The 57,671-nt window shown below is 37.7% G+C and carries 53 protein-coding genes (2 of these 53 cut by a window edge); 28 read left to right on the top strand and 25 right to left on the bottom strand.

The window, feature by feature from the left end; genetic code table 11:
- From CBW18_RS14125 to CBW18_RS21425, 13 genes are all read right to left on the bottom strand, one after another.
- A protein-coding gene (locus tag CBW18_RS14125) for a type II CAAX prenyl endopeptidase Rce1 family protein (RefSeq protein WP_088301969.1) crosses the window boundary here: on the bottom strand, window positions 1-205 show its 5' portion. It extends 473 nt beyond the left edge of the window; 205 of the gene's 678 nt are visible here — the first part of the coding sequence; the start codon lies at window positions 203-205; its stop codon lies beyond the left edge, outside the window.
- A 47-nt stretch (window positions 206-252) separates the two neighbouring features.
- Window positions 253-441, bottom strand: a complete 189-nt coding sequence (locus CBW18_RS14120; RefSeq protein ID WP_088301968.1) for a hypothetical protein — start codon at window positions 439-441, stop codon at window positions 253-255.
- An 18-nt stretch (window positions 442-459) separates the two neighbouring features.
- Window positions 460-660, bottom strand: coding sequence for a hypothetical protein (locus tag CBW18_RS14115; RefSeq protein ID WP_088301967.1), 201 nt, complete (start codon window positions 658-660; stop codon window positions 460-462).
- Between the two features lie 88 nt (window positions 661-748).
- Window positions 749-1,057, bottom strand: coding sequence for a DNA-binding protein (locus CBW18_RS14110; protein WP_088301966.1), 309 nt, complete (start codon window positions 1,055-1,057; stop codon window positions 749-751).
- Window positions 1,058-1,094: 37 nt separating this feature from the next.
- Window positions 1,095-3,302 (bottom strand): peptidase domain-containing ABC transporter, encoded by a 2,208-nt coding sequence (locus tag CBW18_RS14105; protein WP_088301965.1) that lies wholly within the window; start codon window positions 3,300-3,302, stop codon window positions 1,095-1,097.
- 71 nt (window positions 3,303-3,373) lie between these two features.
- Window positions 3,374-4,534: an HlyD family secretion protein gene (locus CBW18_RS14100; protein WP_088301964.1), complete on the bottom strand. Its 1,161-nt coding sequence runs from the start codon at window positions 4,532-4,534 to the stop codon at window positions 3,374-3,376.
- 904 nt (window positions 4,535-5,438) lie between these two features.
- On the bottom strand, window positions 5,439-5,630 hold the full coding sequence (locus CBW18_RS21280) for a hypothetical protein (RefSeq protein WP_371566871.1): 192 nt from the start codon (window positions 5,628-5,630) through the stop codon (window positions 5,439-5,441).
- Between the two features lie 290 nt (window positions 5,631-5,920).
- Window positions 5,921-6,319, bottom strand: a complete 399-nt coding sequence (locus tag CBW18_RS14090; protein WP_088301962.1) for a hypothetical protein — start codon at window positions 6,317-6,319, stop codon at window positions 5,921-5,923.
- Window positions 6,320-6,506: 187 nt separating this feature from the next.
- Entirely contained in the window at window positions 6,507-8,636 is a 2,130-nt protein-coding gene (locus CBW18_RS14085; protein WP_088301961.1) for a peptidase domain-containing ABC transporter, read from the bottom strand.
- A complete protein-coding gene (locus CBW18_RS14080) occupies window positions 8,626-9,150 on the bottom strand; it encodes a peroxiredoxin (RefSeq protein ID WP_088301960.1) in 525 nt (174 codons plus the stop codon). The genes CBW18_RS14085 and CBW18_RS14080 overlap by 11 nt, the downstream gene beginning before the upstream one ends.
- A 23-nt stretch (window positions 9,151-9,173) precedes the next feature.
- Complete coding sequence (locus CBW18_RS14075) at window positions 9,174-9,824, bottom strand: hypothetical protein (RefSeq protein ID WP_088301959.1); 651 nt, start codon at window positions 9,822-9,824, stop codon at window positions 9,174-9,176.
- Window positions 9,825-10,187: 363 nt separating this feature from the next.
- Window positions 10,188-10,337, bottom strand: a complete 150-nt coding sequence (locus tag CBW18_RS21430; RefSeq protein WP_172406537.1) for a hypothetical protein — start codon at window positions 10,335-10,337, stop codon at window positions 10,188-10,190.
- Window positions 10,338-10,347: 10 nt separating this feature from the next.
- Complete coding sequence (locus CBW18_RS21425) at window positions 10,348-10,509, bottom strand: hypothetical protein (RefSeq protein WP_172406536.1); 162 nt, start codon at window positions 10,507-10,509, stop codon at window positions 10,348-10,350.
- A 386-nt stretch (window positions 10,510-10,895) separates the two neighbouring features.
- Here CBW18_RS21425 and CBW18_RS14070 point away from each other — a divergent pair, with 386 nt between their 5' ends.
- The 6 genes from CBW18_RS14070 (at window position 10,896) to CBW18_RS14045 (ending at window position 17,070) form a co-directional block, all read left to right on the top strand.
- Window positions 10,896-12,305 carry a S41 family peptidase gene (locus CBW18_RS14070; RefSeq protein WP_088301958.1) on the top strand — a complete coding sequence of 470 codons (1,410 nt, stop codon included), beginning with the start codon at window positions 10,896-10,898 and terminating at the stop codon, window positions 12,303-12,305.
- A 125-nt stretch (window positions 12,306-12,430) separates the two neighbouring features.
- Complete coding sequence (locus CBW18_RS14065; RefSeq protein WP_088301957.1) at window positions 12,431-12,631, top strand: hypothetical protein; 201 nt, start codon at window positions 12,431-12,433, stop codon at window positions 12,629-12,631.
- 122 nt (window positions 12,632-12,753) lie between these two features.
- Window positions 12,754-14,151, top strand: coding sequence for a S41 family peptidase (locus tag CBW18_RS14060; protein WP_088301956.1), 1,398 nt, complete (start codon window positions 12,754-12,756; stop codon window positions 14,149-14,151).
- Window positions 14,152-14,153: 2 nt separating this feature from the next.
- Complete coding sequence (locus CBW18_RS14055; RefSeq protein ID WP_172406535.1) at window positions 14,154-15,206, top strand: sensor histidine kinase; 1,053 nt, start codon at window positions 14,154-14,156, stop codon at window positions 15,204-15,206.
- Between the two features lie 374 nt (window positions 15,207-15,580).
- Window positions 15,581-16,345, top strand: a complete 765-nt coding sequence (locus CBW18_RS14050; RefSeq protein ID WP_172406534.1) for a sensor histidine kinase — start codon at window positions 15,581-15,583, stop codon at window positions 16,343-16,345.
- The gene (locus CBW18_RS14045; protein ID WP_088301953.1) at window positions 16,342-17,070 is read left to right on the top strand and encodes a LytTR family DNA-binding domain-containing protein; all 729 of its coding nucleotides are present in this window, start codon (window positions 16,342-16,344) and stop codon (window positions 17,068-17,070) included. Before CBW18_RS14050 ends, CBW18_RS14045 begins: the two co-directional genes overlap by 4 nt.
- Window positions 17,071-17,253: 183 nt before the next feature.
- Here the strand turns inward: CBW18_RS14045 and CBW18_RS14040 are convergent, their stop codons facing one another.
- The gene (locus CBW18_RS14040; RefSeq protein ID WP_088301952.1) at window positions 17,254-17,712 is read right to left on the bottom strand and encodes a helix-turn-helix transcriptional regulator; all 459 of its coding nucleotides are present in this window, start codon (window positions 17,710-17,712) and stop codon (window positions 17,254-17,256) included.
- Between the two features lie 372 nt (window positions 17,713-18,084).
- Between CBW18_RS14040 and pruA the strand changes: the two genes are divergently transcribed.
- Complete coding sequence (gene pruA, locus CBW18_RS14035) at window positions 18,085-19,719, top strand: L-glutamate gamma-semialdehyde dehydrogenase (protein WP_088301951.1); 1,635 nt, start codon at window positions 18,085-18,087, stop codon at window positions 19,717-19,719.
- A 479-nt stretch (window positions 19,720-20,198) separates the two neighbouring features.
- Here pruA and can read toward each other — a convergent pair whose 3' ends face one another.
- From can to CBW18_RS14020, 3 genes are all read right to left on the bottom strand, one after another.
- Complete coding sequence (can, locus tag CBW18_RS14030) at window positions 20,199-20,855, bottom strand: carbonate dehydratase (protein ID WP_088301950.1); 657 nt, start codon at window positions 20,853-20,855, stop codon at window positions 20,199-20,201.
- Window positions 20,856-20,860: 5 nt separating this feature from the next.
- Window positions 20,861-22,465 (bottom strand): SulP family inorganic anion transporter, encoded by a 1,605-nt coding sequence (locus tag CBW18_RS14025; protein WP_088301949.1) that lies wholly within the window; start codon window positions 22,463-22,465, stop codon window positions 20,861-20,863.
- Between the two features lie 144 nt (window positions 22,466-22,609).
- Window positions 22,610-22,912, bottom strand: a complete 303-nt coding sequence (locus CBW18_RS14020; protein WP_253249042.1) for a hypothetical protein — start codon at window positions 22,910-22,912, stop codon at window positions 22,610-22,612.
- 288 nt (window positions 22,913-23,200) lie between these two features.
- Here CBW18_RS14020 and CBW18_RS14015 point away from each other — a divergent pair, with 288 nt between their 5' ends.
- The 6 genes from CBW18_RS14015 to gpmA all read left to right on the top strand — a co-directional run bounded on the left by CBW18_RS14015 (window position 23,201) and on the right by gpmA (window position 28,748).
- Window positions 23,201-24,742 (top strand): acyl-CoA carboxylase subunit beta, encoded by a 1,542-nt coding sequence (locus CBW18_RS14015; RefSeq protein ID WP_088301947.1) that lies wholly within the window; start codon window positions 23,201-23,203, stop codon window positions 24,740-24,742.
- A gap of 90 nt (window positions 24,743-24,832) precedes the next feature.
- Entirely contained in the window at window positions 24,833-26,011 is a 1,179-nt protein-coding gene (locus CBW18_RS14010; RefSeq protein WP_253249041.1) for an MFS transporter, read from the top strand.
- 8 nt (window positions 26,012-26,019) lie between these two features.
- Window positions 26,020-26,430, top strand: a complete 411-nt coding sequence (locus CBW18_RS14005) for a GNAT family N-acetyltransferase (RefSeq protein WP_253249040.1) — start codon at window positions 26,020-26,022, stop codon at window positions 26,428-26,430.
- A 127-nt stretch (window positions 26,431-26,557) separates the two neighbouring features.
- Entirely contained in the window at window positions 26,558-27,673 is a 1,116-nt protein-coding gene (locus CBW18_RS14000; RefSeq protein WP_088301944.1) for a M42 family metallopeptidase, read from the top strand.
- Complete coding sequence (locus tag CBW18_RS13995) at window positions 27,673-27,939, top strand: hypothetical protein (RefSeq protein WP_088301943.1); 267 nt, start codon at window positions 27,673-27,675, stop codon at window positions 27,937-27,939. Before CBW18_RS14000 ends, CBW18_RS13995 begins: the two co-directional genes overlap by 1 nt.
- Window positions 27,940-28,058: 119 nt before the next feature.
- Window positions 28,059-28,748 carry a 2,3-diphosphoglycerate-dependent phosphoglycerate mutase gene (gpmA, locus tag CBW18_RS13990; protein ID WP_088302015.1) on the top strand — a complete coding sequence of 230 codons (690 nt, stop codon included), beginning with the start codon at window positions 28,059-28,061 and terminating at the stop codon, window positions 28,746-28,748.
- A 21-nt stretch (window positions 28,749-28,769) separates the two neighbouring features.
- Here gpmA and cobA read toward each other — a convergent pair whose 3' ends face one another.
- Complete coding sequence (gene cobA, locus CBW18_RS13985; protein ID WP_322974802.1) at window positions 28,770-29,504, bottom strand: uroporphyrinogen-III C-methyltransferase; 735 nt, start codon at window positions 29,502-29,504, stop codon at window positions 28,770-28,772.
- Between the two features lie 288 nt (window positions 29,505-29,792).
- Between cobA and nirB the strand changes: the two genes are divergently transcribed.
- Window positions 29,793-32,303, top strand: a complete 2,511-nt coding sequence (gene nirB / locus CBW18_RS13980; protein WP_088301941.1) for a nitrite reductase large subunit NirB — start codon at window positions 29,793-29,795, stop codon at window positions 32,301-32,303.
- A 60-nt stretch (window positions 32,304-32,363) separates the two neighbouring features.
- On the top strand, window positions 32,364-32,759 hold the full coding sequence (locus CBW18_RS13975) for a hypothetical protein (protein ID WP_253249038.1): 396 nt from the start codon (window positions 32,364-32,366) through the stop codon (window positions 32,757-32,759).
- Between the two features lie 127 nt (window positions 32,760-32,886).
- Here CBW18_RS13975 and xth read toward each other — a convergent pair whose 3' ends face one another.
- On the bottom strand, window positions 32,887-33,657 hold the full coding sequence (gene xth / locus CBW18_RS13970) for an exodeoxyribonuclease III (protein WP_088301940.1): 771 nt from the start codon (window positions 33,655-33,657) through the stop codon (window positions 32,887-32,889).
- A 110-nt stretch (window positions 33,658-33,767) separates the two neighbouring features.
- Here xth and CBW18_RS13965 point away from each other — a divergent pair, with 110 nt between their 5' ends.
- From CBW18_RS13965 to CBW18_RS13950, 4 genes are all read left to right on the top strand, one after another.
- The gene (locus CBW18_RS13965) at window positions 33,768-34,223 is read left to right on the top strand and encodes a hypothetical protein (RefSeq protein WP_088301939.1); all 456 of its coding nucleotides are present in this window, start codon (window positions 33,768-33,770) and stop codon (window positions 34,221-34,223) included.
- Between the two features lie 7 nt (window positions 34,224-34,230).
- Window positions 34,231-34,707 (top strand): hypothetical protein, encoded by a 477-nt coding sequence (locus CBW18_RS13960; RefSeq protein ID WP_088301938.1) that lies wholly within the window; start codon window positions 34,231-34,233, stop codon window positions 34,705-34,707.
- Window positions 34,708-34,763: 56 nt separating this feature from the next.
- Entirely contained in the window at window positions 34,764-35,345 is a 582-nt protein-coding gene (locus CBW18_RS13955) for a DUF1543 domain-containing protein (RefSeq protein ID WP_088301937.1), read from the top strand.
- 109 nt (window positions 35,346-35,454) lie between these two features.
- Window positions 35,455-36,042 (top strand): DUF4142 domain-containing protein, encoded by a 588-nt coding sequence (locus CBW18_RS13950; RefSeq protein ID WP_088301936.1) that lies wholly within the window; start codon window positions 35,455-35,457, stop codon window positions 36,040-36,042.
- A gap of 53 nt (window positions 36,043-36,095) precedes the next feature.
- On the opposite strand, the gene CBW18_RS13945 is transcribed toward CBW18_RS13950, so the two are convergent.
- From CBW18_RS13945 to CBW18_RS13935, 3 genes are all read right to left on the bottom strand, one after another.
- On the bottom strand, window positions 36,096-37,808 hold the full coding sequence (locus CBW18_RS13945; protein ID WP_088301935.1) for an FAD/NAD(P)-binding protein: 1,713 nt from the start codon (window positions 37,806-37,808) through the stop codon (window positions 36,096-36,098).
- 325 nt (window positions 37,809-38,133) lie between these two features.
- Complete coding sequence (locus CBW18_RS13940; RefSeq protein WP_088301934.1) at window positions 38,134-40,629, bottom strand: PAS domain S-box protein; 2,496 nt, start codon at window positions 40,627-40,629, stop codon at window positions 38,134-38,136.
- Between the two features lie 567 nt (window positions 40,630-41,196).
- Window positions 41,197-41,616, bottom strand: a complete 420-nt coding sequence (locus CBW18_RS13935; RefSeq protein ID WP_140418684.1) for a helix-turn-helix domain-containing protein — start codon at window positions 41,614-41,616, stop codon at window positions 41,197-41,199.
- 350 nt (window positions 41,617-41,966) lie between these two features.
- Between CBW18_RS13935 and CBW18_RS13930 the strand changes: the two genes are divergently transcribed.
- The 6 genes from CBW18_RS13930 to CBW18_RS13900 all read left to right on the top strand — a co-directional run bounded on the left by CBW18_RS13930 (window position 41,967) and on the right by CBW18_RS13900 (window position 50,072).
- Entirely contained in the window at window positions 41,967-44,384 is a 2,418-nt protein-coding gene (locus tag CBW18_RS13930) for a S9 family peptidase (protein WP_088301932.1), read from the top strand.
- Between the two features lie 791 nt (window positions 44,385-45,175).
- Entirely contained in the window at window positions 45,176-46,075 is a 900-nt protein-coding gene (locus CBW18_RS13920; RefSeq protein WP_088301931.1) for a DnaJ C-terminal domain-containing protein, read from the top strand.
- The gene (locus tag CBW18_RS13915; RefSeq protein ID WP_088301930.1) at window positions 46,075-46,377 is read left to right on the top strand and encodes a chaperone modulator CbpM; all 303 of its coding nucleotides are present in this window, start codon (window positions 46,075-46,077) and stop codon (window positions 46,375-46,377) included. The genes CBW18_RS13920 and CBW18_RS13915 overlap by 1 nt, the downstream gene beginning before the upstream one ends.
- Before the next feature lie 101 nt (window positions 46,378-46,478).
- The gene (locus CBW18_RS13910) at window positions 46,479-48,047 is read left to right on the top strand and encodes a helicase HerA-like domain-containing protein (protein ID WP_088301929.1); all 1,569 of its coding nucleotides are present in this window, start codon (window positions 46,479-46,481) and stop codon (window positions 48,045-48,047) included.
- A 58-nt stretch (window positions 48,048-48,105) separates the two neighbouring features.
- Window positions 48,106-49,005: a sugar phosphate nucleotidyltransferase gene (locus tag CBW18_RS13905; RefSeq protein WP_088301928.1), complete on the top strand. Its 900-nt coding sequence runs from the start codon at window positions 48,106-48,108 to the stop codon at window positions 49,003-49,005.
- Window positions 48,996-50,072: a phosphotransferase enzyme family protein gene (locus tag CBW18_RS13900; RefSeq protein ID WP_088301927.1), complete on the top strand. Its 1,077-nt coding sequence runs from the start codon at window positions 48,996-48,998 to the stop codon at window positions 50,070-50,072. The genes CBW18_RS13905 and CBW18_RS13900 overlap by 10 nt, the downstream gene beginning before the upstream one ends.
- Window positions 50,073-50,304: 232 nt before the next feature.
- Here the strand turns inward: CBW18_RS13900 and dnaK are convergent, their stop codons facing one another.
- Window positions 50,305-52,215: a molecular chaperone DnaK gene (dnaK, locus tag CBW18_RS13895; protein WP_088301926.1), complete on the bottom strand. Its 1,911-nt coding sequence runs from the start codon at window positions 52,213-52,215 to the stop codon at window positions 50,305-50,307.
- Between the two features lie 315 nt (window positions 52,216-52,530).
- Here dnaK and CBW18_RS13890 point away from each other — a divergent pair, with 315 nt between their 5' ends.
- The gene (locus tag CBW18_RS13890) at window positions 52,531-52,890 is read left to right on the top strand and encodes a DUF1304 domain-containing protein (RefSeq protein ID WP_088301925.1); all 360 of its coding nucleotides are present in this window, start codon (window positions 52,531-52,533) and stop codon (window positions 52,888-52,890) included.
- A 100-nt stretch (window positions 52,891-52,990) separates the two neighbouring features.
- Here CBW18_RS13890 and CBW18_RS13885 read toward each other — a convergent pair whose 3' ends face one another.
- The gene (locus tag CBW18_RS13885; protein WP_088301924.1) at window positions 52,991-54,196 is read right to left on the bottom strand and encodes an SAM-dependent methyltransferase; all 1,206 of its coding nucleotides are present in this window, start codon (window positions 54,194-54,196) and stop codon (window positions 52,991-52,993) included.
- Between the two features lie 278 nt (window positions 54,197-54,474).
- Here CBW18_RS13885 and CBW18_RS13880 point away from each other — a divergent pair, with 278 nt between their 5' ends.
- Complete coding sequence (locus CBW18_RS13880; RefSeq protein WP_088301923.1) at window positions 54,475-56,211, top strand: GMC oxidoreductase; 1,737 nt, start codon at window positions 54,475-54,477, stop codon at window positions 56,209-56,211.
- 11 nt (window positions 56,212-56,222) lie between these two features.
- Window positions 56,223-56,861, top strand: a complete 639-nt coding sequence (locus CBW18_RS13875; RefSeq protein ID WP_088301922.1) for a gluconate 2-dehydrogenase subunit 3 family protein — start codon at window positions 56,223-56,225, stop codon at window positions 56,859-56,861.
- A gap of 70 nt (window positions 56,862-56,931) precedes the next feature.
- Here the strand turns inward: CBW18_RS13875 and CBW18_RS13870 are convergent, their stop codons facing one another.
- Window positions 56,932-57,671 carry the 3' end of a glycoside hydrolase domain-containing protein gene (locus tag CBW18_RS13870; RefSeq protein WP_088301921.1) on the bottom strand. The gene runs 2,230 nt beyond the window's last position, so the window shows 740 of its 2,970 coding nt (coding positions 2,231-2,970); its start codon lies beyond the right edge, outside the window; it ends in the stop codon at window positions 56,932-56,934.

The raw sequence follows: 57,671 nt of genomic DNA, 5'->3' as shown, positions 1-57,671 counted from the left end.
GTATTATCTGCTCATTAGAATGTAGATTTGTGAAGGGATTTTCAAGTCCAAACCGACCTAAAATTTCTGCGAGAAAATGACAAATCAAACTAATTAAAAATATAATAATTAAGCCTGAAAGAAATGTCTTTATTATATTTAAACCAGATTTTTTATCATCTGGATTTTGTAAAAAACTAAAGATAAGTTTTATAGTTTTTAGCATAATTATTTAATAAATAGCTATTCGGTTAGTCCGAATAGCTATATTTTTTAAACCCAGGGTAATAATAAAGCAGCGGCCAAATCTACAGCAGCAAAAGTTGCATGACCAATAACATAGCCTGATTTTTGTGCAAATGACATCTGATCCCAATTTTTAGGTAATTGATTACCACCATTTATATCCAACAAATCATTTTGATTAAGCTGAATAACAGAATATTTATCTAATCTTTTCATTTTTCTTAAATTAAATAATTAATCATATTTATCATGAAATCCACCTGCAAGTCCTTGAGCGAAACCTACTCCGAATTCCAAACTGCTACTTAGAGCATAAGCTGGTGCCAATATCGTTTTTACAAAGAAATCTCCAATAGCACTACCACCATTTTCATTTTTCATCTCTCTAGCATTCATCTCCTGAACACCAAAATTCTCTAAATGTAATTTTTTCATTTTTTATATTATAATAACTTTACCTACTCATTTAAGGCTTTTCGGTTTACGCCTTCGTTGCAACACCACTAAATTACTTTTGTCCACTCTACAAAAAAAGGAGTGGATAATGATTTTGATTTAAAAAACCTGCATTTATACTGATTAACTCCTGTGGTTTCAAGACCATAAAATCAGCCCTGATGTTTACTTCAAATGCCTGGGTATAATAATACGTTTGCAGCTGACGCGAATATTCAATTGGCGCCCCCATCAGCTTTAATTCTTCCAATACCACATATAATCTTGAGGTAGATATCGATAATCTTTTCGCAAAATTTTCTGGAGTACCTGTATGACTTTCTTTAATCAATTTATGTATGATCTTGATGCGGTCAATATATTCTAGTAGTTTCATAAGCGTTTAGTTTAATCCTGTTATTTGAGTCAAATCATTAGGATATAATTTTAGAATTGACAAATTCCAGGGATGGTGTTAACAGGCTGGTCAAATCATCATCGCCAAATTGTTGTTTCCATAAATTTGCATAATGACCATTTGCAAAAATCATTTGGGTGTGGCTTCCCTCTTCTACCACTTTACCTTTATCTAAAACAATAATTTTATCTGCATTTTTGATGGTGGTTAGCCGGTGTGCAATGATAATGATCGTTTTATTTTGCTTCCTTAATAAATCTATTGTCCGTTGAACATATTGTTCTGAAGCAGAATCTAATGATGAAGTAGCCTCATCCAAGATTAAAATCTCAGGGTTACGGTACAAAGCCCTGGCAATGGCAATGCGTTGTTTTTGTCCGCCGGATAAGGAAGCCCCGTTTTCACCGAGATAAGTCTGAAAACCTTCAGGCAGTTCTTCAATAAATGACATAATGCCCAATTGCGAACAAATGTTGATGATGCGTTGCATATCCGGTTCATAATCACCAACTGCAATATTATCCACAACATTGCCTGCAAAAAGATCTATTTTTTGAGGCACCACACTTAACAGGTTCCTAAGCGAATGATTGTTTAAGTATTTAATGGCATTAATCCCGATAAAAATATTTCCCGACTGAATGGGATAAATATTCTGAAGCAATGACATTAAGGTGGATTTGCCCGAACCACTTTCGCCAACTATGGCTGTAAACGACCCCGCTTCGATATGCAGATTCAGGTCTTCGAAAACATTAACGCGACTTCCGTAGCGAAAAGCAACATGTTCAAAGCGAATGTTTCCCATTAATTCTTTGGTGAGGTGAACACTTGAGGTATCCTGCTCCACTTCAAGATCCATAATTTCGAATAAACGATCTGATGCAATGATCGCATCCTGTATGGCTTTATTGGCGCCGATTAAGGATGCGGCCGGTCCTGTGAAGTAGCCAATTAAAGTATAAAAAGAAAACAATTCACCGGGTGTAATTTCGCCATCTAAAACGTAGCCCGCTCCTACCCATAACAGGATAATGGTGAGTAACCTGGCAATCACCTCGGTTGATGTTCCGGAGAAAACACCATTCATTCCTGATTGATAAATGGTTCTAAGCAAGGATACAAAATGTGTTTCAGTTTTTTCATTGGTGAAACGTTCCAGGCCGAAACGCTTAATGGTGGCTACATTATTTAATCCTTCTACCAGCTGCGATTCCAGATCTGCAGATTCTTCCATCAGCTTTCTCTGGATTTTTTTATTGAGCTTATTGCTTATAAAGTAAATCAGTAGATAAAGTGGAATGACCACCAGCATCATTAGCGCCAGTTTCCAGTAATAACTGAACATAAGCAGAAAGGAGAAAATCACGATGAATACATTCACCACCAAGTTAATGGAAACATCGTTAATGAAAGCCCTGATCTTTACCGCATCATTTACCCTCGAAATAATTTCGCCTACACGCATGGTGTCGAAAAACTGTTGCGGCAATTTTAAAAGATGCTTGTAATATCCTAAAATTAAGCGGGCATCAATTTGCTGTCCGGTACGGATGGTAAAAATGGTTTTAGCCGTGCCAATAAATAATTGAAGCAATAAGATGGCAATCATGGCCATACTCATCACATTCAGCAAATTCCGGTTGCCATCTACCAAAACATGATCCGTTATTTTCTGCACAAAAATGGAGGTAGAAAGGCCTAGAATCGTATACATTAAAGCACCAAAAAGCGCCTGCACAGCAATTGTTTTATGGGGCTTAATCAAATTCCAGAACCGGCTACCCGTATCTACCTTTTCATTTCCTTTTTTAAAACTCTCATCAGGCAGCATTAAAACCAATACTCCAGTCCATTCTGCCGCAAACGCTTCCATGGTTTTGCGGTGCATCCTGCCATCACCGGGATCCATTATTTCTATGTATTGATCTGTCGCCTTATAAATCACCACATAATGCTGTAATTGCTTCTTCAACACCACATGCGCAATGGCAGGCAATGGGATTTTCATTAAACTATCAGCCTGGCCGCGTACCCCCTTTGCCTCGAAACCGAGTTTAACGGCGGCTTCTGTTAAACCCAATACATTGGTTCCTTTCTGATCGGTACTGGCCAGTTGTCTGATTCGTGCAACAGGCATTTTTAATTGATAATGAGCGGAAACAGAAGCCAGGCATGCCGCTCCGCAATCGGTAATATCACGTTGTTTAATTAAAATAGACATTAGATTTCAGATGTGAGATATGAGAATGTTTAATTCAGGCTTTTTAGTTATTACCATTTAGCTTTCTTCTTTTAGCGTTTGGCTCCATTCGGATTCAGCCAGTCATCAACCTGATCATAGAGCAATTGATACAAGCTTCTTTTGGCAATGGTAAACCGCGCACTAAAACTCATTCCTTTTTTTACCTGACCTTTATAACCATTTTTTAACTGGAGGTAGTCTTGATTCAGCTTACACTTTACTTTGAAGTATGGGTTTTGGTTAATCATCACAATATCGTCTGAAATATCTGTAACTACTCCTTTAAGCAAACCCCATTGGTTATAGTTAAATGCATCGATCTGAAACCTGGCTTCCTGGCCTTTTTTAATCAAGCCAATGTCTGAAGATTTAATGTAATTGATGGCCAGCAAAGCACTATCAGGAGAGATCTCTCCGATCTTCTGCCCGGCAGAAACGAAAGATCCCGTCTGCAAGCCCGATAATCCTTGAACAGTACCATCAATATGGGCAGTAAGTTGATATAACTTTTCCTGTTCCGTGAGCTGAACCATTTGATTATCCAGGTCCTTTAGTTCCTTTCTGTATTGATTGGCCTCTGTTTGCCATTGCGTTTTATATTTCCTGGCCACGAGGTTAAAATCAGAAAGTGCCTGGTCGTAGTTAAATTTATACTGCTCGTATTCAGCCTGTGTAACGACTTTCTTTGCAAAAAGAATCTCATATCTGGCATAAATCTGGTAAGCCTGATTTTTAGCGTTCAATGCATTCTGGGTTTGCTCCATAAACTGCTGCCAGCTGGCTGTATATAAGCCGGTGTGCAGTGCAGGTAAACCAGCACCGCTTAAATCGACTTTTTTTAACAGGAGCGTAGCATCGTTTAACAAATCACTTAATTCATTTGTACGACTACTTAAAATCATTCCCTGCTTTTCCTGAAGCGTAGGATCTATATTTAAAAGAAGGTCTCCCTTTTTTATTTTTTTGTTATCAGTTAAATTGATCATTGTAATTTTACCAGACACCGGTGCCAGCAATTCATTTTTCTCTATATTACTTTGTAATGAACCACTTCCTTTTACGCTTACCGTGGTATAAACAAATGGCAAAGCAGATAAGGCCATAACAATTGCCAGGAGGGTCACGGAATAAATAATCTGGGTGCTCACTTTCGTCTGATGTAAAAAAACCAGCACATTGTTCTGCAAATCTGTCTCTTTCTCGACGGCCATATGAATTACAATAATTTAGGGGCAATTTTATATTTAATTTGTGAAGCAACAAAATTGATACACCAAAGGGCAGATTGTAGGGATGAATAGTGAACAGGTAAATAAATGGCATCACCTGCCACTCAACCTATAAGGTTATTGTAAAAATCAGCTATAAACAAAAAAAACAGCTGTATATGCTGGTTTTAAAATCGATTATTTATCAAAGCCAATCTAAATCTGGATGATCGCTGCTGCTGATGATTAAAAATTGAGTAATATTTATGAATGTGTTAGAAAGTAAAATGCCTTTCCTAAAAACAAACCAGCAGGAAGAGACAGTAACATGACACCGCATGCTAAACACAGTATATTTATAACAAATAGGCTCTTTTTTTCAACATGGTGGCTTAACATCGCAAAAAAAGGAATAACCGTTAATATTAAGGCACAAAATCATACGTTATACATATAAAGTGAATACTAAAAGTTGGTATGAGTTACGCCCATCTTCAGTCTATTTCTGCTTTTCCAGTAATTATTTCTTTTTCTGGTTACGGATGTGTGCAATCATCATTCCATATGAAATAATGATTAAACCTCTATTTAATTCTTTGTCAGCTACTTTGAATATAACGTTAACAAGCAGCAAAACAACAAAAAATACACATCCCCAAATGGGAAGGGAGATTTTATTTAATCTGAACATAGACAATCATTGAGTATTATCATGAATAGCTGGTTACTTAAAAAAGTCATGAAGGCCCGCTTGTAATCCATGCAAAAATTCTATTCGGTGATCATAAAGAAAGATAAAAAGGAGACCTACTATAAATAGCATGTTGATTAATACTTCATTTTTACTGATCAGTGTATTTTTCATAAAATTTCTGTTTTATTTAAATGATTATCATTACTTAAATTACTATCCAACAAATAGAAAACCATATAAGTTATATAATGCATGCACCATAATCACCAGTAGAATTGCATAAAATTCATTTTTCAATCGATATACTTTCAGGTAAAGGGTATTAAAGAATAGTCCGTTAAAAAATGTGGCCACTACATAAAGCCAATTGTACCAATGCCCTTGCGAAAAGGCAAATGACATGATAACAATTACAATATATATATTTTATTTTTAAAAGTAGTATAAAACGGTATAAAAAAAACTGAAATATTAATGTCTCAATTATAGGTGCAAAAATAACCGCTATAAAAAAGATTTTATTCTCATATATTTTTTCAAACTGATCATTATTAAGTTTAAAATACAGGATATTTAAATAGTTAAATACATAACCACTTAAAATATTTGCAAAAAGAGAAATAAAAAAATATTTTGAAATTTTCTTGTTTACAGACTGTATTTCGATCATTCTTTATTCCAAACAGACTATTAGATTAATACGATTTGTTAATATCAAATTCACCATATTGACCCTCAGTAACTTTTTTAGAACTGAATGAAATCATTTTATAGTTTTTAGCAGTGATCTTTTTTAATTTTTTATTGAAAAAGATTTCATCAGCAAATATGTCAAAGTTTCCACATGTAAATTTAGCACTACCATATAGAGAAATAAGAGATTTATCTTTACTTAACTTTGTAGAATCCTTGGCCGACCATTTGACTAAACGATCTACATTCTGAAGCATATTAGTATTCATTGAAACAAATAGTTTAGATCTCGATCCATAATCAGATGTTTTTTTTTCAGTAAATCCAGTTAAAACTATTACAAGCAGGATTAAGCTTGATGCAGCAAAAAATAAAATTGTTTTTTTGATAATTAATTTCATAATATTCTTATAGTTAATAAATAATCAAATTATAGTATACAAGTCCAATTTACTAAAGTTTTATACCCTACTCATTAAAGGCTTTCGGGTTTTCGCTTCTGTTGGCCTAACATGATACAAGTATTGAATTTATTTTATTAAAAATAAATTCAATACACCAACTGGCAGATTTTAGGGATGAAAAATGTTAAATTAATTCATTAACCAGTACTTTAGCAGCGACCTTCTCTTCAATTACATATTTTAAATCGGCGATTAGTGCCGTACTTTCTTTATGCGTAATTAGAAAAATCCCCATATTATTTTTTAAAGATAAAAGCAGGTTTAAAATAAATTGTTCCATTTTTGGATCAAGTGATGCTGTTGGCTCATCAAGCAAAAGTAATTGCGGCTGATTAAAGAGAGCCCTTATCAAGCCTATAATCTGTTTTTGTCCGCCGGAAAGATTTAAACCTTCTTCTCCAACCCTGGTAGCCAATCCTTGAGGAAACTGGCTGAAATAATTTTCTAGGCCATATAATTTACATAAGTTAAGCACTTGCTCAAAATCACTTTGCTTACTACTCAAACAAATATTTTCGATAATGCTGCAATTAAATAATTTAATATCCTGAGGTACCACACCAATTACACTACGCCATTTTTTTGCAGAAATATTTTTTAGCTCAAACTTTCCATTAACCAAAATAAAGCCTTTTTCCTGAACATAAAATTTTTGTAGAATTTGTATAAGTGTACTTTTACCACACCCGCTTTCTCCCAGTAGTACCGATATTTTTCCTTTAAATATTTCTATGTTTATTGCATTTAATAATATTGTTCTTCCAGCAAACCTAAAACTCAAATCTCTCATTTCCAATTGATCAAACAGGTTATCCCATTCATCTTCTGCAATTAAAAGATCACCATCATTTTCTGGTGCTGTATCTGCAAATTCGTATATTCTGTTAAAGGCTACAATAGCCTCCTGAATCTGCAGGTTTGTTAACATTAATCTGGTACAAGATGGTATAATGCTGATTGCAATAGACAATATTGCCATCATTTCACCAATCTTTAATTGGTGATGCAAGGTTAAATAGGAAACCTGTGCAATAATTAACACAATAATTATGGAAGCAAACATTTCTACAAATAAGTTAAATTGGTTGCTCGTTTTACCCAATATGTAATTTTTGAGCTGAAAATTTGAAAAATAACTGATTGATCTATGGATAAAATCGGCCTCTTTATTTAACACTTTAAGCACGCTAATCCCTTGTATAACATCAATATAATTACTTTCATTAGCGGAATAGGATGCCATTGCCTCCGTATTTTGTGTCAAAATTTTCTTTTTGAATTTAAAAGTGATCAACCCCATTAATGGAATTGCAGTCAATGTGGTAAGTGCTATACCATAATGGTAGTGAAAAAGATAAACTGAAGATACGATTACAATTAAAAAATCAATTACAAAACTTCCACTTAAAAAAGAGACACTACGCTGAATGCGTTGGGTATCATTCAATCTTGAGATTAAATCACCAGTTTTTCGGGTATCAAAAAATAGTTTGGGCAGATATAATAATTTTGAAATAAAATTGCCTGTAATCCGCTCATTAAAATCTTTGGTTTGTTTGAGTAAAAAGAGTTGCCTTAAAAAGGCTATCATGGATTTTGCAATTAACAAACAAAGTAAAATGATTAAGCCACTTATCATTTTATTTACTTGATTCTTCGGAATAATCTCATCAACCAGTTTTTGGGTAAATAATGCAGTAGATAGCCCCAAACTTGCAATGATCACACCTAAAAATATAGAAGCTAATAAAATGTTTGAATCCTCGTTAAGTACATTTAAAAACCATTTAAATTTCTGCTTTTTTTTATGTTGAGAGGATAGAAAACTTTCAACTGGTTTCAGTGTCAAAAGAATTTTTGATTCCCAATATGTAGATAACGTTTCCTTACTCCAATACTCTATCCCTTTTGCCGGATCGCCAATAATAAAAACTTCTTTTTTATCATCATACCTATAACAAAGTACATAATGCTCCATCGCATTATTTAATTTGATATGCAATAAGCACAATTCCTCTAATACCATTAAATGCTGTAGTTCCGCTTCAAAGGCTTCAGCTATTAAATCTACCTTAGCAGCACCCTCGCACAGACCTTGTAAAGTGGTACCATTTCCATCAGTACCGCTTACTTTTCTTAAATGCTCTAAATTACTGCTTCCCCCAAAATAGTGTACAGCAGAAAGCAAACAAGCCACACCACAATCACTACTGTCATGCTGTAATACCAGTGTTTTACTAGCCTTACTTTTCATGATCTAAATATTTAAGTACTGCAGATACCTTCACCTCACCGGTATATTCTTTTACCAGCTGACGCTGCTTATTATAAATGTAAACAGAGGGCGTAACAGATTTACCAAACCATTTATAAAAATTGTATTCTTTATCGTAAAGCCAGGTGATAAAAGCATAATTATTTAATTGATGTGTATTAATAAATTGTGCTGTTTGTTCAGGCATATTGGTCGAAACCATCACCACCTGAACTTTTTCAAATGCTCTAATATGCTTCCTAATCTCTTTAGCTTCGTAATCACAATGCTCACAATCTGCATTATAATAAAAAATGCATACCGGAACATCTGGTTGCAATTGCGTAGCACTAAATTTTTTAAGGTTTTGACCATAAAATTGAAAAGCAGGTAGCAATTGCTTCTGATTTGCTATGACTTTGTTGTTGTTATACTTTTCCAGAATTTTAAAAGCCAATAACCCGGCAAGGCAAAAGGCTAAAATGCCTATCGCTAGAATTATTTTTTTCTTCATAAAAATTAAATAAGGAGATATTACTAAATTGCTGGGTTAAGAGAAATACTAATAAACATAATGCAGACTACCCACAAAATTAATGCTGGTATATAACCTGAAAATACCACCCGAATGCCTTGATTAAGATCTGTATTTAAAGCTTGCTTAATGCCACCGGCCAATAAAATCCAATACAGGATTTCGAAAACATTAAAAGTTTGGAAAGGATAAATTAATAATTGAGGTAAATTTTCTTGCTTAAATAAGTTCAGTGCGGAAAGCGGATAAAATTGTTGTACTTCGGTTATTGTATAATCAGTTTTAAAGATCAGAAACCAACAAAGTTTAAATAATTGCGGTAATAAGAAAACAAACTCAGCTGTTAACGCAATTTTAAAGGTGATGCTAAATTTTAATTTAGCGTTGTTTAAGAGTAAACCAACTTGTAAACATAACCCAACTATAAAATTTTTAAGCAACAACCATAATGGTATAAATAGAAAAGCTATCCAGCTGTATTTCAGTTGCGTTTCAAAAAGTTCATCAATACGGATTGTTTCTAACTGACTCTGATAACTATTATAGTAAATATCACGAGTAAATAAATAGTGGCTAAAGATATAAGTAATTGAAATACTGATTATGGCTATTGTTAATAGCAAAACCCAGAATGATAGTTTCAGTTTGATCATAATATTTATCTTTTTTAAATGGGGGTTTCTAAGACGTATTATTAAAGTCTTGTATTGAGGATTTAATAAAAAATTCCAGAGGTATTATAGCACCTCTGGAACAGCTAAACATTTAAATCTTATATAAAAAAAAACCTAATGAGAATAGCATGAAACTACATAGCAAACAAAAATTAATGTCTCTTACAGTTTTGTTAATACTATTCTTATCAACTACCAATCCCACCATGCAAATTACTAATCCTACACTGAAAAATATATCTGAAAAATATCCTAGATAATATGCAAATGTTAACAATAGAATAAATAATAGGCCAAATCCTGTAGTTCTATTAAAAGAATTTTTTTTCATAAACTAAACTTTTAAAGAGAAGACACATAGCAGGCAGCACCAATTACTAACCCTATACCTGATATAGGTGAGGTTAATAAATAATACCCAGCTACACCCCAACATTCTCTTGGCCCAGAAGCCTTTACTTTTTCTAAATCGGATAATTCTAACTTTTTCATATTCATAATATTATAAATCATACAATGCACAACCAATAGCGAATAATGCTGCAGTTCCACCTAACGGTGCAAAAAGAAAAGATGCTAATCCTAGACCTGCTGCTGTTAGATTGCAATGCTTGACACTACCACCATTAATGGTTTCAATTTTTTCTAATTCTAACTTTTTCATTTCGTTTAATTTAAATTTTAATTCCTACTCATTAAAGGCTTTTCGGATTTCCGCCTCTGTTGGCCTAACATGATACAAGTATTGAATTTATTTTTCCGAGCCTGAAAAATAATACACCAAATGGCATTTTATAAGGACACGACACCTAATATAGTTACAAAAACAACTACATGATTATAACTGGGTATATTGATATATTGCTTTAGAATCCATTGACACGCTGTTTTAAAAAAATGAAAACTCTTTTGATCAAAATAGTTTGGTACATAAAAAGGTAGTATTCATCAATAGTTTTTGTTAGCTACGACAATGTTTTATATTTTTAACCACAAAACAAACTAATAAGTTAGCCTACACAAGCTCACTTACTCATCATTAATGTTTATATGAAAAAATTACTAGGCTTTTTCTTTTTGATGTTTACTGTTACATGCCTTAAAGCCCAAAACTGCAACTGTGGAGATAACTTTGCTTTCTTAACCCAAAGAATTTCCAAAAATTATGTAGGTTATACGGATAAGGTAACCCCATCAAACAGCAAACAATTTGCAAAATTCACAGATAGCCTCCAACAAATCGCTAACCGATCAAATGCATACCAGTGTTTAAGCTTATGTAGGGAATGGCTTGATTTCTTTAAAGATAAACATATTAGTTTTGGCATAGATTTCAGCAAATTCCCACCAGATGCTCTGAGAATATTTTTTTCAAACGATGAAAAAACAAGTTGGACAGAAAGCAAATTTAAATCTTATTTGATTAAAAATAAAGAGACATTAGATAGTATTGAAGGAATCTGGAATTATGGCATATATGAGGTTGGAATTGTTGAAGATATTAAACCTAAACAATTCGTTGCTTTTATAGTCAAAGCAGATTCAGTAAGATGGATGCCTCAGCAAATCAAATTTAGATTAAAAAAGAATGGTAACAAATATGAACCAATTTATTATAGCGGAGCAGATCATTCAGAACAATATCCCAAATTATCTATACAAAGAGACGTTTTAGATTTTGGCATCTATGGTAGGTGGACCAGAGGACCAAAAATTAAGCAACAATCCGTTCAAGTTACCATAAAAGAGAATCCTCCATCTTTCACTCTTCTTGACCATCAAACATCCCTTGTTAAACTTCCATCTTTTAAATCGAAATATAGAACTCAAATTGATAGTTTAATCATCAGACATAAAGCTCAATTAGATCATTGTGAACACTTAATGATTGATATTAGAGATAATTCTGGCGGCTCAACCAAGTCTTTTGAGAAATTACTACCTTATTTATATACTAATCCTATTAAAGTAGATGGCGGAGTAGTATGGGCAACCGAGGATAATATAAAAGATTGTTATGATATAGAATATCCAGATATTTCTCTTCAAAGTAAACTAAATATGAAAAAAGATGTGAAGAAATTAAGAGAACATTTAGGAGAACATTACCAACTTTATGACGAAGAGATTATTAAATTTTCAAGGATTTTAAAATATCCATCCCGGATTTCAATTTTAATAAATGATGGTACTGCCAGCAGTGCAGAGCTTTTTTTACTCAGAGCGGAACAAAGTAAAAAAGTAACTTTATATGGTCAAAATACATCCGGAGCAGTAGATTATGGGGAAATCGTATCTATAAATTTACCTTGTAAATTTTACTCATTGAATTATCCAGCTAGTAAGTCATTGCATAGTATAAAGCGCCCTTTGGATAATATTGGTATTGCGCCGAATGTTAGCATACCTGAAAGCGAAACCGACTGGATTGAGTTCATCATAAAGTATAAATCCAAATGATCGTTTACATATCTAATCCATCCGTTTCATATTCCCAAAAGGCTGTTTGGTGTAGTTTTTTTGATCCATCTCATAATAAGCTATACTTTGCATGCATACATTTAAAACACTTAAATCTAAGTCCTATGAAAACAACTAAATTAGAAAAAAGAACTATTTTCATTTTTAAAAAGAATAGCCTTAATAATTTGACACCAGAGCAAATGAAACTGATTAATGGAGGAAATCTAACAAGAGGTGGGCTAAACTTAATTCAATTAAATGAGGGCGATGGAGGAAGTCCATCTTCAAAATTATGTAATGATTTAAAAACTCAATCGATTTAATAAAAAAACCAATCTTAAAACAATCAAGTATTGTAACATCTTAATAATTAAATGCTAATTTAAGCACGCCATAACAGCTCTAATAATGATTATCAAGAACTAAGTCCCTATTAAATTATTTTATGAAATATATTTATTTTCTTCTTTTTCTTCTTTTTACAGATCCCTCTCAAGCCCAAAACTGCAATTGTTCAGATAATTTCAATTTTATGGTGAAACGTATTAAAAAGAATTATGCTGGGTATAACGATATGGTTTTAAAAAATAATCAAAAACAATTCGATCGCTTTACCGATAGTCTTCAGCAAGTAGCAAAAATAACAAACAGGGATAAGTGTATTTCTCTTTGCAAAGAATGGCTCAACTTTTTTAAAGACAGACATATGTCAATCGTATTTAATGCAAATCAACCAAAAGATTCCATTCTTAATTTTTTCGCTAAAGAAGAGAGAACAAAGTGGTCAAAAGATAATCTAAAATCATATTTAAACGCTAATAAATATTCTTTAGACAGCATTGAAGGTATTTGGAATCATGAATCAAATATTTTCAAATTAGGTATTGTCCGTGATAGTTTAATCCATGATGAGTTTATAGGTTTTACAATCAAGGCTGATGGTATATTTTGGATTCCACAACAAATTAAGTTTAAAATAAAAAAGATAAACAAAACTTATAATTTCATGTATTTTCTTGCAAGAGATCATTCAAATTATCCAGCTAAAATGATCCTTCTAAAAGACACAATTGATTTAAAAGAATTAGGAAAGTTCTACAAAAATGGTTCACCTGAGCATAACGCTCAAGTTGGAATAAATAATCCTAAATTTAAAAAACTTGATAATAAAACAGGCCTCTTAACTATCCCAAGCTTTGATATTTCATTAAGGCAAGAAACAGATAGCTTAATGCTAAAAATTGATTCAGTATTGCTCAATACAGATCATTTAATCATTGATTTACGAAATAACCATGGAGGAGCTGTTGGTGCCTTTAAAAAGATTTTACCATATATATATACCAACCCAATTCTAACTGAAAGCGCACAGGTCCTGGCTACAGATGATAATATCAAAGATGGTTTTGAAGATACATCTACTGATTTGCCACAAGATGTTCAAGATTCTTTTAAGCAAAACTTGATTAAATTAAAAGCACATCTTGGGGAGATGTATCTATTGTATCCAGTCGATACAATTAGATATACAAACATATTTAAAAAACCATCCAGAGTCTCTATCTTAATGAATAAAGAATCTAGCAGTAGTACAGAATTATTTGCATTACAAGCCAGACAGAGTAGTAAAGTTAAACTTTATGGTACAAATAGTGCAGGTTCTATTAATTATGTTGAACGTGTAGAAACACAGATGCCTTGCAAATTTTTCACATTGATTTATCCACCCACTAGATTACTCAGAGCAAATACAGAGAAAGCTAATGTAGGTATCAAACCAGATATAGAAATACCTTCTGAAGTTAAAGATTGGATTAAGTATGTTAAAGATTATAAACTATAAATTTGCATCTAAGAAAAAAAAATACAGCATTACTATATCATATTAGCTTTTGGCTAACTTATGTGATATTTGGTATAATTCTGAAATTTTCAAGGGATCCTGAGTATATATCTAATCTCAAAACGAATTTAATTTTAGATATATTTCTGATAAATCTACCTACTCTGTTTGCATTTTATGCAAGCTGGTACTCTTACTCAAAATATTTACAGCCAATAAACTTAATTAGGTTAAGTTTATCTTTACTTACAACATTTATCTTTTTTACTATACTTTGGTATCTCATCGATTACTGGATTGCTCCCAAATTAAATACTATTTATACCATTACATCAGAGTTTGAATTCATTCCATTTGTCGCATCTATACTCTATATTTTTGTACAATGGAGCTTAATAGCTTTTGGTTTTCAATACTTTAAAAAAACGCTCAAGCATGAAAAACAACTAAGGGTGTTACAAAATGAAAAGTTAGAAATTGATTATGCCTATTTAAGAGCTCAAATAAATCCACATTTTTTAAATAACACATTAAATTTTTTTTATGCCAAATCATTGCCATTATCATCGAAGTTATCAAATGGGATAATGACTTTGTCTGAGATCATGCGCTATTCATTACAGGCGAATCAAAACAATCAGTTAATGCCTTTAACTGATGAGATAGATCATATAAGAAATATTATTAGCATCAATCAATTACAAGCAAATAATAGCTTGCATTTAGATTTACGAATTGAAGGGGATATACAACATATTTTAATTGTTCCTCTAACATTGGTTATACTTTTGGAAAATATTTTAAAACATGGAGAATGTAATAATCAGGATGAAAGAGCACGAATTAATATCAAACTAGATAAAGATAATAACATCAAAATAGAGACTTTTAACAAGAAAAAGAGAGAACTAAGCGAACAGTCAAATGGAAATAGTCTCGAAAATTTACAAAAACGCCTTAAAAGTTATTATGGAGAAAATTTCAGTTTCAACATAAATGATCAAATTGAGTTTTATGAACTGAGTTTAAACATTTCTATTCATCCAATTAATTAAAAATGATTGATATATTTAATTCTCTCAAAAAGCATAGACGAATATTCTATCATATAGGTTGTTGGCTGGCTTATATTATCCTTAGCATTTTAGCTGGTTTTTTTTCTTCACCTAAAATTTATTCAACAGGCATATTCTATTTCTTTTTCACTTATTTGCCAGATATTTATGCATTTTATTTATGTTGGTGTATTTATTCCTTTTACAGTTATCCATTAAAAGCACACCATTTAACTATCAGTTTAATCTTGGCTTACTTGTCCTATGCTATTTTTTGGTATATTACGGCATATTACATTAGACCTTTAGTTTGGCTAGATGGCCCTGCACCTCGACTTTTTAAGTTTTTCGATTTTATCACACTGAATTTATATATGTTTGTTAAATATGCACTTTTATCATTTAGCATATACTATTTCCGACAATCTATTAATCGTGAAAAAGAACTCAGAATAATCGAAAAAGAAAAACTTGATACTGAATACGCTTTCCTACGTGCGCAAATTAATCCCCGTTTCCTCAACAATACGTTAAACTTCTTTTTTGCCAAGTCTTTACCCCACTCAGAAGAACTTGCCAATGGCATTATGACCTTAAGTGAAATTATGCGTTACTCATTGGCAATTGATAGTGATGACCGGATGACCTTAATCGATCAAGAAATCGAACACATTAAAAATGTAATAAAAATTAATCAGCTCCGTTTCAACCATAAGCTACAAATAGATTTTAAAATTGAGGGAAATACCCATAACGTTAGGCTGATCCCCCTGATATTAATTACCGTGGTAGAAAATATTTTAAAGCATGGCAATTGCACCGATCAAAATTATCCGGTTAAAATTTTCTTAACCATCAATGAAGCGGATGGATACGTTTATTTGAATACCTTCAACCTGAAGAAAAAAGGGCCAAAGGAACTTTCGAGCGGAATAGGCTTAGATAATATCAAAAAAAGACTGGCCCATCATTACCAGGAGAGGTTTATATTAAACATCACAGAAAGCGAACAGGATTACCTTCTGGATTTGAGTATCCCTTCCAGCACATCAGCTAGCGAGGTGAAGCAATCCACTCAGATCACACTAGCAGAACAATTTACTTTACACACCATCAAACCAAAACCATATACCCCATGATTCACTGCATTATTGTTGATGACGAAGAACATGCCATTGAAGTGATTCAGCATTACCTGAAACCGGTTTCAGCCATACACATCCTGGCAACCTTTACCCATCCGATAGATGCATTGAGTTTTCTAAGCCGAAACCCTGTTGATCTTATTTTTTTAGATATCCATATGCCGGAAATATCTGGCATTGAGTTCATTCAATCCATTCAGCACCAAGATATCCAGGTCATATTAACCACCGCATATAAAGAATTTGCCACCAATGGTTTCGACCTGAACGTGGTCGATTATTTAGTGAAGCCCATTCCCCTGCCCCGTTTTTTACAGGCCATTAATAAGGCGCAAAATCTCATCAACTCCAAAAACAACAACGGCAGCATGATTGATCGTCACCAGGATGATTATTTTATGGTTAAAACAGAGGCCAAAGGCAAAATGCTGAAAATTAACATTGCTGAAATTGATTTTGTGGAAGGCATGAAAAACTATGTGGCCTTCCATCATAATGGCATCCGCACACTTGCCTTGCTTACCATGAAAGATGTAGAAGACAGGCTGCCTAAAACACAATTTATCAGGGTACAAAAATCATTTATTGTTGCCCTCAATAAGATTACCTCTATAGATGGAAACCGGATCATTTTAAAAGGAGTTTCGGCCGAAATATTGATTGGTGAAACCTATAGAAAGGATTTTTTAGATATGATGAAGCAAAAATTACTCCTCTAGGGAAGAATGACGTTCTTAATCTCACCCTTTCAGAAGCCAGGCAGCAAACCCGCATTTGAAATACCATCATCAAACATACGTTAATACCCAATCAGAATGTATAATCGCCAGATCAGATCTGCTTGATACCTACCCCCACCATCAGTACTTCTTCACCAATTGCCACAACAGGAATTTATAAACTTAGGGCAGGGAAAAATTTAAACCAAAATTCAAATCCTTAATGGTGATAACCTCCAATCCATCTGCCATCACTGCATAAGGATTAGCCGCGCTATCTTTTAAATTCGCTTTTAAGCTTTGAAGCAAATGCCATAACTTACGGTTGCTGGCATAAGTTTCTTCCATTCCGGAAAGTTTTTCCTGCAATATTTTATACTTCTGCTCTGCACGTTTTTGATCGTAGGTCAGCTTTTTGAGCATGGCTACCAAAGCTTTCTGCTCATTGAAGCTAATGCTTTCAGTTGCGTGGGTTTCGTCAGTGTTACTCATCAAAAGTTCGATGGTACTTAACACAGTCAACGCCTTAGGATTAAGTTCACGTAAGCCTTTTTCATGTAAACTACCGGAAGTTTTATTACTCCCGATAAGCTTAGCCATCTCTGTTTGGCTTAAGCCGATCTGATCTCTCAATTTTTTCATACGACCAAATTTTAACCTGGGTTATACCATCCGAGAAACAAAATTACGAGAAACTTTTTTTTGTTTCTCGATAAAATGTTTCTCCTGGGCGAAACATTTTTTAAGGAAACTATTTTTTGTTTCCCGATAAATTGTTTCAGATTCTTTTTGGGCATATATGCAAGTTTTTAATGATGATGAGAACGACCTGATGAGCTGTCTAATTTTCATGAACGAAGATCAACTGCTTTGTAAATTGATAAATTCTAACTTTCAGACAGCTTTTAAATTAGCGAATTTCCCCTTTAAGCATGCGCATTGTTTTCTTTACAGAATAATAGAATAGCATCCCTCAAAAAGCCTTATCTTTGCCCAACTCATAAAAAATACACTATGCTTAAAGGATTTTTTAACGTACCCACTCCGGTAAACGAACCTATATTAAACTATGCCCCGGGCAGTAAAGAACGTGCACTTTTAAAAGAAGCATTAGCTGAAGCCCGCGCACATCAACAAGATATCCCCATGTATATCGGCGGGAAAGCCGTTCATACCGATAAAAAAGGAAAAGTTGTTGCGCCTCATGATCATCAGCATGTTTTGGCCCAGTTCAGCGTTGGCGATCGTACGCATATTTCACAAGCCATTGATGCCGCTTTAGCAGCGAAAGAAGATTGGGAAAACCTTTCCTGGGAGCACCGGGCGGCCATCTTTTTAAAAGCCGCAGATTTAATTGCGGGCAAATACCGTTATAAATTAAACGCCGCAACCATGCTTGGGCAGAGCAAAAATGCTTACCAGGCAGAAATTGATGCCGCTTGCGAGTTGATCGATTTCTTACGTTTTAACGTCAGCTATATGGCTGATATTTATAAACAACAACCTCCTGTATCGCCGCGTGGCAGCTGGAACCGTGTAGAACAACGCCCTTTAGAAGGTTTTGTATTCGCCCTCACCCCATTCAACTTTACCGCCATTGCAGCCAACTTACCTGCATCTGCGGCCATGATGGGCAATGTGGTGGTTTGGAAACCTGCAGACACACAAGTATATGCTGCCAACCTGTTAATGGAAATTTTCCGCGAGGCGGGCTTGCCAGATGGCGTGGTGAATTTAGTATATGCGGATGGCCCTGAAACGGGTGAGGTGATTTTTAATCACAAAGATTTTGCGGGGATTCACTTCACCGGTTCTACTAAAGTTTTTCAGGAAATCTGGAAAACCATTGGCACAAACATCCATAAGTACAGGTCATACCCACGCATTGTAGGCGAAACAGGCGGTAAAGATTTTATTCTTGTTCACCCTTCAGCACAAACCGATATTGCCAGTACTGCCATTGTGCGTGGTGCTTTTGAATACCAGGGACAAAAATGTTCTGCTGCATCAAGAGTTTATATTGCAGCAAGCATCTGGCCTGAAATTAAGGAATTAATGCTTCGCGATTTAGCCACATTCAAAATGGGCGGAACAGAAGATTTCAGCAACTTTATCAATGCGGTAATTGATGAGCGTTCTTTTAATAAGTTAGCGAAATACATTGATCAGGCCAAACAGGATGAAGGTGTAGAAATCATTGCCGGAGGGAATTACGATAAATCAAAAGGATACTTTGTAGAACCAACTGTACTGGTTGTTAATGACCCTAAATATACCACCATGTGCGAAGAGCTGTTTGGTCCGGTATTAACGGTTTATGTGTATGCCGACCAGGATTTTGATGCTATTTTAGAGGTGATAGATACAACTTCGCCATATGCCTTAACAGGTGCTTTAATTGCTCAGGACCGTTATGCCATTGATAAAGCATCACATGCTTTACGCAATTCGGCTGGTAACTTTTACATTAACGATAAATGTACAGGAGCCGTTGTTGGTCAGCAACCCTTTGGCGGTGCCAGAGGTTCTGGTACAAACGATAAAGCCGGTTCAATGATTAACTTGTTGCGCTGGGTTTCGCCACGTACCATTAAGGAAGTTTTTGAATCTCCAACGGATTATCGTTATCCGTTTTTAGCAGAAGATTAACTTATATACCCATATCTTTTTAAAATCCCCGAATACCCGGGGATTTTTCTTTTTAAAAGCTTCGGAATGCAATTAGTGTAGCAATATTTAATCTTAGGCTTTATGCTGTGTTCCCGATAAAAACCGGACTTCGTTTCTAAACCTGACAGCAGCGGCAGCCCCGAATTTTTCATGAGGGCTACAGCAAATGGCAGGACTGCAACAGCTACCTGGCATAAACATTCATTTTCAAACCTTTTGCTATCCGTTCGGTCAAAAATTTTTACACCCCAAATAAAAAATCAGGATGTAAATCATTTGCAAAGATTTTGGGCTTTGCCCAAGAACATAATAAAGAGGCGGTAGCACCAGATTAAGATTGTCATGCCGAACTTGTGAAGACACCGTTAAAGACATTTTTTACCAGTCATTCGAGGCTTCCCTGACCTTCCAAAATTTGTGCTACGGCCACTCCTTAAGAACTCATATCATCAGAATAATTAGCCAATCTTAAACGCTGGCGTCACATCATCCAGGCAGTTACTGGTTACTTCCAGATCTTTAATGATACCGGTTTTTAAACTATAAACCCATGCATGCACAGATAAATCCTGTCCGTTAGCCCATGCACTTTGAACAATAGAGGTATTCATAATATTCGCAGCCCCTTCAATGGCATTTAACTCCACCAGGCGGTCAAACTTTTTTTCAGGATCCTGAATGGCGGCCATTTCATGTTCATGAGTACGGTATACATCACGGATATTTCTCAGCCAGTTATCAATAATACCGACCTGCTTATTACCCATTGCAGCTTTTACACCTCCACAGCCATAATGGCCGCAAACAATAACATGTTTAACTTTTAATACGTTTACTGAATAATCCAGAACAGAAAGCATATTCATATCCGTATGCACCACTACATTGGCAATATTTCGATGAACAAAAATATCACCCGGCTTGGTATTTGTGATCTGGTTGGCTGGCACTCTGCTATCCGAACAGCCAATCCATAAAACAGGTGGATTCTGACCATTGGAAAGCTTATCAAAAAAAGCCGGATCTTTATCTATCGTGTCTTTCACCCAGTCTATATTTCCTTGCAATAAGGCTTCGTAAGATATATCTTTTGTTTCTATTGGTTTTGCGCACATGGCTTCTACTTATTAAGGTCTTCTACAAATTTGTTGGTTAATTTTGGCACAGCATAATGTTTCTTAATGTGCTCTAAAGTGACAATAATGCCTTTGGTATAGGCATTATGCTTATAATTGAAAATGGTTTCCAATACATCAGGATCAATATACCGGGCATTGGAACCATCAATAATGACGTTTGTTTCGCGTGGAATATTTGTTAAAACCACCTGTATAGCCGCTTTATTTAAAAACGACACTTCTTCTGCCAGCTTAATCCGGATGTTCTTCCGGTCGCCATCATTGCTGATCCGGTAAAAGAATGGGTTACGCATGTTGGTACGCAGCAAATAAAATATGGAGATCATCATTCCTACAGCTACCCCTTTCAGTAAGTCGGTAAACAACACGGCCAGCACGGTAACCACAAAAGGTACAAACTGATCCCAACCTTTATGATACATATGTTTGAATAAGCCTATACGCGTGAGTTTATAACCTGTTACCAACAAAATAGCCGCTAGACAGGAAAGCGGAATCATATTGATCACCTGCGGAATAAACAGTAAAGATAAAAGCAGCCAGATGCCGTGGAAAATAGCAGACATTTTAGTCCGCCCGCCTGCATTCACATTAGCAGAACTCCTTACAATTACCGATGTCATGGGCAAACCGCCAACCATCCCACTCGCCATGTTGCCAATTCCCTGTGCAATCAGTTCACGGTTGGTAGGCGATACCCGTTTGATCGGGTCTATCTTATCCACTGCTTCAATACTTAAAAGCGTTTCCAAACTGGCCACTACGGCTATGGTAAGGGCTACGATGTAAACGTTTTTATTGGCCAGCTGTGAAAAATCGGGAAGTGTAAACAGACTCAAAAATCCGCTGAAACCACTGATCACCGGAATTTTAACCATTTGATCTGCCCGTAGCGGATGATCTGTTCCGGAGAAAAAGAATGTCCCTAAAATACCCAGGGCCACCACCAATAAGGGAGCAGGTATTACAGTTAATTTGGGAAATTTAGGCCAGGTAATTAAAATTGCAATGGATAATAAGCTGATGACCACAGCCGCCAAACTAAAATGACCAATTGCAGCAGTAATTGCAGAAAAGGTATTTTCATGATCTTGCTGAAAAAATCCCTCATCACCACTAAAATCGGTATCCACACCCAATGCATGTGGCAATTGTTTCAGGATCAAAATCAAGCCAATGGCGGCTAACATGCCTTCAATCACGCTGGATGGAAAGTAATTCCCGATGGTGCCGGCCTTTACCAAACCCAGAATTAATTGAAAAACCCCGGCCAGTACAACAGCTAATAAAAACGTTGGATATGCACCCAATGAAGTGATTGCACCTAAAACGATCACCGTTAAACCGGCAGCAGGTCCGCTTACGCTCAACTGCGAACCGCTACATGAGGCCACAACAATACCACCGATAATCCCCGTGATTAAACCGGCGAACAATGGTGCACCGGAAGCCAGGGCAATGCCCAAACATAATGGCAGGGCCACTAAAAACACGACAATACTGGAAGGAAGATCTTTTTTGAGATTCTTTTTCAGGAAATATTTTTTGATATCCGAACCTGAAAAGGCCGGGTTAAACTTTTGCATAACAGTATAATGATCGGGTGAATTTTAACGAATAAATCGCTGGGTATATCCATTCATGCCAAAGAAAACTTTTTGCATAAATCTGTCAGTAAGATGCCTGAAACAGTTTATGTAAACAGCATCAAAGAATAACCCAGAAAAAAATCAGATCTGGTTGGGTGGTGGCGTAGGTACCGAAGGATGATATGGGTCTACATATCTTCTGAAATGTTCAATAAAACTACTCTTCAATACAATGTGACTGGAAGAGAATTCATAAGAAAAGATCGGGTGATTGAGTTCAAGAAGTTTGAAATCGCTAAATTTCGTGAGGTCCTTTGCAGCATCCTTGCCACCATCATGTTCCAGCTCAATTTGCATGATCACGGCACTCATGATGTCTTTGTCCATACTCTTATAAAATACCGGCGCGCCTGAAATACCCATCTTCGCAATGAAGATGAACATAAAGGTGCTCACGATAATATATTTGTATTTCCTGAAAAACATTGACTTCTAATCCTGTTCTAATGTTATATTACAAAAATAGACGGATAATCGAGTTTTCAATACGATATGTTGTAAAAAAAACGTAACAACATGTAAAACAGATCATTTGATTAATTTAACAATCCGCATTTTCAGTAGCTTTCAGGTAACGGGCCGCGAATAGAAATCACGACATGCGCAATTCAATCTGATCTAACCTTGTAATACCGATGGTAATTTCTAAATTTAAAATCTCATTAATTAGCGATGGAAAAAAAAATAGCACTCCTTCAGGATAAAATAAAGCAAGCCAGCTTAGGTGGTGGTCAGACCCGCATTGACAGCCAGCATAAAAAGGGCAAGCTCACCGCACGTGAACGCATTCATTTTTTAATGGATGAAGGAAGTTTTGAAGAAATTGGGATGATGGTTACACACCGGAGTACGGATTTTGGAATGGAGGGTGAAAAGTATCTGGGTGACGGCGTAGTAACCGGTTACGGTACGATAAACGGTCGTTTAACTTATGTCTTTTCTCAGGATTTTACTGTTTTTGGCGGATCATTATCTGAAACCCATGCCGAGAAAATCTGTAAGTTGATGGATATGGCCATGAAAAACGGCGCACCATTAATCGGACTCAACGACAGCGGAGGGGCCAGGATTCAGGAAGGCGTGGTTTCATTAGGTGGTTACGCTGATATCTTTTATAAAAATGTACAGGCTTCGGGGGTAATTCCTCAGTTATCGGCCATTATGGGCCCCTGCGCGGGTGGTGCTGTATATTCACCAGCCATTACCGATTTTATTTTAATGGTAGAAAACACTTCCTATATGTTTGTGACGGGCCCGAATGTTGTTAAAACCGTTACACATGAAGATGTCACGTCAGAAGAATTGGGTGGCGCCACCACACATGCAACCAAATCTGGCGTAACGCATTTCGCCTGCAACAACGAGATAGAAGCCATCAATCATTTAAAAAGGCTGTTGAGTTATATGCCACAAAATTGCGAGGAAATACCTTTGCAGTGGCCTTATGAAACAGCAGATGAAAGCCGGCTGGCCCTAAATACCTTTATGCCGGAAAATGCATCGCAACCTTATGATATCCGTGAAATTATTAATACCGTAGCTGATCAGGACAGTTTTTTTGAAATCCATAAAGATTTCGCTGAAAATATTGTGATCGGTTTCGCCCGCTTAGCTGGCCGGAGCATTGGTATAGTGGCCAATCAGCCTGCGTATCTGGCGGGTGTTCTGGATAGCAATTCTTCTACAAAAGCGGCAAGGTTTGTGCGTTTCTGTGATTGCTTTAACATCCCCTTGCTCGTGTTCGAAGATGTTCCGGGGTTCCTTCCGGGAACAGATCAGGAATGGAATGGCATTATTACCAACGGTGCGAAATTGCTGTATGCTTTCAGTGAAGCAACAGTTCCGCGGATTACGGTCATCACCCGGAAAGCTTATGGTGGTGCCTACGATGTGATGAACAGCAAACACATCGGGGCAGATTTGAACTATGCCTGGCCTAGTGCAGAAATTGCCGTAATGGGTGCAAAAGGTGCCGCAGAAATTATATTTAAAAAAGAAATACATGCAGCAGAAAATCCGGAAGATAAATGGATAGAAATGGAAAAACGCTATGCTGATATTTTCGCCAACCCCTATCGTGCTGCAGAAAGAGGCTTTGTAGATGAGGTCATTGAACCTTCGCAAACCCGGATCAAGCTGATTAAAGCTTTCAAAATGCTGGAAAATAAAGTGGTTAATCATCCCCGAAAGAAACATGGAAATATACCTTTGTAAAAAATAGTCCATCGTCATAAGTCCATAGTCTGGGAGTATCAATCTCGGCCTCCAAGACTCATGACTAAGGACTTTGGACTTTAGACTAGCATGCAGACTACTTCGACATTATCCCGTACCGACATCCTTCTCATGGCCTTTTGTACCGGCCTTATTGTGGCTAATATCTATTACTGCCAGCCGCTGGTGATCCTCATTGCCAAAGATTTTAACATAAATGAAACCTATGCAGGCAGAATTACCTATATCACGCAGATTGGCTATGCATTAGGTCTATTTCTTTTGGTTCCGCTGGGCGATATGTTCGAGCGTAAAAAACAGATTTTATTTATCACTGGCTTAGCCATTGTGGCTTTACTGGTGGCCGCAGTTTCGCATACTTTTTTCTTACTTGAAATTGCCTCCTTATTAATCGGCATCTGCTCCATTGTTCCGCAGCTTATTTTACCACTCGCAGCCAACTTAAGTACTGACGAAAACCGAGGGGCCAACATAGGCATCATCATGAGTGGTTTACTCGTGGGCATCCTCGCCTCCAGGGCAGTAAGCGGAAGTATAGGTTTCTGGCTGGACTGGCGTGCCGTTTATTATATGGCTTCCGGAATCTGTTTCCTGCTGATCCTCTTAATGGCAAAACGGTTTCCGCAAAGTTTCCCGGCATTCAAGGGTTCCTACAAACAGTTAATGGGTTCAATGTTCAGCTACATCAAAAGACAACCCGTTTTACGCGAAACATCCATCATCAACTTCCTGGCTTTCGCCATCATCAGTGCCTTCTGGACAACCATGGTATTATTTTTAGCCAACCCTCCCTTTCATTTTCAAACCTTACAAATTGGTTTGTTCGGCATTGCCGGGGCTGCTGGCGCGTTGGCTGCACCCTTGGTAGGCAAATTAAGTGATGGAAATAACCCACGTAAAAACCTGATGATTGGTTTTGTGTTGCAATTGGTTAGCATCGCCTTATTCTATTTTACCGGCAGTCATTTATACCTTTTTGTCATTGGGATTATATTGATTGATATTGGTCAGCAGGCCATTCACGTCACTAATCAAACCCGCATCTACACCCTCATTCCGGAAGCCAGGAACCGGTTGAATACCATTTTTATGTCAGTCAGCTTTATTGGCGCGAGTTGCGGCTCCGCCTTAGGCTTATGGCTGTGGGGGCACGGTGGCTGGACACTGTTTTGCTTTGGCATGGCCGCCATCACAGTACTTAATATCCTAATTTATCAGTTCTACGGAAGAAAAAGAACACGCTCATAAAGATTATTATGCTCATTCAGATTGAACAAATTTTCCCTTCCCTCACCTGGCGCATTCGACATCAGGTGATGTATCCTGAATTACCGCTGGATCGTGTTAAACTACCCGATGATTTCGACGGCATACATTTTGGTTTATACCTGGATCATCAACTTACAGGTGTGGTATCGTTATTTAACGAAGGTGATGTATACCAGTTTAGAAAGCTGGCCATTCTTTCAAATGCACAAAAAGCTGGCCTGGGTACCCAACTCATGCAGCATATCTTGGATTTTTGTAAAATTCAGAAAGCCTCAAAGCTTTGGTGCAACGCCCGTGTAAATGCTAAAGAATTTTATTATAAATTTGGCTTTCACGAAACACCAAAAACCTTTTTTAAGGATGGGTATGATTTTGTGATCATGGAGAAGGAATTTTAGATTGTAGATTAACAAAATGGTTGGTTTAACCTATCAAAAGAGCAATTCTAAAATCCAAAAAATTTGATTGATGATTTGATTTGATCCATGCAAATCATAAATCTGAAATCGTAAATCTAAAATACACATGGCTAAAAAGAAAGAAGACGAAAAAAAAAATCATGTTCCGGTAGTAACTAAAAAATCATTACAGTTTCTGGAAGAATACATCAATAACCCTGCGCCTACCGGTTACGAATGGGAAGGGCAGAAACTTTGGTTAAACTATTTGAAACCCTATATTGACGAGCATTTTGTAGATAACTACGGCACGGCGGTTGGTGTAATTAACCCCAAAGCAGCTTACAAGGTGGTAATTGAAGCACATGCCGATGAAATTTCATGGTACGTGAACTATATCACCAGTGACGGCTTAATTTATGTCATCCGCAATGGCGGTTCTGATCATCAGATCGCCCCATCCAAAAGGGTAAATATTCATACCGAAAAAGGGCTGGTTAAAGCCGTTTTTGGCTGGCCGGCCATTCATACCCGCCATGGTGAAAAAGAACAGGCACCTGAATTAAAAAACATCTTTTTAGATTGTGGCTGCACATCAAAAGAAGAAGTAGAAAAACTGGGTATCCATGTAGGCTGTGTAATTACTTACGAGGATGAGTTTATGATTTTGAACGACCGTTATTACGTAGGTCGCGCTTTAGATAACCGTGTGGGTGGTTTTATGATTGCCGAAGTAGCACGCTTATTAAAAGAAAACAAGAAAAAACTTCCTTTCGGATTGTATATCGTAAATTCGGTACAGGAAGAAATTGGCTTACGCGGTGCAGAAATGATTGCTCAACGGATTAAACCAAATGTAGCCATTGTGACCGATGTAACACATGATACCACCACGCCAATGATTAATAAAAATATTCAGGGCGATTTATCAGCAGGCAAGGGCCCGGTTGTATCATATGCACCCGCGGTTCAGACCAATTTAAATAAACTACTAATTAAAACGGCTGAAAAGAATGAAATTCCTTTTCAGCGCCAGGCTTCATCACGCTCTACCGGAACGGATACAGATGCCTTTGCCTATTCTAACGGAGGCGTTCCATCTGCATTGATTTCATTGCCGCTCAGGTATATGCACACCACAGTAGAAATGGTTCATAAAGAAGATGTTGATAATGTAATCAGCTTGATTTATGAAAGCCTACTGAACATTAAAGACGGCCAGGATTTCAGAGAATTTAAATAATGAAAGAAAAGATTTCGCACCCGAAAATAGCAGTCAGAACCTTATTAAAGGTGCTTTTAATGATTGTAATTATTTTCATTATAAACTCCTGGCCAAGCATTATGCGAAGCCTGGATGGCCAGGCGCCACCTTTTAACTACTGGCTCGACCACAGTTTTAAGCCCAGCAACTTCCTGCTCATCATCGGCTTTGGTGCTTATTTTTACTATAAGGATTTAACAGATCAGAAAGAACTGATAGCAAAAAAGCAGAACGAAATTGAATAAAGCTTATCAAGGCTTGAAGTAAATACTTCAGGCCTTTTATGTAGATATTGCGTTCTAATTTGACAATCCGCATACAGCAGTATAAATCAATTATCGAAAATAACGGTCATCAGAAACAAATGAAAAAACTCGTATTAATTCGCCACGGACAAAGCATCTACAACCTGGAAAACCGTTTCACAGGCTGGACAGATGTAGACCTTTCTGAAAATGGCTACCGGGAAGCTAAAAAAGCTGCAGAAATATTAAAAAAACATGGTTATAATTTTGATATTGCCTTCACCTCCTTACTGAAGCGTGCCATCAAAACCTTGCACATTATTTTAGAAGACCTGGATCATCTCTGGATTCCGGAATATAAAACCTGGCACTTAAACGAGCGTTTTTATGGCGCATTACAGGGATTAAACAAGGCCGAAACAGCAGAAAAATATGGCGCGGAACAGGTTTATAAATGGCGCAGAGATCCTGATGAAGAACCGCCACAGTTAACAAAAGACGATGAACGTTACCCGGGAAATGATTTGCGCTATCAGCATTTAACCGCCGGACAATTGCCACTCAGCGAAAACCTGTCGGACACGATCGAGAGGGTATTGCCGTTCTGGAACGAATCTGTTGTGCCCGCCATCAGCAAAAATGAGAAGGTGATCATTTCCGCACATGGAAATAGCCTCAGGGCCTTAATCAAATATATTGATCACCTCTCAAACGAAGAAGTTACCGCCTTAGAGATTCCTACAGGAAGCCCACTGGTTTATGAACTGGATGACGACCTGAAAAAAATCAGGCATTATTATCTGGAGTAATGAATTCTATAAAAACAAAGGTTAAACAGCAATAGCTTGTTTATAATAATGTTGTGCAGCCATAATCTCCCTTGCCCGCACCACATCACCAATAACAATGATTGCCGGGTGTGCCATTCCTTCCTTTAAGGCCGTTTCCTGAAGATCTTTAACCATACACCTTACCTGTTTTTGTTTAGCCAGGCTAGCATGCTGAATAATCGCTGCTGGCGTAGCACCCAAACCAGCTTGTTTATATGCGGCAGAAATTTCCGCAAGCTTTTTCATGCCCATATAAATCACTACTGTAGCCGAACTGCTCATGGCACACTTAAGATCTTTTGATAAGCTTCCATCTTTCTTTGTACCGGTTATCGCCCAAACGCTTTCGCTAATGCCACGGTGGGTAAGTGGAACATCAATAAAACCTGCACCCTGCATACTGCTGATTCCTGGAATGTAGTGTGATTTAATCCCATATTTCTCTGCATAAAGCAATTCTTCGAAACCCCTGCCAAAAATAAATGGGTCACCTCCCTTTAACCGCACCACCACATTGTAGGTTAACGCGTATTTTACAATCAAATCATTTATATCATCTTGCGGCGTGCACCTGGCATAAGGTTTTTTACCTACGTATACCATTACACAGCTTTTTGGAGCAATTTCCAGCAGCTTTTCATTGCTTAAGTTATCATATAGGATCACTTCTGCCCTTTTCAGCACATTAAATGCTTTCATTGTGATTAATTCGGGATCTCCGGGCCCCGCTCCCATTATAAAAAGTCCAAAATCTTCCATTATTACAGTATAATTTTAATGATTTAATCAAAATAATAGTAAATATGATTAAATAATATTAAAAATTATATTAATTTATGATAAAAATCATGTTTAAATAAAAATATTAATCAATAAAACTATATTTGAATATCATAAATCATATAAAAAGCCTTTACAAAGACAAAATAATCATTAATAGCACCATTTTTTTAGCACTAAAGACTAAAGAACCTATAAAAAAATAAGTACAAAGCAAAATATTTCACCAAAAAACAAGAAGTCATGAACAAATTAAAGATAATCGTAATTGGAAATGGGATGGTTGGATATAAATTCTGCGAAAAGCTAACAGCTAAATCTGATGCCTTCAAATTAATTGTTTTTGGTGAGGAACCAAGAAGGGCTTATGACCGTGTTCATTTAAGCGAATATTTTAATGGCAAAACCGCTGATGATCTTTCGATGTCGGCAGCAAACTGGTACCAGGAACAGGATATTGATCTCTATTTAAACAATCCAATAGTTGGTGTAGATCGCAATTTAAAAACAGTTAGAACATCCGGCGGTGAAATTTATGGCTACGATTTTTTAGTTTTCGCAACAGGTTCTGCTGCATTCGTACCCAATATAGAAGGGATAGAAAAAGAAGGTGTTTTTGTTTACCGGACCATAGATGATCTTGATTTGATTGCAGGCTATGCAACGAAAGCCAAAACAGCCGCCGTAATTGGTGGCGGATTATTAGGCCTTGAGGCCGCGAAAGCACTGATCGATTTAGGCATAGCAGAAACCAGCATTGTAGAATTTGCGCCAAGGTTAATGCCCAGGCAAATTGACCTGGCGGGCAGCGAAATGTTGAAATCCATGCTGAATGAATTGGGCTTACAAATCCACCTCAATAAAAATACAAGCCGCATTGAAGGTGATCAATGCATCACAGGTTTAAAGTTCAGTGATGATTCAGAATTAGCATCAGATATGCTGGTAATTTCTGCCGGAATAAAACCAAGAGATGAACTGGCCAGGTTTTGCGGCCTTGAAGTAGGCACCAGGGGCGGCATTCTGGTCGATAATAAAATGCAGACCAATGACCCCTGCATTTTTGCCATCGGAGAATGTGCCCTGCACAATGAAATGATTTACGGGCTGATCGCCCCGGGTTATGAAATGGCTGAAGTGTTGGCTACCAATCTTTGCGCAGAAGATAAATCCTTTAAGGGTTTTGACATGAGCACAAAACTTAAACTCATTGGTATAGATGTAGCCAGTTTTGGTGATCCATTTATCAATGAACCCGATTGCCGCACCATCGTATTTGAAAACAAACATAAAGGCATTTATAAAAGAATAAACATTAGTAATGACGGGCAGTACCTTTTAGGAGGTATTTTAATTGGCGATGCAGCAGCGTACAATATGCTGCTGCAAACCAGTGTGAACAAAATATTATTACCTGAAAACCCGGAAGAACTTATCCTGGGAAGCAAAGGTGGCGAAACATCAGCCGCCGCAGGAATCACTTCCCTTCCAAATGAGGCCTTAATCTGCAGCTGTGAAGGCGTAACCAAAGGCAACATCTGCCATTCCGTTGCTGAACAAGGTTGCGAAACACTGGATAGCATTAAGAAATGCACTAAAGCCGGAACCGGATGTGGTGGCTGCGTACCCATGGTAAAAGACCTCATGCTGCATACCTTAAAAGCACAAGGCAAATATGTCCGGAACGTCATTTGCGAACACTTCAATTACAGCCGTCAGGAACTTTATGACCTGATTCACATCCACGAATTAAAATCTTACGATGAGGTATTGGATAAATTAGGGAAATCTGATGGCTGCGAGGTTTGCAAACCATTGGTGGCTTCCCTGCTGGCCAGTTTATGGAATGAAATGATCCTTAAAAAAGGAAATGATACCGCGCAGGACAGTAACGACCGTTTCCTGGCGAACATTCAGAAAGGGGGCTCTTATTCTGTTGTACCACGCATTCCTGGCGGAGAAATTACACCTGATAAACTCATTGTCATTGGTGAAGTAGCAAAAAAATATAATTTATACACCAAGATAACCGGCGGACAGCGAATCGACCTGTTCGGTGCTCACTTAAATGATCTTCCGGTAATATGGGAAGAATTGATCGCGGCAGGTTTCGAAAGCGGCCATGCTTATGGCAAAGGACTAAGAACAGTAAAAAGCTGCGTTGGAAGCACCTGGTGCCGTTTCGGATTGCATGACAGTGTCAGTTTCGCCATCAGAATTGAAGAGCGATACCGTGGCATCAGGGCACCTCATAAATTCAAATCAGCGGTGAGTGGCTGCATCAGGGAATGTGCCGAGGCGCAGAGCAAGGATTTTGGTATCATCGCCACAGAAAAAGGCTGGAACCTTTATGTATGCGGCAATGGCGGAAGTAAACCGCAGCATGCGCAGCTACTGGCCGCAGATGTAGACAGCGAAACCTGCATTAAATATATCGACCGTTTTCTGATGTTTTACATCCGTACAGGAGATCCCTTAACCAGAACGGCAACCTGGCTCAATAAAATGGAGGGCGGCATGGAATACCTCCGCAATGTGGTGATTCATGATAGCCTGGGCATGGCTGAAAAATGGGAAAACGAAATTGAAAATCTGATTGCCAGCTATAAATGCGAATGGAAAGAAGCTGTGGAGAATCCTGCCATCAGAAAGAGATTTTCACACTTCGTTAATGCGCCCGAAGAAAAAGACCCTACTATTGAATTTGTGGAAATGAGGGGCCAGAAAAAAACACCTGAATGGAAAACAACCTAACCAAATATAAGCCAGTTATTGCATGGGATCAACAATTAAAACCAAAACCAAACTTACATTATGAAAAGAAGAAACATCGTTATGCTTTCAACCTGCCTTTCACTGGCTTTATTTTCTTCAGCGCTAAAGGCACAAACCAAAGTGGCGTTATTTGATGGAACAATCGTTGCTGGTTATGTAGATCACGGAGGATATGTTAACTGCATCGGACCATCGGTTAAATACCTGAAAAAACCATTTTCAATCAGCGCCGGTTTACTTCCTTCATTAAGAATTAAGGAAGACAAGGTGGCTGCCGGAGCAACTAAAAACAGTTTGATCACGCCATCTTTAGGCCTGGGCTTAACAGCGGTTTTTAACCACATCGCCCTTCAGCTTCCGCTTTATTATAATGCCAAAACGAGTACCAAAAATGGTGAATGGAATGTGGGTGTAGGCTTGGGATATAAGTTATAAAAATGAATGATTGATTGAATGTTTAATGATTGAATTTTGAATAATTGAATTTTGAATAATTGAATGTTTGAGTGATTGGACATTCTCTAATTCTTTCATTCAATCACTCAAACATTCAATCCTTTCCCTATTCAATTTCTATCCACACCGGACAGTGATCACTTGTTTTTTCCCAGCCCCGGACATGCTTATCTACGCCACCCTTTACTAACCTGCCATCAAGTTGCGGACTTAATAAAAAGTGATCGATCCTTAAACCAGCATCACGACCATATGCATTCCTGAAATAATCGTAAAAAGTATAAACCGTTTCTGTCGGATAGAGTTTTCGGATGGCATCTGTCCAGCCCTGATCTACCAGGTTTTTAAAAGCTTGCCTGACTTCAGGCTTAAACAAAGCATCATTAATCCAGCGTTCGGGTTTGTAAACATCTTTTTCGGTTGGTATAACATTGTAATCGCCCGCAAGTACCACAGGTAGGTTATATTCCAGCAATTTCGAAGCATGATCAGTTAACCTTTCAAACCATGCCATTTTATAATCAAATTTTGGCCCCGGCGTTGGGTTTCCGTTTGGAAGATACAGGCAACCGATTACGACATCATTAACCAATGCTTCTATATAGCGGCTATGCAAATCTTCCGGATCACCAGGTAAACCGCGTTTAAGTTCTTTGATTTCGTAACCACGCGACAGGATAGCTACACCATTCCAGCTTTTTTGTCCGTGCCAGATGGCCTGATAGCCAGCATCTAAAATGGCTTGTTCCGGAAATTTTTCTTGTGGGGCTTTTAGCTCCTGAAGACAAACCACATCAGGCTTAGTTTCCGCAAGCCATTGTAACAGCACGGGTAAACGACCATTAACTCCGTTTACATTATAGGTTGCAATTCTCATGATCAATTAAAGTCAACAAAGCAGTTAATCATTAAAAAAAAGTTTTTTTTGTAAATGTAAATCAAAATTTGGCCTTATCTTGCAATTTATTTCACCAGGAACGCTAATTAATGTCTGAAGTTATTCTAAACATCTCAAAAGAAGCATCAAAAGATATCCGGCAATTTTATGATAAATATGCGGGTATGCTTCTGGGCTTTATCCAGGGTACTATCCAGGATCCCAAAAAATCTGAAGCGCATTTAATAAAAATTCTAACATCTTTTATATTGGAAGCAAAATTAAATCCACAAGGTAAATCAAGCACCTGGATGCTTTTAAGGCAGCATGCGCAAAAGATATTAGCTCAGGAACAACTTACAGATACAGAATCAATGATCACATCTGATTACGCATCGGTAAATCCAGACCAGTTAAGCTTAAAAGAAAAAGAAATTTTCAATGCAGTATATTATCTGGGCAGATCAGTTTCATACCTGGCGGCATCTTTTGGAGAAGAAGAAAACAGCATACGCATTCAACTGAAATCATCAATAGACAAAATGAGGAGGTTACGTGAAAATTAAGGAAATAATGGAAAGCGGCATCATGGAAACCTATGTCATGGGCATCGCCACCGAACAGGAAATTGAACAGATAACATCACTTAAAAAACAGTATCCGGAGTTTGAGCAGGAACTTGCGAAGCTGGAATATGACATGGAAATTCTTGCACTCGGCATGGCCATTCCACCTCCGCCCGGAGTATTGGCTAAGATCGAAAATGAAGTGAATGAAATTCAGCTCCGCGATCAGAAAGTGGAGAAATTTACTGCACGTGATCACGCAGCGGGCTACGATGATATCCGGAAAGACCGTTATATTGAAGTGGAATCATCATCCAGCCACATGCGCATCCATAAGGCATGGAGATGGGTTTTTGCCGCCGTTTTTGTATTGGGAAAAATATTTTTAGGCTTCGCCATTTATTATTACCTCGAAAACAGACAGGCTAAAGAACAGATTAATGAACTTAAATTGGAGATTAAACAAGGTATCCAGAGACGTTAATTTCTTATTTTTTTAAACCATAGCTTCTTTATGGCGTTGTTAAAGAAAAAATAAAAATGTCCGTAGATTTAAATCAGCATCCCCATCCTAAATTATATATGCTATTGCTGGGCTCAAAAGCGCCCAAAAGAAATGTAGAACAGCACGATTACTTTTTTGGCATAGCGCATTCATTGAAAGAACTTGTTCCGGAAATTAAAGCTTTCTGGCCAGAAGCCGGAGCAAGCATCCATGTTGATGGCTGGCGTGAAGTGAACCAGGTGGATGGTTACCAGATTAAAATACTGCCTAGAACATCAACCCTTGAAACTTCTCCTCATCAGTTATTTTTCACCAACCTCGGAGGATACCAGGCCGGCAAGCTGGCCGAACAGCATTACATCGTGTTAAGCGTAAAAGATGACCGGGCTTCGGCCATACAGGACGCCAAAAAAACTGTATTCTTTAAAACCAATTCTATTAAGGGAGCAAATGCCCATATCGACGAAAAGTACGGCATAGATATCGATGATATCTACCGGGTTGAAGAAATTTTAAGTCCCGTGTTTAAAGCCAAATACCTCATCGAAATCACACCTCATTCCGCTTTACCTGAAGATGAAATTCATTTAGGCTATTTCAAACTGGATAAACTTTAAGACAGTACGCTATAAAAACCATTCTTAATTTATCCTGTTATTAAGGTGATAACAAAACCAATATTTGAAGCGATTAGGATTGCTTCATCACCTTTTTAAAAATAAAACGATGAAAAAGTTAATTTATGTAATGGCAGTTTCCGTATCAGCCCTGGCATTTCAGGCTTGCAATGGCGGAAATAAAGATGCTAAAGAAAGTGCAGACAGCTTAAATTTAAGCAAAGACACCACTACTAATGTAGCCGCAACCGGCGGAATTGCGGTTGATGAAGCTGATGCCAAATTTGCAACCACTGCAGCAGCGGGCGGAATGGCCGAAGTGGAATTAAGCAAACTGGCCCTTCAAAAAAGCAGCAATACGCAGATTAAAGAGTTTGCCACCATGATGGTTACCGACCATGGCAATGCCAATACAGAATTGATGGGAATTGCCAAAACTAAAAATATTACCTTGCCTACTACTGTAGATGCTGACCATCAGAAAAAACTGGACGATTTAAGCAAGAAATCAGGCGCAGAATTTGACAAGGCCTATGTAAGTGATATGATCGACGGACATAAATCCACTTTAAAATTAATGGAAGATGAATCGAGAGATGCTAAAGACACAGAATTAAAAGCATTTGCCAACAAAACAGCCCCTATTGTTCAAAGCCATTTGGTGATGATCAATAAAATCAACGATTCCATGAAATAATTGAGGAATAAGCATTTATTAAAAAAACCGGAACGTATTCCGGTTTTTTTGTTTTAAAGCTGCTTCAATATTTCAAGAGAAGCCATTTCACTAAAATCAATTCCTGAATAATCGGGGTTATAACCACCAATATAAGGTACAGCCATGATGTAAATCCGATTGTTCGCCTGGTCATCTTCACCAATTACCTGAAAGAAATCATTGATCTTAATTCCCGGAACCCGCAACACATATTCTCCTTTTCCCTTTTCTGTAACAAGCTTATTTTCCTTTTCAACCTCTTCTTTACCTTTTGCTTTAGATTTAAAGTTTAATGTAGCAGGGCTGACCATGCCACCATCAACCAGGCCTTTAAACGGAAAATCTTCATATGATAAATGTGGCTGGCCTATGCAATTCACAAAAGTTTGATAAGCAACGGCCATTTCTTTGCCTGTATCATCTGTATAGGTATATATGGCACCACCTTTTTCCTGAGGGTCTACAGTGCTGTCTTCACCTACTGAAATTATTTCCAGCACACCAGCATCGTGCATGGCCATTAAATCGCGGCAGGAGCTTTGGGGCACAAAGGCAATCACAATAGAAATCAAAGGCATTAATGCCTTCTGTAACCGCTGCATATCTTCTGCCGATAAATATTTTGCCGGGTAGTTCATGGCAAAACTAAGCACAGCCAGTGCCTCTTTCCAATAAATGGATTCTTCACGCTCAATCGATTTTTCCGCCTCTTCATATTCCTTTTTAAACAAGTCAAATGGCGGAACATTTTCCCGGTAAGACATCATGGCCCCCACAAAGGTTTCCAGATCCATATCCTTTATTTTCTGATAAAATGCCGGATCTTTCTTTTTAAACTGATCTTTAAAGTTTTTTTCAAAAACATAATCCAGCGATATGAAACCACCATTATCCTTAATATTTTTCTGAATCTGTGCCTTGGTCAGTGTAGCATCTTTTCCCAGATGAGAATCTTCCAGATGAAATCGAACGGCAGGCAACAAACCATTCCTGGAATGCATAACAATTTTAAACTGATCGCTTTTTTCATCAGGTACAAATTTATACCTGCCATCTTTTTCTTCCTGAAATACGCCATTATTGCGCGCCAATGTTCTGATGGCGTCTATTGCGGTAAGCGATGATCCCATAATGGCGATGGGATGATTGAATCTCTGGGCCAGCTTTTTCGGTGGATAGGGCGAATCAAAATAATCCGGGATTTTACCTTCATATTTTTTTGGCCAGTTGTGGCCTACACAGATAATGATCCGGTCAAAATATTTCATTTCCTTCCCGTTTGTTTCAACACCAACCATATTTGCATTGGCATCATCCACAACATCCGTAACTGATGTATTGAGGTGAATAATTGTAGCAATCCCTTTACTGTCAGCCATTTTTTTCAACAAACTAAATTGTGCAGAAAGGTATTCACCAAAAAATAACCTGGGGAGTACTTTATATTCATTAAAATTATCCGGACTGATATTGAACTTTTTTAAAACAGACTTTGGTGCCATCTTTACCCAATCTTCAATGGAGTTAAAAATAACCGGTATCTCATTGTCTGATACATTCGTAATGTGCTCCTGGCTGGCGCCTTCTGTGCTATAAGGCATTCCGGAGCCCAGCATATTTTTGCGTTCAAAAATTTCAATGGTCAGATCTTTAATTTCTGATTCAACCAATCGTTTATACATAAAAAGGCCACTGGGGCCACCGCCAAGAATGGCTATTTTTAAGGGATGAGCTTTGTGAGTCATTTAAAATTGATGATAGTTTTGTAACCTATGCCCGAAAAAACTAATATTTTGCAAGCCTGGTATAGATCATTCCTTACACAATCTTAAAAAGGAGAAATTGTTTTGCGAAAAATTAAATCCTGCATTAAAGCAAAATATACATGCCTGCTGTATAACCTTTCCATTGAAATATATCTGGCAACAGCAAGAAGTAAATAAGGAATTGAAAAATAAACTAATCTAAAACCAACATCAACCTCGGTTGTTTATTTCGTAATTCATTCATGTTTGAGCGCATGTTTGGGTTTAGATAGAGGGACGGGCTTTTGCCTGTCCCTTTTTGCGATTAATGAAGCGGGAGGGAGAAGTAAAATGTAGAACCAACGGATTCATTGCTTTCTACCCATATTTTACCATTATGGCGTTGGATAATTTCTGCACTCAGGTATAAACCAATACCAAAACCTGATATGGTGTGGTTACTCTGAACACGATAATAACGGTCAAACAGCTTTTTCGCGTCTTCATCTGAAATTCCAATTCCCTGATCCATTACGCTTACTATAACTTCATTTTCCCTTAATTCACAATTGATTTCAATCGTACTTCCGTTTGAGGAATATTTATGTGCATTGCTTAACAGGTTTGAAATCACACTGCTGATTTTATCCCGGTCTGCAAATATTGTCACCTCGCAGGATAGCGCAAATACGATATCATGCGTAGAAGGAGATATAAAGGTTTCATCTACGGTTTCCTGTAAAAGCTGATCTAAACGGAAAGATGTTTTATCAATCATCAACTTGCCTGATTCTAACCTGGAAACATTCAGAAAACCATTAATCATGTTTGTCATTTTGCGAACCTGAATATGGGTTTTTTCCAGTGCATTAACTGAATACTGATCTCCATCGATTTTTGATTTACGCTGCAATACCTGTACAAAACCATTTATGGCCGTTAGCGGTGTTTTCAGTTCGTGGCTTACCATGCCAATAAAATCATTTTTACGAAGTTCGTCCAGCTTACGTTCGGTAATATCCATAAACATTCCTGAATATTCTGCTACATTACCCATCTCATCCAAAAAGACTTTACCTGTGGCGCGAACCCACTTTTCTTCCCCACTTCTTAAATTGTTGATAAGATACTCGATATCGCTGGAAGAATGATGGTTTAACGCTTCATCTAATGTTGCTGAAAATATTTCCCTGTAATCTTCATTAATGGTGTTTAAAACCTCCTGCATAGAAACCTCCCCTTCCATCTGCAGCCCCAGTAATTCACGTACAAAGCCAGACATGGAAATCTTCAACGTATTGGGATCGATGCTCCAGGCGCCCATTTTTCCGGTTTCAATAGCCTGCAGCAATTTTTCTTCGCTATCTGATAATTTCCGGATGTACTGAACGAGATCAAAATGTGTTTGCGCAAGTTCTTCATTGGTGGCAGCCAACTCTTCATTGGTTGCCGCAAGTTCTTCATTTGCCGCAGCCATCTCCTCATTAATATCCTGTAATTCTTCCTGATGGCGCTTTCTTTCCGTTACATCCGGCCCTACCGTTGCCAAAGCAATAAACTCATTGGAAATCGGATCTTTAATGGAAATACCGTTCCACTCTACCCAGAAAGGTTTACCCGTCCTTTCATTCCAGTAACGAATTTCATGTCTGAAGTTGCCATATTCGGCTAAACTCACCAAGGCTTTTTCTGCAAAATTTCTGTCATCAGGATAGACACAATCCAATATGGTTCTGTTTCTCACCGTATCCCATCCCAGCTTTTTAAGGGCAATTGGATTGGCATAGGTCATTTCATAATTTACATTGGCTAAAGAAATAAATTCTGAGCTTGCATCTACCAAAGCACTCAGGTTTTGCCTTTCCAGTTCTGCCAATTTACGGTCAGTAATATCAATACACGAACTGATATAACCGGCAAAGGTTCCATCGGGATGAAAACGGGGCGGGCCACTGGCTAAAAGCCACCGGTAATTCCCCTCCTTACTCAGGATGCGGAATTCGCCAGCAAAAGGCGCTTTTTTTGCTAGTGCTGAAAGATAAATATGAACATAATCTTCCCGGTCCTGAGGGTGAATAAGATCTGCCCAGCCAAAGGCTAGCAGATCGGTCATAGATCTTCCGGTAAGATCCATCCAGGGCTTATTGAAATATATGGCATTTCCACTTTCATCGCCAACAGCAATAAAAATCTCAGTCCCTTCAGCCATTGTCCTGAAACGCTCCTCGCTTTCAGAAAGTTCTTTTACGCGTGCTGTAACCCGCTCTTCGAGTTCAGTATTCAATAGGTATAAACGGTTTTGTGCCTCCTGCAATTCCTCATTGGTAGCAGAGAGTTCCTCGTTCATGGCGGCAAGTTCTTCATTTAAAGCCTGCTCACGGTTTAGTGCAATTTCTTTCTCCGCGGCAAGTTCAATCGCTTCCTGTCTAAGTACCCTTTCACTTACATCTATTGCCGTATGAAGAATGCAGATTACCTTTCCGTCATCATTTTTTACTGCGCGATATTCGAAGTCAAAATAGAAGGTTTTTATTTCGCCATCAATATTGAGGTCTGCGGCTGTATCTTTTCCCGATATCACCAGTCCTTCATTCCATACCCTTTTAAACATATCAATAAAAGGTTGGCCTTTGAGTTCCGGTAGCGCATCAGCCAATGATTTCCCTATCACACTTCTATCCTTACCCCAAATGGCCAGCATGGCATCATTGGCTTCCTGTATAATGGCGTCTTCTGTTACATGTATGGCTGTGGCAGTATGGGTGAGATTAAAAACCTGGAGTAATTCATGGTTACTTAAAAGATATGACGGACGACTCATTCTAATATGCTAGGATAAAAGGTTAAAATTATACTTTTTCGAGAAATAGTGCAGTAAGTTTTAAAAATAATCTACTCCTAATTCCGCTATAATCCTCCAACAGAACAAGTGTGTTTTAATATCTCGATTTAGGAAACCAGAAAAAATTATAAATGTTTGATCGTGACTGAATTTTAGTTATTCACATTATCCACATGATGTGTAAAATTATTTTGCAGATTGAAACTAACATTTCACTAAATTGTTACTGTTAAATAACAGAGATAAAAAAGTCCTGTGAGCGGGTGATCCGCGGAGGGCAGGCACACCATAAAAGGCTAAAGAAACCTAAGAGATGTAGCCACTTATTTAAAATAAGTGGCTACAATATCTGAATGTTTGAATGCCGGATTCAGACCCAATCATAGTTCAAAAATGGGGTTATTCTGCCCGTCAGAATCAGATCATATTCTGAATAAGCCTAATCAATAACGATGATTTGAATATCCTTAACATCTAATCTTTTGCTTCAACTAGCTTATATGAAGCAATGATACTGATTCAGACTTTTCCATTCCAACTGAATGGTTACTGATACATAAATGCTTCAGCAATCCTTTCTTTTAACGGCATTTTTTGCGCATTATCCGCATCACACTCTTCATCTTCAACACTAAGCAAACTATTGTATTTTTCCAATAGATGAATGTATTTATTCATCCAGAAATAAACTGAATTGGAATCTGCAGAAAGTTTTACACCATTCTCTGTACGAGACGTTACGTCATCTCTGCTTTCTGCAAAAACATCCGGAAAAGAGACAGCAAGATTCTGCCCTAACGATTGTCCGATCTGCCAAATGATCTCATGATTGAGCTGATCCTGGCCGAACCAATTATAAATTGTTCTTCTGCTAACATTCAGTTTCCTGGAGAGCTCGCTAATGCCCATTCGATTTCTGCGAACTATTCGCTCTAAAATCTCACCGTGCTTTAATTTTGTTGTCATTGAGATAATTAATTTTAAGTTTAAAAATTCAATTAAATCAATATCGGGGACGATTGACGGAACGAAAGTATGAAAAAGTGCGTGACAATGGTTAAAACCAGCAATTAATTTGACTTATGTCAACATTTTGAGTGGTTTTTGACATTAAAAACAGGTATTTAACTAAAATAATACATTTAAATCTGTAATGTTAAAAATACATCACTACCATCAATTGTAAAAAATATAGATTATGATTGAAAATGATGATATCATCAAGCTTTCCTCCGGCAAACTGTAAATAAGAAGTTACGGGGCAATACTTTTAAATTTCCAATCTTTGAATCCCTTATTCATCATAACTCATTAAAATGATTAAAAATTTATACGCCTTTTTATTGATAGCGGGTACTTTTAATTCGCTTAACGCTGCTGCACAGGATGCCATTAGCTATCAAAACCCACCAAAAGAAATTGCTGATTTATTATTGGCTAAACCAACACCTGCAGTAAGCATGGATGGCAAAGCAGAATGGATTTTATTTAGCGAACGCAATTCTTATCCTTCAGTAGAAGAATTGGCCATGCCCGAATACCGGATCGCCGGCTTAAGGTTGAATCCTAATAATTACGCACCAAGCAGGCAGAATTACATTAATAATTTCAGCCTGAAAAACATTAAAACAAATCAAACCTTTCAGGTTACTGGCTTACCAGCTCCTTTATTCGCCGGCAATATCAGCTGGAACCCTTCAGAAACCAAAATTGCCTTTACCCAAACCACCCAAAAAGGAGTTGACCTGTATGTGATTGATCTGACGACAAAAAAGGCTGTCAAAACAAATAAAGCATTTTTAAATGTGGTATTGGGAAGCGGATTAACCTGGTTAAATGACCAAACATTAATTTATCGTACGGCAACGCAACCAGCTGCTGCTGCACCTAAAAAGCCTTTAATGCCAAAAGGGCCAACCATCCAGCAAAACCTGGGTAAAACAGCACCAAGTGCTACCTATCAGGATTTAATCAAATCACCATTTGATGAGCAGCTGTTTGAATTTTTTGCTACCGCTCAACTGGTTAAAAATACAGCAGGCGTAGAAACCCCTATTGGAAAACCAGCCATTTACACCCGGGTAGAATTATCTCCTGATAAAAATTATATGCTGACAGCAACCATTAGAAAACCTTTTTCTTATCTGGTTTCAGCATTTGGTTTTCCATCAACCATCACCATTACTGATCAAAATGGAAAAACGATTAAAACCATCGTTGAATTACCTTCATCAGAAGGAACACCATCTGGTTACGACAATACACAAAATGTTGCCCGTAGTTTCGACTGGCGGGATGATGAACCAGCCACACTGATTTGGGCAAAACCTTTAGATAGTGGCTTGATTATAAAAAGTGTTCCATTTCATGATGCTGTTTATGCCTTGAGTGCGCCTTTTGCAGGTACTGAAAAAGAATTGTTCAAAACTCAAACCCGTTACCGCGGTGTACAGTGGGGAGATGCTCATCTGGCCCTGATTATGGAAGGCCTGAGAAGTAAACAAATCAACAAGGTAAGCAGGTATAATCCAGCCACCGGTGTTGTAGAAGAATTATATACCCGTAATCAAACAGATGCTTACGGCAACCCGGGATCGCCGGTAACCGTGAAAAACAAGTATGGCCGCCAGGTGATTAAAACGGTTGATAATGGCACCAAACTGTTGATGAATAATCCGGTTGGTTCTTCAGAAAAAGGAGATTTACCTTTCCTGGCCAAGTTTGATCTGGCCACAAAGAAAAATGAAATCATCTGGCGAAGTGCAGAAGGCACATTTGAATACGTAAGTGATGTCATCAATCCGGATAAATTGGTTTTATTAACCCGCAGGGAAAGCCAGAAAATGGTGCCCAATTATTTTATTAAAAACCTCGTACTGCGCATTGCCGATCAGCCTGTGACTGATTTTGCGAATCCCTATCCATCACTTGATGGCATCACAAAAGAAAAAATTTCTTATAAGCGTGCAGATGGGGTGGATTTAACCGGCGATTTATATTTACCGAAAGGATATGACAAGGCCAAAGACGGACCACTGCCAACGCTAATCTGGGCTTATCCACGTGAATTTAATTCTGCAGCAGATGCGGCGCAAATCCGTGGTTCTAAAGATAAGTTTACCAACATCAGCTGGGGATCGCCAATTTATTGGGTTACCAGGGGCTATGCCATTTTAGATAACGCAGAAATGCCTATCGTAGCCAAAGATGGTAAAAAACCAAATGATACTTTTATTGAGCAGCTTAAACTAAATGCAGAAGCAGCAATTAATAAACTGGCTGATTTAGGCGTTGGCGATAAAAAAAGAATGGCTGTTGGCGGCCACAGTTACGGAGCTTTCATGACAGCAAATTTGCTGGCCCATACCGATCTTTTTGCAGCAGGAATTGCCCGCAGCGGCGCTTACAACCGTACACTTACACCGTTTGGTTTTCAAAATGAAGAACGTACCTACTGGCAGGTACCCCAACTTTATTATGAGATGAGTCCCTTCAGTTATGCAGATAAAATTAAAACACCATTGCTGTTGATCCACGGCGATTCTGATGATAATCCAGGTACCTTCCCAATCAATAGTGAACGTTTATTTAATGCCATTAAAGGTGCCGGCGGAACCACCCGTTTCGTATTCTTACCTTATGAAGCGCACGGCTATCGCGGAAAAGAAAACATCCTTCATACCCTATGGGAAGAAGACCAATGGTTAGAAAAATACGTTAAAGGAAAGAAATAATTTTTCGCTGATCATTAATATTAACCCATTAAAATATCTGCTCTTGCTGGTATTTTAATGGGTTTTTACTTTTCTAAACCCACTTTAATCTTTGTTTTTGTATTACTGTAATGCTGATATTGCCTACTGCAAAGTCCATAAATAGGCTATTGTTAACGACAACTCCATATAATTTTTTACCAGACAAAAATTAGATATATTTAAAATATAGAAACCGTAGAAAAAACAAACACCCCTCACATCGGTAGAAAAATTAGCCGTATAAGAGAATCATGAAGCAAGAAGCCTTAGCCATAGAACTTGGTATTAGTCAGCAAGCGGTAAGTAAATTAGAACAGAGCGAACAAATAGAAGATAGCACTTTAGATAATTTGCCAGCGTATTGGGCCTGAGCAAGGAAGCAATAAAGAATTATAGTGATGAAGTGGTTTTCAATGTCATATCAAATACCTACCATAATTCCAGTAGTGATCATTCAACACTGATTGCAAGTTCAGTAAATTATCAACCGACGTTCAATACGGTTGAAAAGATTATTGAACTATTTGAACGTTTATTGTCAAGTGAGCGGGAAAAAATAGAAATTTTAAAAGTGAAGTAAAATCACATCCACAAAGATTAATAATACTAATCTGATCATTAACATCAGATGCCTTCAATTTTTTGGAGGCATTTTTGTTTAATGGTTTTGAAGTAAAAATCAATATTTAAGTAAGATATACGTTAAAAATATAAAGTAAATTTAGCTGCCAAACATTAAACTTTAGCACTTATGATTTGTTAACAGCATTATGGACTACATAGATTACTATAAAATCCTCGATTTAAAAAAAACCGCAACCATTGACGATGTAAAAAAAGCATATCGGAAATTGGCCAGGAAGTATCACCCGGATTTAAATCCCAATAACGAAGAGGCAAATAAGAAATTTCAGCAAATTAACGAAGCCAATGAGGTTTTGAGTGATCCTGAAAAGCGTAAAAAGTACGATAAATACGGTAAAGACTGGCAACATGCCGATCAGCTGGATGCGCAGGAAAAACAACGCAGACAATACCAGTCTCAGGGTGGAGGCTACAGCAATGGCGGAGGTTATTCCGGTGGATTCGGAGGTGATGATTTCTCCGATTTTTTCTCCTCCATGTTTGGCGGTGGCGCTGGCAGAAGTAGCAGGCAATCGCCTTTTAAAGGGCAGGATTATAATGCAGAGCTGCAATTAAACCTTCAAGATGCTTACACCACACATAAACAAACCTTAACGGTTAATGGGAGACAAGTGCGGATTACCATCCCGGCAGGGGTAGAAAATGGGCAAAAGATAAAACTACCGGGTTATGGTGCACCAGGTGCAAATAACGGACAACCTGGCGACCTGTATATTAAGTTCAACATCAGTGAAGACCCTAAATTTAAGCGGAAGGGGAATGATATCTACATTCAGGAAGAAATTGACCTGTACACAGCTGTTTTAGGTGGTGAAAAAATTGTGGAAACCTTAAATGGTAAAGTAAAGCTTAAAATACCTGAAGGCACTCAACCTGATGCCACCTTACGCTTAAAGGGAAAAGGATTTCCCGTTTATAAAAAAGCAGATCAGTTTGGCGATTTGTATATTAAGTGGCAGGTTAAATTACCTACCCATCTAAACCAGGAGCAAAAAGAATTATTTGAAAAACTTTCTAAAAGCTAATGATGATGAGAAATAATCTGATAGCCTTAAATGATATATGTGTGTATCACCATGTAGAGATCGATTTTATTCAATCACTTGAAGATTTCGGCCTGATTAAAACCACCACTCAAAAAAAAACTATCTTTCTGAGTATGGATGAGCTTTTAAAACTGGAACGGTATGTACGTTTAGCCAAAGACCTCAACATTAACCTGGAAGGTTTGCATGCCATTTCTCAATTGCTAAATCAGGTAGAAACCATGCAAAACGAAATCAGCACATTAAGGTCTGAATTAAATCATTATAAACAGTTTAATTAATTTAGTGACCAATCCTGTGCAATAAATTGAACCAGGATGTTCCGGTAATTACACATTTTTTTAAGATTAGTTTCTTAGATTAGGCATTTAAATAAAACAACATGAGTGAGTCGGCTAAATTCATCGAACAAATAAAATCATCCTACAGCCCTACGGGTTCATATATTTATTTGGGTGCCGGAATTTTAGATGGACAGGTTTATAGCGAGGCTGAAGTTAATTTATCATTAAAAATGATGAACCGGCATGGTTTAATTGCCGGGGCAACCGGGACAGGAAAAACCAGAACACTGCAGTTGCTTGCAGAACAGCTATCAGATGCTGGTGTACCGGTATTTATGCTGGATGTAAAAGGAGATTTATCAGGTTTAAACAAACCCGGATCCGTTAATCCTAAAATTGAAGAACGTGCCCGACAATTGAATAAGCCATTTGCACCATCAGGCTTTCCTCTGGAAATTTATTCCTTATCTGGAAAAACAGGTGCACAAATGCGTGCTACAGTATTGGAGTTTGGTCCTACACTGTTATCAAAAATACTTGACCTTAATGATACGCAGGCAGGTGTGATGGCTGTGATTTTCAAATATGCCGATGACAACAAAATGCCCATCATAGACCTGAACGATTTAAAAAAACTGGTTTCTTATCTCTCAGAAGGTGCTGGTGCCGCAGAAATCAAAAGTGATTATGGCAGTATTTCCAGTTCAACATCAGGTACAATACTGAGAAAAATTGTGGCAATTGAGCAACAGGGATTAGGTGGAATGTTTGGCGAAAAATCTTTCGACATAGCAGATTTATTAGAACGTGTGGATGGCAAAGGAATCATTAGCTTGCTTAATATTGCCGATGTTCAAAATCAACCGGTATTGTATTCAACCTTTTTATTAAGTCTGCTGGCCGAACTGTTTAATACAATGCCTGAAGTTGGAGATTTAGATAAACCAAAGTTGGTGTTCTTTATTGATGAAGCACATTTATTGTTTAAAAATTCATCTAAAGCTTTCTTAGAGCAGATTGAAACCATTATCAGGTTAATCCGTTCAAAAGGTATAGGGGTGTTTTTCTGCACGCAGTCTCCAACAGATGTACCCGAAAGCGTATTGGGCCAGTTGGGTAACCGGGTTCAGCATGCACTAAGGGCATTTACACCAAATGATGCCGATGCTTTGAAAAAAACAGTGAACACCTATCCAAAATCTGATTTCTATGAAATAGATAAAATTTTAACGGCACTGGGCACCGGGCAGGCACTCATTACCGTATTAAATGAGAAAGGAATCCCAACAGAAGTTTCTGCTACCATGCTTACACCTCCCCGGTCAGTGATGGCGCCCTTGAGTTCAGCAGATTTCGGGCAACTGATCAATGGCAGTCAGATGTATGCAAAATATAAAGATACATTAGACCCTGAAAGTGCTTATGAAATGCTAACAAAAAAAATAAATGATCAGACAGCAGCAGCAGAACAGGTAAAGCAGGAAAAAGAATTACAAAAACAGGAAACAAGTAACAACAAACCCGGCACAAATGAAAAGAGTTTGGTTGAACAGGTAATGGGCGCAACCATCACTCGCCAAATTGGCAAAGAAATTGTTAGGGGTATATTCGGAATGCTAACCGGCAAGAAAACCAAGTCTAAAACCGGTGGTCTTTTCGGTTTTTAACCCTCCAAAATAATCAATATAAGTACAATACATTAATGCTCCGTTAATATTTTATAACATGAAACCAACCCTATTGATATTGGCTGCCGGGATGGCCAGCCGTTATGGCAGTATGAAACAAATTGATGGCTTTGGCCCAAATGGCGAAACCATTATAGATTATTCCATATATGATGCAATTAATGCCGGATTTGGCAAGGTTGTATTTATTATTAAAGAAGAATTTGTAGAAAATTTTAAATCTATTTTTGAGCCAAAATTAAATGGCAGAATAGAAACTGAATATGTTTTCCAGAACTTTGATCTGAAACAATTTGGTATTGAAGAAGAAATTTACCGGGAAAAACCATGGGGAACCGCTCATGCCATTTTATCCGGAAGAAAGGTAATTAAAGAACCTTTCTGTGTGATCAATGCCGATGATTATTATGGTTTTGATGCCTTTCAGAAAATGGCTGATTTCTTAAACACAGAAGCTACTGACAGTAATTATTCAATTATAGGCTATGAAATTGGTAAAACACTTTCTGAATTTGGATCAGTATCCAGAGGGGTTTGCAAAGTAGACGAATCCGGTAACTTATCAGAAATTGTAGAACGCACAAAAGTTTATCCCAAAGATGGAAAAATTTTCTATGAAGAAGATGGTGAAGAGTTTCCATTGGATTTCAGCACGCCTGTATCCATGAACTTCTGGGGTTTTACACCTGCTGTTTTTGAAATTACAGAGCGCCTATTTAAAGAATTTGCCATGGCCAACAAAGACAAACCTAAAGCAGAATTTTTTATTCCTTTAATCGGCGAAAACCTGGTACGAAACAATACGGCGACATTTAAGGTGGTTCCAACTTCAAATAAATGGTTTGGTGTAACGTATAAAGAAGATAAACCATATGTTCAGGATTCTATTAACCAATTGGTTAACAATGGAACCTATCCTGAAAAATTATGGAACTAAATTTAGCTTCCGAAGTTTTAAGCGCTTACGGATTTACTAAAGAAGATACAACAATCACACAAATAGGTACGGGTTTAATTAACCGTACCTATTTGCTTACTCCCCTAGCCGGGCAGGATAAATTTATTCTCCAGAATATCAACAGTTCGGTTTTTAAATCCCCCTGGATCATTGCCAATAATCTAAAGGCAATCTCAGCTTATCTTTCGCTGCACGATCCCGATTACCTTTTCATTAAACCACTTCCTACTACCGGTGGAATGCAAATGGCGCACATCAATGAGGAGTTCTGGCGGTTATTACCCTTTGTGCCGAATACCATTTCTCTTGATGTTTTAAGCACGCCTAAGCAAGCTTTTGAAGCAGCAAAGCAATTTGGCAAATTAAGTAGATTGCTTGATGATTTTGATACGAAGTCGCTTCAGGCTACTATTCCTGGTTTTCACGACCTGGCGTTGCGATATGCACAATTTGCAAAGGCATTAGCCAAAGCCCCGGAATTTGTGAAGGTACAAGCTGAAAAGCAGATTGAAGATGCTTTGAACCATAAGCATATTTTAGATTATTATATTTCCTATTCACACAGAAATGACTTTCCTGACCGTGTAATGCATCACGATACTAAAATCAGTAATGTGCTATTGGATGAAAAGACTTTCGATGGCGTTTGCGTAATTGACTTAGACACCATCATGCCCGGCAAATTTATTTCAGATATAGGCGATATGATGCGAACTTACCTGTGTGCATTTTCTGAAAATGAAACAGATCTCAGCCTGATCAAAATCAGAATCCCTTATTTCGAGGCCATGATTAAAGGTTATCTTTCAGAGATGAAGTCAATATTAACCGCAACAGAGAAGGAGTTGATTTTATTCTCAGGCAGGTATATCATTTACATGCAAGCTTTACGCTTCTTAACTGATTTTTTAAACGGCAACATGTATTATCCTGTAAACCATGTCGCTCAAAATTTAGATCGGGCTAAAAACCAGTTTAAATTACTTCAGGAAATAGCCATAAATGAAAAAGAATTGCAGGATATTATAGCGGAAAACCTGAATTAAAAATTATCTGCTTGTAGCTTACGCTTATAGCAATCGCATGAAGATTGCTTCGTGTCTCGGCAATGATGAATATGAAAAGCCTTCCTGAACTTAATCAGAAACACTTGCTATTTCCGTCCAAAACACTCCACTCAAAAACTTCAGACTCCAAACTAAAAAAGCGTTCCTGAACTTAATCAGAAACGCTTTTATTTCAACCCAAGACTCCCGACTCAGGACTTCAGACTCAAGACTATTTCTTATCGTCTTCTTTTACTTCTTCAAAATCAACGTCAGTAACGTTATCGCCACCACCTTGAGGTTGACCATCAGCTTGTGGTTGCTCACCACCTTGAGGCTGACCGCCATCTTTGTACATTTCCTCAGATGCTGCGTTCCATGCATTTTGCAATTCAGCTTGTGCTGCATCGATATCTGCAAAGTTACGAGATAAGTGAGCTGCTTTTAATTTCTCTAAACCAGATTCGATTGGCGCTTTTTTATCAGCAGATAATTTATCACCAAACTCTTTCAATTGTTTCTCAGTAGAGAAAATTAAAGCATCAGCACCATTGATTTTATCAGCTTCTTCTTTAGCTTTAGCATCATCAGCTGCGTTAGCTTCTGCTTCTTCTTTCATTTTTTTGATCTCAGCATCAGTTAAACCTGAAGAAGCTTCAATACGGATTTTCTGCTCTTTACCAGTAGCTTTATCTTTTGCACTTACGTGTAAGATACCGTTAGCATCAATATCAAAAGACACTTCTACCTGAGGCACACCACGAGGTGCTGGTGGAATACCATCTAAAATGAAACGACCAATTGTACGGTTTTGGTTAGCCATTGGGCGTTCACCTTGTAAAATATGGATTTCTACTGAAGGCTGGTTATCAGCCGCAGTTGAGAAAGTCTCTGATTTTTTAGTTGGGATAGTTGTGTTAGACTCAATTAATTTAGTCATTACACCACCCATAGTTTCGATACCTAATGATAAAGGCGTAACGTCTAATAACAATACATCTTTCACATCACCAGTTAACACACCACCTTGAATAGCAGCACCAATCGCCACAACTTCATCAGGGTTAACACCTTTACTTGGCTCTTTACCAAAGAAAGCTTTAACTGCATCCTGGATTGCAGGAATACGGGTTGAACCACCTACTAAGATAATTTCATCGATATCGCTTGTGCTTAAACCAGCATTTTTCAAAGCAGATTTACAAGGCTCGATAGTACGTTTGATTAAGCTATCAGCCAATTGCTCAAATTTAGCACGGGATAAGGTACGCACCAAGTGTTTTGGGCCACTCGCATCGGCAGTAATATATGGCAAGTTAATTTCAGTAGAAGTAGTGCTTGATAACTCAATTTTAGCTTTCTCAGCCGCTTCTTTCAAACGTTGTAATGCCATCGGATCTTTTGCAAGGTCCATGCTGTTTTCTGATTTGAATTCTTCAGTTAACCAGTCAATAATAATGTGGTCAAAGTCATCACCACCTAAGTGCGTATCACCATCAGTAGATTTTACTTCGAAAACACCATCACCTAATTCTAATACAGAAACGTCATGCGTACCACCACCACAGTCAAACACAACAATTTTCATGTCTTTGTGTGCTTTATCTAAGCCATAAGCTAAAGCAGCTGCAGTAGGCTCGTTAATGATACGTTTTACAGATAAACCAGCAATTTCACCAGCTTCTTTCGTAGCCTGACGTTGTGCATCATTAAAGTAGGCAGGTACAGTGATTACCGCTTCTGTCACTTCCTGACCCAAGAAATCTTCAGCAGTTTTTTTCATTTTCTGTAGAATCATGGCAGAAATCTCTTGTGGAGTATATTTTCTGTCGTCGATTTCTACGCGAGGTGTATTGTTATCACCTTTAATTACTTTATAAGGTACACGTCCAGCTTCTTTCGCACTTTCGTCGTAGCTGCTACCCATAAAGCGTTTAATCGAATATATCGTTTTTGTTGGGTTGGTTATAGCCTGACGTTTAGCAGGCTCGCCAACTTTACGCTCACCGTTTTCTGCAAAAGCAACAATAGACGGTGTAGTACGTTTACCCTCACTGTTTGCAATAACTACAGGCTCATTGCCCTCCATTACGCTCACGCAAGAGTTTGTTGTTCCTAAGTCTATTCCAATAATTTTTCCCATTGTATTATGTTTTTTCTTTTTTAAGCTTTATAATTTCTACCTGTTAAACAATGCTTGTGCCAATTGGGTTTTGGCAGATAATATGTGCAAAAGACTGATAAAATGTAAAAAAAGGGACTGCAGATTACTGACAGCATGACAGAATAAAGATGAATGGCGAAAGCTGAAGGCTACAACTCATTTCAAAGGTTAAGGATTATCTCTTGATCTGATTACTTTTGGTTGCTTGGTTTAAAAATAGCATGTAAGTGCTAACACATTAGGGCCTGATAACATTTTTTTTGTACCTTGAGCTATTAAAAAAACCCATTCAAAATGCAACTAGCAGCACAGATTTTAATTGGTATTATTGCCGTCCTTCATATTTATATTTTATGGTTAGAAATGTTTGCCTGGACAACCAAAGCACCTCATGTTTTTAAAACCATCCCTAAAGATTTGTTTCCACAAACCAAGGCATTGGCCGCTAATCAAGGTTTATATAATGGTTTTCTGGCCGCTGGACTAATTTGGTCATTATGCATCGACGATCATCAATGGAAAACATATGTAGCGATCTTTTTTTTATGCTGCATCATCGTGGCCGGGATTTATGGTGCAGCTACGGCAAGTAAAAAAATTCTGTATGTACAATCCATTCCAGCTTTAGTTGCCTTGATTTTATTGCACTTATAAGCTTGATCCTTATAGGTTGACATCGAGCTAAATAAGAAATTATCTGGTACCTGAAGCCTTTCGTTTCTTCGCGAAAAACTTAGTGCTCTTTGCAGTTAATCTACAAATCCAACAATTTTTCCAAATGATGATAGCCAATCCCAAAATAGGCTTTACTTGCTTTAATTTTTTGTAAAATCACGTTCTGCTCCTCATTCCACAGATTTCCGACTAAAGACTTCGGACTTTTTTTAACTCCAACTACAAGCACATTCTTCGGTGTATGTGCATCCGAAATGAATTCAAAAACCTTAGTCTTATAACCAAAGTATTCCAAAATCAAAGCACGAATTCCATCAGTCACCATTTCGGCCTGGCGTTCTAAAAAGATCCCGTATTTGGTTAAAAACGAAACATCATTCTTTACTTTATGCTGCTCAATCTCCCTCCTGATCTGTTTATGGCAGCATGGTGCAACTACAATTAACTCAGCATTTGCCTTAATTCCTTTAAAAATAGCATCGTCTGTAGCGGTATCGCAGGCATGAAGTGCAATTAATAAATTCACATTTTCGGCATTATAATCTTCTATCGTTCCCTGAACAAAACTCAACTGATCAAATTCAGACTTATCCGCTACAGCATTACATAAATCAACCATATCCTGGCGATATTCTACACCTACCACTGCTGAATCCAGCTTTAAAACCGAATGCAGATAATCGTATAAGGCAAAGGTTAGGTAGCCCTTACCTGATCCCATATCAGCAACTTTCTTAATGGTTCCTTCGGGCAGTTCTTTAATTAATGCACTCAAAATTTCAATGTAATGATTAATCTGACGAAATTTATCCTGTGCATTCTTAAATACCCTGCCATCGGCATCTGTAATTTTTAATTCTGTTAAATAAGATTTATCATCTGGTTTGATTAACCTTGCTTTCTTCTTATCGTGGCTGGCTGCAGGAACTTCCTTTGCAGATGCTGTGATTTCCCTGATGACAACCTTCCCGTTATTCAATTCCTCAAAAATCAAATCCTTTTCAGTTGTAAAGAGTGTAGCGATTTTAAAACCAGATTGTAAATATTCTGAAATCAGCTTCACCCCTTCTTCTTCATTAAAGTTCTTTACAATATCACGGGTTTTATAGCGAAAAGTTAAAGCCAGTTTAGGCATTCTTTTAATCAATACTTTTCTAACTAAAATTTGCCTCAATCCTTCATCTGTGCCCTTATAATTCCCCAGAGAGATTTTAACAAATTGTTGTAAGCTCAGGCTATCTGCTAAAGCTGCTATAAATTGTTCTGTTTGTGCTGAAAATACCATCAATTAAATTTATAACGCAAAGATAAACCTAATTATTCGAAGAAATGCTGAGCCTGATCATGTAACAATGAAGCGATGTTTTTATTCATCATTTATAGCAAAAAAATTAATGTTTAAGCTAAAAATTGTCTTGAGATCAGGAAATCACATTTCATGAGGTAATACGATTTAGAAAACTCAGAAAAGACATTATCTGTAATCGTTCCAAAATGATTAAACGTTTTTATTTCATAAAAAATAGCACTAGCTTAGATAAACAGTTTATCTAACCAATACAAATGAGTGAATTTCAGATTAAAAAATCGCCCACCGTTTACGACGTGATTATCGTTGGTTCTGGTGCAGGTGGCGGGATGAGTGCTTACGTTTTAGCAAATGCCGGACAAAAAGTTTTAATGCTCGAAGCTGGTCAGTATTTTGATCCTAGAATTGATGCACACCAGTTAAAATGGCCCTGGGAATCTCCTCGTCGCGGTGCTTCAACCACCAGACCATTTGGTGATTTCGACGCCTCTTATGGCGGCTGGGAACTGGAGGGCGAACCTTATACCACAAAAGATAAAACCGAATTTGAATGGTTCAGGTCGCGCATGTTAGGCGGACGTACCAATCACTGGGGAAGAATATCGCTCCGGATGGGGCCGCTTGATTTTCAGGCAAAAGATGGTTTAACTGACGATTGGCCCATCACTTACGATGAAGTGAAGCCATTTTATGATAAAGTTGATCGTTTAATCGGCATTTACGGAACTAAAGAAGGTTTGCCAAATGAACCAGATGGCATTTTTATGAAACCACCAAAACCACGCCTGACCGAACTTTTCATTAAAAAAGGTGCAGATAAAGCTGGTGTCAAAGTCATTCCCGGCCGTGGCTCCGTTTTAACGGAACCCTTACCCAATAATAGCGACCGGGCTCCATGTTTTTATTGTGGCCAATGCGGCAGAAGCTGTAAAGTGTATGGCGATTTTTCTTCTTCATCATGTCTCGTTATCCCGGCTGTAAAAACAGGAAATTTAACTGTAATCACTGATGCAATGGTCCGGGAAGTCATTACCGATAAAGATGGATCTGCCAAAGGGGTTTCTTATGTAAACCGGAAAGATTTGCAGGAATATCAGGTGAATGGCAAAATGGTCATATTAGGTGCCAGTGCTTGCGAATCTGCCCGTATTTTATTGAATTCGAAATCATCTGCACATCCTAATGGTTTAGCCAACAGCAGTGGCATTGTGGGTAAATATCTGCATGATTCTACCGGTGTTAGTGTTTCCGGTTTTTTGCCTCAACTCATGGACCGGAAACGTTATAACGAAGATGGTTTGGGAAGTGTTCACATTTATTCTCCATGGTGGCTGGATAACAAAAAACTTAACTTCCCCCGCGGATACCACATTGAATATTGGGGCGGAATGGGCATGCCAGCTTATGGTTTCGGAGGCGGTGTACCGGAAATGAATGGCATGGTACCCGGCAGAGATGGCAAAATGAAAGAAGCTGGTGGGTATGGGAAATCACTCAAGGATGATTATCGCCGTTTTTACGGTACAACGGTAGGAATGGCCGGACGTGGAACTGCTATTGCCCGCGAAGATAACTATTGTGAAATTGATCCCAATACTGTTGATAAATATGGTATCCCCGTTTTAAGATTCCACTACAAATGGGCTAAAGAAGAAATTTTGCAAGCCAAACACATGCAGGATACTTTCCTCACGATGATGAAAGAAATGGGCGGTGTAGTGACCTCTAAAATCCAGGGGCCGGAAACCAATTACGGATTGCTTCCGCCAGGAAAAATAATTCATGAAGTGGGGACCATCCGCATGGGTGATGATCCGAAAAAATCTGCGCTAAATAAATACTGCCAGGCACATGATTGTAAGAACCTGTTTGTGGTTGATGCTGGTCCGTTTGTACAACAAGGCGATAAAAATGCTACCTGGACCATCCTTGCACTCTCTATGCGAACCGCCGAATATATTTTAGCTCAAAAGAAAAAACATAACATTTAAAGAATTACAACATGAACAGACGTGATTCCATAAAAGCACTAGGTTTAACAGCAATCAGTACCACTGTAATATTAGAAGCCTGTAAGCAACCCGAAACAAAAACAGCTGAAGTTGTTGCCCCTAAAGAGGAAGCTGCTACAGAAGCCGGAAGGGAACAATGGGAAATTGACCGGGATAAAAAACTAAAGGCAGAGACGTTTTTCAATAAACACGAAATGGCTACCATTACAGTGCTTGCTGATATTATTATTCCAAAAGACAATGTTTCAGGCAGTGCATCGGATGCCAAAGTACCCGAATTTATTGAGTTTATCGTAAAAGATATACCAGAACATAAAACACCCATGCGTGGTGGCTTAAAATGGCTGGATGTTTATTGCTTTAATAAATTTGGTAAATCATTTATTGATGCTTCATCTGCCCAGCAGATCTCAATAATTGATGAAATTGCTTATCCTAAAAAAGCAAAGCCTGAAGTTCAGGCAGGCGTGACTTTTTTTAATAGAATGAGAAGTTTAACAGCATCAGGATTTTACACCACCGAAATTGGTGTTAAAGACATTGGTTATGCAGGAAATGCACCAAACCAGTGGACGGGTGTTCCTGCCGATGTACTAAAACAGTACGGTATGGAAAATGTAAAGGTATAATTTCTAAGAATTCGTCATTGCAGGGAGGCTTTTTCAGCTAACGAAGCAATGACGAATACTTACTTACCAACTACTCCACAATCAATATCAAACCCTTTCCTTTTTCAATAGGAATAGATTTTTCGTTAGTATAATTCCCTGCAGTCTGAAAATTTTCAATTGCCGGAGCCAATATTTTTATCTTATCGGCATCCAAGCCAAGTGTAGCCCAATCGATATTTAAATTAATTTTTATATCTTCTTCTACCCAGCTGGCCAAGGCAATCATCGTTTTACCTTTCTGTTTATAAACCGTAGCCAATACTTTAGGATGATCTGTTTTTACCGGGCAATTATCACTCCAGTAACCAATCATTTCAGCACCCTTTAATCCGAAGTTATCCCATGCCTTCCAAAGTGGTTTAGGATCGCTCTTCTCCGACCAACCTAACCTGCTTGTCATCCCATAAATGATCCCACGCCAGGGGTTTCCATCATCCTGCAGCATCTCTCCCATCAATCCAAATGGAATTCCGCTTACTTCGGTCAGCAAGAAATCCGGATCATTTTTCTGATAATCAAAATATTCACCAAACCATAAACGATTCAGATAAGGAAAATGCTCCATGTATAAAATGGCGCTATTGTTAAAACCATCACTTTTATTGTATTGATTCGCAGAGTGCAAATCAATAATTCCCGGATGATTATGCTGCGTTAACACCCGTTTAATGCGCTTCATGGTCACCCGATCAAAAGCCACATCATCCAGATAAACCCCATCTATTCCAACATTATTTACCAGCCAATTCATCCCTTCTACATAATAGT

The sequence above is a fragment of the Pedobacter sp. AJM genome, from assembly GCF_002197755.1.
GTDB lineage: Bacteria > Bacteroidota > Bacteroidia > Sphingobacteriales > Sphingobacteriaceae > Pedobacter.
The sequence above is the reverse complement of the archived record's forward strand: the minus strand, read 5'-3'. Positions and strand labels throughout refer to the sequence as shown.

What these genes read in the sequence shown, in the direction of transcription:
- CBW18_RS13945 (WP_088301935.1), bottom strand. Translation starts at nt 37,808, where the DNA reads ATGACTCACAAAGCTCATCCCTTAAAAATAGCCATTCTTGGCGGTGGC.
- can (WP_088301950.1), bottom strand. Translation starts at nt 20,855, where the DNA reads ATGTGCGCAAAACCAATAGAAACAAAAGATATATCTTACGAAGCCTTA.
- CBW18_RS13875 (WP_088301922.1), top strand. Translation starts at nt 56,223, where the DNA reads ATGAACAGACGTGATTCCATAAAAGCACTAGGTTTAACAGCAATCAGT.
- CBW18_RS14045 (WP_088301953.1), top strand. Translation starts at nt 16,342, where the DNA reads ATGATTCACTGCATTATTGTTGATGACGAAGAACATGCCATTGAAGTG.
- CBW18_RS14075 (WP_088301959.1), bottom strand. Translation starts at nt 9,824, where the DNA reads ATGATCAAACTGAAACTATCATTCTGGGTTTTGCTATTAACAATAGCC.
- xth (WP_088301940.1), bottom strand. Translation starts at nt 33,657, where the DNA reads ATGAGAATTGCAACCTATAATGTAAACGGAGTTAATGGTCGTTTACCC.
- pruA (WP_088301951.1), top strand. Translation starts at nt 18,085, where the DNA reads ATGCTTAAAGGATTTTTTAACGTACCCACTCCGGTAAACGAACCTATA.
- CBW18_RS13920 (WP_088301931.1), top strand. Translation starts at nt 45,176, where the DNA reads ATGGACTACATAGATTACTATAAAATCCTCGATTTAAAAAAAACCGCA.
- CBW18_RS14020 (WP_253249042.1), bottom strand. Translation starts at nt 22,912, where the DNA reads ATGTTCATCTTCATTGCGAAGATGGGTATTTCAGGCGCGCCGGTATTT.
- CBW18_RS14085 (WP_088301961.1), bottom strand. Translation starts at nt 8,636, where the DNA reads ATGAAAAGTAAGGCTAGTAAAACACTGGTATTACAGCATGACAGTAGT.
- CBW18_RS13995 (WP_088301943.1), top strand. Translation starts at nt 27,673, where the DNA reads ATGAAAGAAAAGATTTCGCACCCGAAAATAGCAGTCAGAACCTTATTA.
- CBW18_RS14015 (WP_088301947.1), top strand. Translation starts at nt 23,201, where the DNA reads ATGGAAAAAAAAATAGCACTCCTTCAGGATAAAATAAAGCAAGCCAGC.
- CBW18_RS13955 (WP_088301937.1), top strand. Translation starts at nt 34,764, where the DNA reads ATGTCCGTAGATTTAAATCAGCATCCCCATCCTAAATTATATATGCTA.
- CBW18_RS14010 (WP_253249041.1), top strand. Translation starts at nt 24,833, where the DNA reads ATGCAGACTACTTCGACATTATCCCGTACCGACATCCTTCTCATGGCC.
- CBW18_RS21430 (WP_172406537.1), bottom strand. Translation starts at nt 10,337, where the DNA reads ATGAAAAAGTTAGAATTATCCGATTTAGAAAAAGTAAAGGCTTCTGGG.
- CBW18_RS14000 (WP_088301944.1), top strand. Translation starts at nt 26,558, where the DNA reads ATGGCTAAAAAGAAAGAAGACGAAAAAAAAAATCATGTTCCGGTAGTA.
- CBW18_RS13950 (WP_088301936.1), top strand. Translation starts at nt 35,455, where the DNA reads ATGAAAAAGTTAATTTATGTAATGGCAGTTTCCGTATCAGCCCTGGCA.
- CBW18_RS13960 (WP_088301938.1), top strand. Translation starts at nt 34,231, where the DNA reads ATGGAAAGCGGCATCATGGAAACCTATGTCATGGGCATCGCCACCGAA.
- CBW18_RS13910 (WP_088301929.1), top strand. Translation starts at nt 46,479, where the DNA reads ATGAGTGAGTCGGCTAAATTCATCGAACAAATAAAATCATCCTACAGC.
- CBW18_RS13930 (WP_088301932.1), top strand. Translation starts at nt 41,967, where the DNA reads ATGATTAAAAATTTATACGCCTTTTTATTGATAGCGGGTACTTTTAAT.
- CBW18_RS13975 (WP_253249038.1), top strand. Translation starts at nt 32,364, where the DNA reads ATGAAAAGAAGAAACATCGTTATGCTTTCAACCTGCCTTTCACTGGCT.
- CBW18_RS14070 (WP_088301958.1), top strand. Translation starts at nt 10,896, where the DNA reads ATGAAAAAATTACTAGGCTTTTTCTTTTTGATGTTTACTGTTACATGC.
- CBW18_RS13885 (WP_088301924.1), bottom strand. Translation starts at nt 54,196, where the DNA reads ATGGTATTTTCAGCACAAACAGAACAATTTATAGCAGCTTTAGCAGAT.
- CBW18_RS13935 (WP_140418684.1), bottom strand. Translation starts at nt 41,616, where the DNA reads ATGACAACAAAATTAAAGCACGGTGAGATTTTAGAGCGAATAGTTCGC.
- CBW18_RS21425 (WP_172406536.1), bottom strand. Translation starts at nt 10,509, where the DNA reads ATGAAAAAGTTAGAATTAGAAAAAATTGAAACCATTAATGGTGGTAGT.
- CBW18_RS13890 (WP_088301925.1), top strand. Translation starts at nt 52,531, where the DNA reads ATGCAACTAGCAGCACAGATTTTAATTGGTATTATTGCCGTCCTTCAT.
- CBW18_RS14025 (WP_088301949.1), bottom strand. Translation starts at nt 22,465, where the DNA reads ATGCAAAAGTTTAACCCGGCCTTTTCAGGTTCGGATATCAAAAAATAT.
- cobA (WP_322974802.1), bottom strand. Translation starts at nt 29,504, where the DNA reads ATGGGAGCGGGGCCCGGAGATCCCGAATTAATCACAATGAAAGCATTT.
- CBW18_RS14060 (WP_088301956.1), top strand. Translation starts at nt 12,754, where the DNA reads ATGAAATATATTTATTTTCTTCTTTTTCTTCTTTTTACAGATCCCTCT.
- CBW18_RS14090 (WP_088301962.1), bottom strand. Translation starts at nt 6,319, where the DNA reads ATGAAATTAATTATCAAAAAAACAATTTTATTTTTTGCTGCATCAAGC.
- CBW18_RS14110 (WP_088301966.1), bottom strand. Translation starts at nt 1,057, where the DNA reads ATGAAACTACTAGAATATATTGACCGCATCAAGATCATACATAAATTG.
- CBW18_RS14120 (WP_088301968.1), bottom strand. Translation starts at nt 441, where the DNA reads ATGAAAAGATTAGATAAATATTCTGTTATTCAGCTTAATCAAAATGAT.
- CBW18_RS14040 (WP_088301952.1), bottom strand. Translation starts at nt 17,712, where the DNA reads ATGAAAAAATTGAGAGATCAGATCGGCTTAAGCCAAACAGAGATGGCT.
- CBW18_RS14115 (WP_088301967.1), bottom strand. Translation starts at nt 660, where the DNA reads ATGAAAAAATTACATTTAGAGAATTTTGGTGTTCAGGAGATGAATGCT.
- gpmA (WP_088302015.1), top strand. Translation starts at nt 28,059, where the DNA reads ATGAAAAAACTCGTATTAATTCGCCACGGACAAAGCATCTACAACCTG.
- CBW18_RS14005 (WP_253249040.1), top strand. Translation starts at nt 26,020, where the DNA reads ATGCTCATTCAGATTGAACAAATTTTCCCTTCCCTCACCTGGCGCATT.
- CBW18_RS14100 (WP_088301964.1), bottom strand. Translation starts at nt 4,534, where the DNA reads ATGGCCGTCGAGAAAGAGACAGATTTGCAGAACAATGTGCTGGTTTTT.
- CBW18_RS13905 (WP_088301928.1), top strand. Translation starts at nt 48,106, where the DNA reads ATGAAACCAACCCTATTGATATTGGCTGCCGGGATGGCCAGCCGTTAT.
- CBW18_RS14080 (WP_088301960.1), bottom strand. Translation starts at nt 9,150, where the DNA reads ATGAAGAAAAAAATAATTCTAGCGATAGGCATTTTAGCCTTTTGCCTT.
- nirB (WP_088301941.1), top strand. Translation starts at nt 29,793, where the DNA reads ATGAACAAATTAAAGATAATCGTAATTGGAAATGGGATGGTTGGATAT.
- dnaK (WP_088301926.1), bottom strand. Translation starts at nt 52,215, where the DNA reads ATGGGAAAAATTATTGGAATAGACTTAGGAACAACAAACTCTTGCGTG.
- CBW18_RS14105 (WP_088301965.1), bottom strand. Translation starts at nt 3,302, where the DNA reads ATGTCTATTTTAATTAAACAACGTGATATTACCGATTGCGGAGCGGCA.
- CBW18_RS13900 (WP_088301927.1), top strand. Translation starts at nt 48,996, where the DNA reads ATGGAACTAAATTTAGCTTCCGAAGTTTTAAGCGCTTACGGATTTACT.
- CBW18_RS14050 (WP_172406534.1), top strand. Translation starts at nt 15,581, where the DNA reads ATGTTTGTTAAATATGCACTTTTATCATTTAGCATATACTATTTCCGA.
- CBW18_RS13880 (WP_088301923.1), top strand. Translation starts at nt 54,475, where the DNA reads ATGAGTGAATTTCAGATTAAAAAATCGCCCACCGTTTACGACGTGATT.
- CBW18_RS13940 (WP_088301934.1), bottom strand. Translation starts at nt 40,629, where the DNA reads ATGAGTCGTCCGTCATATCTTTTAAGTAACCATGAATTACTCCAGGTT.
- CBW18_RS13915 (WP_088301930.1), top strand. Translation starts at nt 46,075, where the DNA reads ATGATGATGAGAAATAATCTGATAGCCTTAAATGATATATGTGTGTAT.
- CBW18_RS14065 (WP_088301957.1), top strand. Translation starts at nt 12,431, where the DNA reads ATGAAAACAACTAAATTAGAAAAAAGAACTATTTTCATTTTTAAAAAG.
- CBW18_RS13965 (WP_088301939.1), top strand. Translation starts at nt 33,768, where the DNA reads ATGTCTGAAGTTATTCTAAACATCTCAAAAGAAGCATCAAAAGATATC.